At 46.3% G+C, this 57,671-nt stretch carries 37 protein-coding genes; 5 read left to right on the top strand and 32 right to left on the bottom strand.

The features are described 5' to 3' along the window. Positions 1-255 precede the first annotated feature (255 nt). Positions 256-1,233, top strand: a complete 978-nt coding sequence (locus tag HRU42_RS01705; protein WP_295028428.1) for a transposase — start codon at positions 256-258, stop codon at positions 1,231-1,233. Between the two features lie 575 nt (positions 1,234-1,808). On the opposite strand, the gene HRU42_RS01700 is transcribed toward HRU42_RS01705, so the two are convergent. The 6 genes from HRU42_RS01700 to HRU42_RS01675 all read right to left on the bottom strand — a co-directional run bounded on the left by HRU42_RS01700 (position 1,809) and on the right by HRU42_RS01675 (position 10,180). Further along, positions 1,809-3,275 carry an aerolysin family beta-barrel pore-forming toxin gene (locus tag HRU42_RS01700; RefSeq protein WP_295028426.1) on the bottom strand — a complete coding sequence of 489 codons (1,467 nt, stop codon included), beginning with the start codon at positions 3,273-3,275 and terminating at the stop codon, positions 1,809-1,811. 1,465 nt (positions 3,276-4,740) lie between these two features. Beyond that, positions 4,741-5,697 (bottom strand): bile acid:sodium symporter family protein, encoded by a 957-nt coding sequence (locus HRU42_RS01695; RefSeq protein ID WP_295028424.1) that lies wholly within the window; start codon positions 5,695-5,697, stop codon positions 4,741-4,743. Positions 5,698-5,832: 135 nt separating this feature from the next. After that, positions 5,833-6,438 carry a DUF998 domain-containing protein gene (locus HRU42_RS01690; protein ID WP_295028422.1) on the bottom strand — a complete coding sequence of 202 codons (606 nt, stop codon included), beginning with the start codon at positions 6,436-6,438 and terminating at the stop codon, positions 5,833-5,835. A 41-nt stretch (positions 6,439-6,479) separates the two neighbouring features. Further along, entirely contained in the window at positions 6,480-6,935 is a 456-nt protein-coding gene (locus HRU42_RS01685) for an N-acetyltransferase (protein ID WP_295028420.1), read from the bottom strand. Between the two features lie 149 nt (positions 6,936-7,084). Further along, a complete protein-coding gene (locus tag HRU42_RS01680; protein ID WP_295028418.1) occupies positions 7,085-7,984 on the bottom strand; it encodes a hypothetical protein in 900 nt (299 codons plus the stop codon). A gap of 228 nt (positions 7,985-8,212) precedes the next feature. Continuing rightward, a complete protein-coding gene (locus HRU42_RS01675) occupies positions 8,213-10,180 on the bottom strand; it encodes a DNA topoisomerase III (protein WP_295028416.1) in 1,968 nt (655 codons plus the stop codon). 191 nt (positions 10,181-10,371) lie between these two features. Between HRU42_RS01675 and HRU42_RS01670 the strand changes: the two genes are divergently transcribed. Further along, entirely contained in the window at positions 10,372-10,635 is a 264-nt protein-coding gene (locus HRU42_RS01670) for a hypothetical protein (RefSeq protein WP_295028415.1), read from the top strand. Between the two features lie 121 nt (positions 10,636-10,756). Here HRU42_RS01670 and HRU42_RS01665 read toward each other — a convergent pair whose 3' ends face one another. The 9 genes from HRU42_RS01665 to HRU42_RS01625 form a co-directional block, all read right to left on the bottom strand. After that, positions 10,757-11,677 (bottom strand): M14 family metallocarboxypeptidase, encoded by a 921-nt coding sequence (locus tag HRU42_RS01665; protein ID WP_295028414.1) that lies wholly within the window; start codon positions 11,675-11,677, stop codon positions 10,757-10,759. A 117-nt stretch (positions 11,678-11,794) separates the two neighbouring features. Then, complete coding sequence (gene purF, locus HRU42_RS01660) at positions 11,795-13,309, bottom strand: amidophosphoribosyltransferase (RefSeq protein WP_295028412.1); 1,515 nt, start codon at positions 13,307-13,309, stop codon at positions 11,795-11,797. A 99-nt stretch (positions 13,310-13,408) separates the two neighbouring features. After that, positions 13,409-13,897 (bottom strand): CvpA family protein, encoded by a 489-nt coding sequence (locus HRU42_RS01655; protein WP_193633351.1) that lies wholly within the window; start codon positions 13,895-13,897, stop codon positions 13,409-13,411. 112 nt (positions 13,898-14,009) lie between these two features. Continuing rightward, positions 14,010-14,684 carry a cell division protein DedD gene (gene dedD / locus HRU42_RS01650; RefSeq protein WP_295028409.1) on the bottom strand — a complete coding sequence of 225 codons (675 nt, stop codon included), beginning with the start codon at positions 14,682-14,684 and terminating at the stop codon, positions 14,010-14,012. Beyond that, complete coding sequence (gene folC / locus HRU42_RS01645) at positions 14,668-15,963, bottom strand: bifunctional tetrahydrofolate synthase/dihydrofolate synthase (RefSeq protein ID WP_295028407.1); 1,296 nt, start codon at positions 15,961-15,963, stop codon at positions 14,668-14,670. Before folC ends, dedD begins: the two co-directional genes overlap by 17 nt. A 74-nt stretch (positions 15,964-16,037) precedes the next feature. Next, entirely contained in the window at positions 16,038-16,823 is a 786-nt protein-coding gene (gene truA / locus HRU42_RS01640) for a tRNA pseudouridine(38-40) synthase TruA (protein WP_295028405.1), read from the bottom strand. A gap of 180 nt (positions 16,824-17,003) precedes the next feature. Next, positions 17,004-19,565: a FimV/HubP family polar landmark protein gene (locus HRU42_RS01635; RefSeq protein ID WP_295028403.1), complete on the bottom strand. Its 2,562-nt coding sequence runs from the start codon at positions 19,563-19,565 to the stop codon at positions 17,004-17,006. A gap of 200 nt (positions 19,566-19,765) precedes the next feature. Further along, positions 19,766-20,782, bottom strand: coding sequence for an aspartate-semialdehyde dehydrogenase (locus HRU42_RS01630; protein WP_295028401.1), 1,017 nt, complete (start codon positions 20,780-20,782; stop codon positions 19,766-19,768). Between the two features lie 2 nt (positions 20,783-20,784). Beyond that, on the bottom strand, positions 20,785-21,948 hold the full coding sequence (locus tag HRU42_RS01625; protein ID WP_295028399.1) for a 4-phosphoerythronate dehydrogenase: 1,164 nt from the start codon (positions 21,946-21,948) through the stop codon (positions 20,785-20,787). Positions 21,949-22,612: 664 nt separating this feature from the next. On the opposite strand from HRU42_RS01625, the gene HRU42_RS01620 reads away from it, so the two are divergent. Then, on the top strand, positions 22,613-24,454 hold the full coding sequence (locus tag HRU42_RS01620) for a methyl-accepting chemotaxis protein (protein WP_295028397.1): 1,842 nt from the start codon (positions 22,613-22,615) through the stop codon (positions 24,452-24,454). Between the two features lie 314 nt (positions 24,455-24,768). Here the strand turns inward: HRU42_RS01620 and HRU42_RS01615 are convergent, their stop codons facing one another. The 11 genes from HRU42_RS01615 to fabB form a co-directional block, all read right to left on the bottom strand. Next, complete coding sequence (locus tag HRU42_RS01615; RefSeq protein ID WP_295028394.1) at positions 24,769-28,218, bottom strand: ImpA family metalloprotease; 3,450 nt, start codon at positions 28,216-28,218, stop codon at positions 24,769-24,771. Between the two features lie 625 nt (positions 28,219-28,843). Further along, on the bottom strand, positions 28,844-31,852 hold the full coding sequence (locus HRU42_RS01610; protein ID WP_295028392.1) for an Ig-like domain-containing protein: 3,009 nt from the start codon (positions 31,850-31,852) through the stop codon (positions 28,844-28,846). Positions 31,853-32,042: 190 nt separating this feature from the next. Further along, on the bottom strand, positions 32,043-35,057 hold the full coding sequence (locus tag HRU42_RS01605; protein ID WP_295028390.1) for an Ig-like domain-containing protein: 3,015 nt from the start codon (positions 35,055-35,057) through the stop codon (positions 32,043-32,045). Positions 35,058-35,224: 167 nt separating this feature from the next. Continuing rightward, entirely contained in the window at positions 35,225-38,245 is a 3,021-nt protein-coding gene (locus HRU42_RS01600; RefSeq protein WP_295028388.1) for an Ig-like domain-containing protein, read from the bottom strand. A gap of 39 nt (positions 38,246-38,284) precedes the next feature. Next, the gene (locus HRU42_RS01595) at positions 38,285-39,325 is read right to left on the bottom strand and encodes a hypothetical protein (RefSeq protein WP_295028386.1); all 1,041 of its coding nucleotides are present in this window, start codon (positions 39,323-39,325) and stop codon (positions 38,285-38,287) included. Between the two features lie 20 nt (positions 39,326-39,345). Continuing rightward, complete coding sequence (locus HRU42_RS01590; RefSeq protein WP_295028384.1) at positions 39,346-40,050, bottom strand: hypothetical protein; 705 nt, start codon at positions 40,048-40,050, stop codon at positions 39,346-39,348. Further along, positions 40,051-42,753: a TcfC E-set like domain-containing protein gene (locus tag HRU42_RS01585; RefSeq protein ID WP_295028382.1), complete on the bottom strand. Its 2,703-nt coding sequence runs from the start codon at positions 42,751-42,753 to the stop codon at positions 40,051-40,053. It abuts the gene before it with no gap. After that, positions 42,750-43,277 carry a hypothetical protein gene (locus tag HRU42_RS01580; RefSeq protein ID WP_295028380.1) on the bottom strand — a complete coding sequence of 176 codons (528 nt, stop codon included), beginning with the start codon at positions 43,275-43,277 and terminating at the stop codon, positions 42,750-42,752. Before HRU42_RS01580 ends, HRU42_RS01585 begins: the two co-directional genes overlap by 4 nt. A 99-nt stretch (positions 43,278-43,376) precedes the next feature. Next, entirely contained in the window at positions 43,377-43,928 is a 552-nt protein-coding gene (locus tag HRU42_RS01575; protein ID WP_295028378.1) for a hypothetical protein, read from the bottom strand. A gap of 911 nt (positions 43,929-44,839) precedes the next feature. Then, positions 44,840-47,137, bottom strand: a complete 2,298-nt coding sequence (locus HRU42_RS01570; RefSeq protein WP_295028376.1) for a peptidase U32 family protein — start codon at positions 47,135-47,137, stop codon at positions 44,840-44,842. Between the two features lie 486 nt (positions 47,138-47,623). Beyond that, the gene (gene fabB, locus HRU42_RS01565; protein WP_295028374.1) at positions 47,624-48,835 is read right to left on the bottom strand and encodes a beta-ketoacyl-ACP synthase I; all 1,212 of its coding nucleotides are present in this window, start codon (positions 48,833-48,835) and stop codon (positions 47,624-47,626) included. Between the two features lie 111 nt (positions 48,836-48,946). Here fabB and mnmC point away from each other — a divergent pair, with 111 nt between their 5' ends. Continuing rightward, on the top strand, positions 48,947-51,112 hold the full coding sequence (gene mnmC / locus HRU42_RS01560) for an FAD-dependent 5-carboxymethylaminomethyl-2-thiouridine(34) oxidoreductase MnmC (protein ID WP_295028372.1): 2,166 nt from the start codon (positions 48,947-48,949) through the stop codon (positions 51,110-51,112). A gap of 80 nt (positions 51,113-51,192) precedes the next feature. Here the strand turns inward: mnmC and HRU42_RS01555 are convergent, their stop codons facing one another. The 6 genes from HRU42_RS01555 to prmB form a co-directional block, all read right to left on the bottom strand. Further along, positions 51,193-51,786: an RNA methyltransferase gene (locus HRU42_RS01555; protein WP_295028370.1), complete on the bottom strand. Its 594-nt coding sequence runs from the start codon at positions 51,784-51,786 to the stop codon at positions 51,193-51,195. After that, on the bottom strand, positions 51,783-52,052 hold the full coding sequence (locus HRU42_RS01550) for a YfcL family protein (RefSeq protein WP_295028368.1): 270 nt from the start codon (positions 52,050-52,052) through the stop codon (positions 51,783-51,785). Before HRU42_RS01550 ends, HRU42_RS01555 begins: the two co-directional genes overlap by 4 nt. Positions 52,053-52,180: 128 nt before the next feature. Next, positions 52,181-53,305, bottom strand: a complete 1,125-nt coding sequence (locus tag HRU42_RS01545; RefSeq protein WP_295028366.1) for an ATP-NAD kinase family protein — start codon at positions 53,303-53,305, stop codon at positions 52,181-52,183. 119 nt (positions 53,306-53,424) lie between these two features. Then, entirely contained in the window at positions 53,425-54,597 is a 1,173-nt protein-coding gene (locus HRU42_RS01540; RefSeq protein ID WP_295028364.1) for an MFS transporter, read from the bottom strand. Positions 54,598-54,769: 172 nt separating this feature from the next. Then, the gene (gene aroC / locus HRU42_RS01535) at positions 54,770-55,864 is read right to left on the bottom strand and encodes a chorismate synthase (protein WP_295028362.1); all 1,095 of its coding nucleotides are present in this window, start codon (positions 55,862-55,864) and stop codon (positions 54,770-54,772) included. Positions 55,865-56,023: 159 nt separating this feature from the next. Next, positions 56,024-56,965, bottom strand: coding sequence for a 50S ribosomal protein L3 N(5)-glutamine methyltransferase (prmB, locus tag HRU42_RS01530; RefSeq protein WP_295028360.1), 942 nt, complete (start codon positions 56,963-56,965; stop codon positions 56,024-56,026). 231 nt (positions 56,966-57,196) lie between these two features. On the opposite strand from prmB, the gene smrB reads away from it, so the two are divergent. Further along, the coding region (gene smrB, locus HRU42_RS01525; protein WP_295028358.1) for an endonuclease SmrB at positions 57,197-57,671 on the top strand (475 nt) is incomplete at its 3' end.

Genomic DNA, 57,671 nt, shown 5'->3' with positions numbered 1-57,671 from the left:
GCCATCCACATTCAGAAGGAAATTAACGGTGCCATCCACATTCAGAAGTAATGAAATTAACGGTGCAAATTAACGGTGCGGAAATTAACGGTGCCATCCACATTCAGAAGTGCAAATTAACGGTGCCATCCACATTCAGTAAGAAATTAACGGTGCCATCCACATTCAGAGAAATTAACGGTGCCATCCACATTCAGCGGCAGATGTTCACGCTTCCTACTAAGCTTAAATGATGAGCTTAAATGAGAGGTTGTTATGCCGCGCCCAAGAAGAAGTCAGGTTAGTTTAGAAGACACTCCCATGTACCATTGCTGCTCACGCGTATCCAGACGGGCCTTGCTTCTGGGTGATGATAAATTCACTGGGAGAAACTATGACCATCGACGTGGCTGGGTTGAATCTCAGTTGTTGAAATTAGCTGGGGTCTTCGCAATAGATGTGGCAGCCTATGCGGTGATGTCAAACCACTTACATGTTGTTCTTAGTGTGGATATTTATGAGTCTAATAGTTGGGCTGAGAGAGAAGTGGTTGAACACTGGCATCAAATATTCATGGGAACCGAAATTACCCAGAAATTTGCTAAAGGTGAAGTGATTGAAAGCCATGAGATTGAACGTTTAAAGCATTCGATTGCGCAATATCGCAGTCGACTCAGTGACATATCTTGGTTTATGAGAGCGTTAAACGAACCCATTGCTCGCATGGCAAACAAAGAAGATAATTGTACTGGTCGTTTTTGGGAAGGGCGATTTAAGAGTCAGGCGTTATTGGATGAGGCAGCGGTTCTGGCCTGTATGGCTTATGTAGACCTCAACCCTATTCGCGCAAAAATGGCTAATACGCCAGAGCAATCAGACCATACGAGTATTCAGCTTAGAATTAAATCGGCCTTAAATGGGAAGCAACCTATAAAGCTAATGCCCTTTATTGGGAATGAGCGTCTTAATCAAGCAAAAGGGATTAACTTAGCGCTGAAGGAGTACCTTGAATTGGTTGATGAAACAGGCAGAATCATTCGTGATGACAAACGCGGTGCAGTCTCTTCCGATGCCGAAAAGGTTCTGGCCAGATTAAATATTTCCAGTGAGAATTGGATAAAAATCACCTCAGATTTTGGCAAGATTTTTCATGGTCCAGTAGGGACCTTGCAAGAGCTCACCTGCTATTGTGAACATTTAGAGAAGCGGCGTCGGCATTTCTCTAGCTGTTGTCAGTATTTTCAAGCTAGCTGATAGTTTCAATCATTTCGTCTAATATCTGGCTCACTATCAATTAGGTGAGCTAGTCCTGCCTGAATTTTATCAATTTCTCTGAAAAATCCCCCTTGTGAGCATTTTATAGACTTCAAAGGTGTAATCGTTCTTCTTGATTGGATTTATAGACACCTAGAACATTGAAAACCTGCCATAGGCTCGATAGGTTATTGATTAATAATGGCTGGCTCGATATCTTCACTTCTTGATTGGATTTATAGACATCTAGAACATTGAAAACCAGCCATAGGCTCGATAGGTTATTGATTAATAATGGATGGCTCGATACCTTCACGATTAATAATGGATGGCACGATATCTCCCCCGCATTTGGACTCGATAAATCGAAACCTGCAGCCAGCTAACTCATGTTCTGACTTGGTATACAGCAGTTACAGGGACAAATATTAGGTACTAATTTCACTGTTAGTACCTAATATTTTGTTATTTACCTATTACGCGCGCACCTGACATGATAACTAAACATTAGTATTCACAAGGACTAAATTGTCCACGAAAGCCTAAGGATCCGATTTGACTCATGTCTGGATGAATCATGGTTGCACGACTCGAGTCACACTGAGTTCGACATTTTCAAGACCCAAGTTTGTCATTTCATCGGCACTAAAATTTTGGTCTCTGAGCTCGACACCTCGTTCGACGGCATAGAAACTGCTCATTCGATTGTCCTTCGGGTAGCCAATTTCGATATCGCCGGCAAATTGGTTTTCGGCATAAAAATCCCCCGAGACTGAAGATTTGATCGGCCTGATAACCTGTGACAATATGCTTTTCATGGTCGAGTAACCATACTCTTCTATGGTCGATGACCAGTCCCACCACCTAATTTCCCCAGGAATATAACGTTTATCCCACTGATAATTGATGCTGTTAGCATGGTTTTTCCAGCGTCCTATGGTGAAAGTATGAGATTTAGTCGGGCGATTTGTAGGATGGGTATGCCAGGCATTGCCTCCCCACCGCAAGAAACCCGTTATATTCAGATCATAGCTGATATCAACATCGTATTCATAAGGGTAAGATATGCTGGATTTATAGATGGATATCTTGATGGGCGTTATCGAGTTAGCAGGGACGATAGGACTGGCTTGTATTGTCACACTGTTGGTTTCTGTCCCGCCTTTTTCAGAAGACCAGGACTGATCTGCGGCGATCTCGATTGAAAGTTCGGTTTCTCCCACCAGCGGCCACTTGAACTTATTTTTAGTGGTGACTTTTTCGCTAAATCCATAGGTATCTGTTTTCGTCCAATGACTGGTGGTGTCGTAGTTCAATGACACAACCACTTGCTGGGGTGTATCTTCATGGTTTACTGCGTTGGCGGTAATAACTTTAATCAGTTGCTTACCCGACTCGGTAATATCGCCATGAGAGAAACCTGTACTATTCAGTGAAAATGCAAAATTACTCACCTCAATGGAGGTTTTATCTCCGCACCGGTAGCCGCTGCAGCGGCCCTGATCATTGCCCTGAATACGCCAGCTATCTGCCTCCCTGAAAATATCCATATCTTCTCCCACATAGTCACTGTGGTTGCCCCCGACCCAGGCATAACCAAGTAAATGCGCTAGATAGCTAACAGGTTTAACAAAATAATCTCGATCGTGGACGAGTCGCCATTGTATATCCACTTCGTCACCGGTCGGAATTGAGTGTGTAGATAAGACCGGGATCTCATCTGAACCGATATTGTTGGGATAACACCAGGTACTATCAGCCGTGCCTCGCTTGATCTCACCATAATAACCAGGCCCCATGATGAGCCAATGTTCGGCGAGCGCTGATGTTTGCCATTTCTCCATCTTACCCACAATCGCAGACTTGACCGACTGGGCCTCATCACGCGTCACGGGGCGGTAACTTTCACCACAGATCTCGGAACCTAGCTCAAATAATTTCAACTGATCCGGATAGATGGGGGCTAATGTATTTGCTACCGCCAACCCAGGAAAACACGCCATAGTCAGGAATGAGGCCAGCATTGCACCTGATGTTTTCATGTCAAACTCCTTTTCTTAGATTTGATTTATTAAGGTAAGACCACAGTCCCTGTACGTCTATGGGCAGGCTCTGTAGAATTTTCGATTGTTTTTATAATAAATCTCCTCAATCAGTGCAATTAAATTTACAGTGTCAAGACATACACAGCCTGATGAAAATTCATAGACTAAGATACGGAAAAATGCGCCAACACATCAATTAATCTGGCCTTCTGCTCCTCTGGTATCCACTGTTGGTAAAATAGAAAAACCACTGATTCAGATAAGGTAATTTGATGCAAGTTACTAAAACTGTTAAATAATTGTTTTCTACAAGATGCTTCAAGTACATCACTAGACGCCGTTCCTACAAAGCGAGTATCGATATTTGGCCTGTCTGCCTGGTCTTCATATTGTCAATGGCACTGAAGCTGTACATTGGAAATTAACTGATTAAATTCATCATCTAAGAGCTCATCCTGCCGCTTCAAGATCCAGGTATAACCAAGACATATACATATTATCTGTTAGGAAACCTGTACCTACTTGAGCCTGATTGCCAGATAAGTTCATTGCTGTATCAATCCACCCTCCTGCTACGCCAAACAATACTCAAATATTCTGTTATGTGAGAAATTTCGATTATATTCATTGAAAATCAGACATCAGAATAACCAACTGCCGTTTGGTTATTCTTCAATAAAATACGTTTGAAATAACAATTTTGGGGGCTTACTTAAGTGCTATCTAGCCATCGATGACAGTTCGCAACTCCTTGCCGGCGCTTACGCTCAAGAAGTTCACAATAGGTTGTTAACTCTTGGGTGTTGCCCAAGGGTCCTTTGAAAACTTGGTAAAGTCTGAGGTTTCCGGTGTCTTAGCCCGGATAGCCCATCTCTTGGTAGAGAGTGATCTACATAGGCCATGCAGGCAAGTACCGCTGCTTCACCAAGTAGAGCCTATTCTCAGAAAGGAAATAGGTAAATCGTCCCTGCCAGAAGCGCCCTTTACACTTGTCCTCTGCGTTGGCTCGTTGAGCGATAGGTTCATTCAGTGCCGCAACTCTTATGAAAGCGTTTGCAAGAGATATCCATCAGTCTGTAAACAGATTTTGCCATTGAGTGACCACCTCTACATCTGACCATTACTTAGCTAACTCCACATCAATACGTGACTCGAGATGTGATGATGACTCCCATTTTTGTGAGTCTAGAGGACGTAAGCACAAAATATCAATGGCAAACACGGATGCAAGTTCCACTAGTCGACTTTCAAGCCAACCCCGTCTATGGTCATAGGATTGACCAGTATAATGATCGACTCCGCACAAAAAAGCCTTTCTAACACAACGAGATGCACAGTGACATACGCAATAAGAAGAGAGATTTCTGATTAAATAAAAAATTCCAAACTGACTAACGCTTTTCTTGATGTTGGCATAACAAACCCTCCTCAACAGCTCTGACTTAAGCTTAGTCAAGGGTCTTCATCTGACAATCTTGCTGTCTTGGTTGTTGCAGCCATCCTGTTTAAGGCTTTGCTGCTCCCTCGACCAATACCCCGCTAATAAGGCACCAGACAAGTTATGCCAGATAGAAAATATCGCAGCTGGTAGCGCCGATGCGGGACTGAAAAACTTGATACATAACGCGGTAGCTAATCCTGAATTTTGCAGACCAACCTCGATAGAGATGGTCTTGCAGACCTTGTGACTGAATCCAAATAGGCGGCAACAGGTATAACCCAGTATGAGTCCTAAGCTGTTATGTAACACCACGGCCACCAATATGATTGGGCCTATTTTATCGAACTGACCGGCATTCAATGCCACAATAATGGTGATTGCCATCACAATGGCCAGTATCGACACCAGAGGCAGTATCGGCGTGATTTTACTGATCACAGAGCGGAAGAAGTGATTGATTAGCACACCAACAGCCACTGGCATAAGCACAATTTTGACCAGGCTTATCAGCATTGCCGACAGTGGAATATCTATCATCTGCCCCAGGAGAAGGTTAATAATCAATGGGGTGAGTAACACACCTGCCAAGGTGGAAAGTGCAGTCATGGTGATCGACAATGCCACATCGCCTTTTGCCAGATAACAGACCACGTTTGAAGCAGTGCCACCAGCCACGCTACCCACCAGCACCATACCTATGATCATGTCACGATCTAAGCCTATGGCTAAACTGATAAGCAGTGCACTGCTGGGCATGACACTAAACTGCAGAATTAGACCAACCAACACGGCGCGCTTCTGCTTAAGCGCCCTAGAAAAGTCATCTAAGCCGAGGGTTAACCCCATAGAAAGCATGATAATGATCAGCAGAGGCACGATTAAGAATTTAAGCTCGGTAAACCACTGGGGCATAAAGTAAGCCGTTGTGGCACCCAGTAGTGCAAAGATCGGGAAGTAGCGGTTTATATTTTCTAGCATGTGACCTCGTTAAAACATATGCCTATTTTCATAAACACACTTAAATAAGCAATAAACTCATCGAATAAATAACCAACAATCACTAGGCATAATTGCGTAACTAGCATTATAACGCTTTCAACTATCAGCTTGCTTTTAAGCCAGCACGACAGAGAAAACACTCAACCATACCAGCTGCGCGCCATAGGAGACACGCTGATATATCCCGGCGTTTTGGCGATTTTTAAATGCTTTAGCTAATGCAACAAGGTAATAGCTGGCCACCATCATTGACACGATAGAAAACAGCCGAAATTCTATTGAGATAAGTGCACTTGTTGGGCTGATAGCCAGCAGAATCGGCGCAATCAACAGTGATAGCAGCATGATAAACCCGGCCCACGAGTGGACTTTACAATTAAAAGTCGGTTCTTTAGTGTAGGGATCCACGTCCATCGGGAAGTAACCAGCGACCCAAGTGCCTATGCCATGAGCGATAACTAGCCAACCCGATAGATTAATCAAAATAGAAACATCGTCTAGCTGGACTAGGTACCAGCCAAAGAAGCAAAACAGGAAACCCAATGGATAATTATTAATTAAAGGTGACAGCTTCTGGGTTGGGCTACCACTGGCCCCTAACTCACTACAAAACTGTTTTGAATGGGAGTAATTTGGATAACACCTTGCCGCGATCAACACCCCAATAAAAATCCAAACTGTGGCGTTTAAGCCTGAATACACTGCAATAATCTCAAACAATATCCAACTCCTTTTGTACTGCAAGCTCTATTTGGCTAGGTTCACTCAATTAGGCTCACTGGTGACCGATTAGCCTTAGTGGCTTGCAAATGATACTCAAACTTATCTTCACCGGTAATGATAAAGCCAAGTCTTTGATATAATTTAAGTGCCGGATTATCTTTTAACACGGTCAGCTCAACAGCCTTATTCTTAGCCTTAGTTAGCACTTGCAGTATCACTTTTTTCCCTAGCCCTTGGCCTTGAAAATCAGGGTGAATTTGTATCTGCATGATCTCAACGATACAGCCATCCTCTTGGTACTTTAACGTGCCAATCGTTTCGCTGTTGAAAATGATTAAATGTGAACAGGCATAGGCATCATCTAAGCGTATCTCATGTTCTGCACCAGACAAATATTGACCTGAGTTTTCGAGATGCTCAACCATGGTCAATTTACGCAAACTCAATAAATATGCTCTATCATCTTGCGTGGCAGGAATAAACTCAAAACTCATTAATAACCTCATTTAACAGGTATATAAGATAGTGGTGTAGTTAGCACCACCGCAACGTGACTACAATCAGTACATCAGCTTAAAAGGTTTCCCACTAGCATACTAGGTGGATAAAACTCGCTGTGAAACCGTTTAATTGATGTCACCGATCATGACTTGGAAAAATGCGCCAACACATCAATTAATCTGGCCTTCTGCTCCTCTTGTATCCACTGTTGGTAAAATAGAAAAACGATAGATTCTGACAAGGTGATTTGATGCAAGTTGTTCACACTGTTCAATAATAGTTTTCTACAAGATGCTTCAAGTACATCACTAGACGCCGTTCCTACAAAGCGAGTATCGATATTCGGCCTGTCTGCCTCGTCTTCATATCGCCAATGGCACTGCAGCTGTATATTGGCGATTAATTGATTAAACTCATCGCCAGATAACTCATGCTGCTTTTTCAAAACCCAGGAGAGCGAAATAAGATGATGCCCCCAAAAACCAGGACTACTGAGACAGTCTTTTAATATCTGATATTTATCTGGAATGTCATCCGCGACAAAGCTTGGTTCCACAGGATAGTCGGTAACGTTGTTGCCATAGAAGGTCGATGTAACAAACTCACAGAACCTCTCAATAAACCTCAGCCGTTGCTTTTCACTTTCAACCAGCTCCCAGGACTCTTTAAAGGCAAATAAAATAGTGATGTTGTGTCCGAGATATTGATTATTCTCCAGGCATTGAGCTAGATAATAATCAAAAATCTCAGTAGTTTCAGCACTCTGAAACCACTGCTGCAGGGTAAAATAGGCATGTGGGTAAATGCCGCGGGCTAAAATCCAATGACGCCGTTGAGTTTTAGTATCGAAAGGGATGACATTCGAGGTCAATATTACACCATTGAACTCAGGCTCCTGCAGGCAGATTAAACTGTCGATTTGTGCCCATTCTTCACTTGTCCAATCGAATCTTTTTTTCAATGCTCGACTAGCCAGAAAACATTTAATAGCGTGCTGCTGATGAATCGCCGCAATCCTTGTCAACGCATGGTCAAATAACATTAAATCCCCTCTAAAGTCCTTGTTTGATTTATAGCTAGCTTACACATGCTAACCATATGATTCAATTGTTTATTAATCAGTTATATCGCGATGCCATGAGATTGAAGGTCTCAAAGCCTTATGTGGCCATTCAGCATTGAGCAAGTTCAGCGCTTGGGGGATCAACAAGCTCAGCTCTCAAGTATCCACCTTCATCTTGTAATTGATTAATGCCAATCAAGCCAATGATTAACTCTTGGCTTTCTTCTTAGTGTAACGACGCTTCTTAAAGGAGTTCTTCGGCGCCTGAACTCCTTTTAAAGCTGTCGGCAATTGCGATCCGGCCTGAGTGATCAAGTGGCTAAGCGAGTCGATGAGTGGCGTCATAAAACTTTGATACTTAGCTTCCTTGCGACTGATTGCATCGAGATTACTCTCCCACAACGCGGTCATATCCGGCGTGGTCGCACTCAAAGGCAGACTGTTAATCAGCCCCCTGCCGACCTCGGTGGCGATAATGGTTTTACCCTGCCTGCTGAGAAAGGTGCGCTTAAACAATAATTCTATGATCCCGGCTCGAGTCGCTTCTGTGCCCAGTCCATCTGTATCTTTCAATATCTTGCGGATCTCGGGATCCGTCACATAGCGATTGATCCCTGTCATAGCGCCAAGCAAGGTGGCGTCGGTAAAATGTTTCGGGGCCTGGGTCTGTTTCTCGATTAGCTCGCCAATCCCAGAATGCAAAGACTGACCCTTCTTCAGCGCTGGCAGCTTCTGCTGTGACTCATCATCATCTTCCTTGCTACTATCTGCACTATTGCCAGTGCTCGCACCTTTTGCATTACCAGCATGATTTCGCGCAAATAGCTGCTTCCACCCCAACGACCTTTCCTGCTTTGCCTTAGTCTTGAAGTGACCGCCTTGGATCAACACATCAACTTGAGTTTCGCTATACCGATAAGGCGGATAGAATTGGGCAAGATATTGACGAGCCACTTGCAGGTAGATTTGTTTCTCCCGCGCACTCAGACTGGAAATATTGGCGCGTTTTTCTGTGGGAATGATGGCATGGTGAGCATCGACCTTGCTGTCGTTCCAGGCCTTAGATTTTATCTTAGGATCTGGCTTATCACTTTTTTCGACTAGTTCGCCAGCCCCGGATAGCACAGAATCTATGACTTGAGGTGCTTGGGCAAACTGCTCCGCCGGCAGGTAGCGACTGTCGGATCTGGGATAGGTGATCAACTTATGTCGTTCATAAAGCGTCTGACAGGTGTCGAGCACTTCTTTGGCGCTCATACCATATCGCTTGGCTGCATCGATCTGCAGCGAAGACAGACTATAAGGTAGAGGCGCATTTTGCTGTTTATCTTTGGCGATAACCTGAGTGACTTCTGCCGGTTTATCACTGATGCGACTGGCGACATTTTGTGCCAGCCCTTTAGACAAGACTCGGCCTTCTTCATCCATATAAGGTTGGCAGGCTTCACTGGGCTGCCACTTGGCGGTAAACGCCTCATTTTTCTCTGTCGTCAGATTTGCCAGCACCTCATAGAAAGACTTAGACACAAAATTATCTATTTCTTCATCCCGGCGAACCACTAAGCCTAGCAAGGGGGTCTGCACTCGCCCTACAGATAACACCCCCTGATAACCCACCTTACGCCCTTGTAGGGTGTAGGCCCTGGTCATGTTCATACCATAGAGCCAATCGGCACGAGAACGGGCTAAAGCGGAAGTAGACAGGGGAATAAATTCGCGGTTACTGCGCATCTGACCCAGTGCACGTCTCACCGCTTGGGGGTTGAGATCGCTGATCAGCAGACGCTGTGTCTGGTTAAGCTTATCGCCCTTGACGCCAAGATGAGCGATCACCTCGTCGACTAACAGCTGGCCTTCCCTGTCAGGGTCGCCGGCATTGACCAGTTGAGTGGCTTGCTTGACTAGGCCTCGCAGTACCGTCAATTGGCTGCGGGTCTTAGGTTTAGGCTTCATCTTCCACTTATCGGGAATGATGGGCAGGTGTTCAAATTTCCACGACTTGTATGCGGCATCGTAACTGTCGGGCTCGGCCTGCTCCAACAGATGACCGATACACCAGGAAACACAATCACCGTTCGCCGCCATGATATGACCGTCGCCCTTCTTATGGGGCTTAGGCAGCACATCGGCTATGGCTCGGCCGAGGGAAGGTTTTTCTGCGATATAAAGAATCATAAGCGGAACTCAAACTACTGTACAAATTACCAGTAACTTTAGCCTAAAGCGACACAAGCTGCAATATCTGCCGATAATAACCTCCAGCAATAGTATTACCATGACCCGTTTACTGTGTAAATTTAGTTGATAATGATTATCATTTAGTTATTATCTAGAGACGAGTGAACTTTTGAAGCAGGTACATCATGATGGCATCGACCACAGAAACTGGCAGCGGCCTAGATAGACTATTCCTGTATCATTTCCTTATGGTGACCGGGGTTGCCCTATTGTTCACCCCGCTGATAACCGATAATAAAACCTTCGTGTTGATGCTATTGGTGACCATGCAAATAGTCTTAACCTGTATCGGCGCACTCATAGGCTTGAGCCTAGGTCACACCGTGAGTAAACGCGCCGCTAGCGTACTCTTCGCCATCTGGATGCTAGTCTGGTGTGTTCATTTGGCGTAAGACACGGGTCGAGCTTAAGACATGGCTTGAAAAACAGATAAAATAAAGCGTTAACTCTGCACCTGAGTTAACGCTAATGACTGACTACAGCTTACTTTACATAAGGGATTAAGATAGGAGATTAAGAAAGTGGCAAGATATAATCTAACCCAGCTGTGATTGCCGCTACCTGCGCTAAAATACAATTTTCATCATCGACCTTAGGGCTATCCGGGTATACCTCAGTGGTGGTGGCATAGACGCTGTCACTAAAACCAATACACAAGCCCAGAGCCTGAGTGGCATAGTTAATTACGCCAAACTGAGACAGGTTAACACCGATAAGCTTGCCATCATCATCTGCTGGGGCTATGTGGGTAACCTTTTTAACCGACTCGATAATTGCAGTTTGAAACGCCTCAACCGGCAACTCAGTGTTGCCCACCAGATAAAATCCATCGGGGATATTCCAGTTAGTATGTTCCACCGCATCCCTGGCCGCTAAGGCAGGCCTGAATGCTGAGTTATCTGTGTCTGTGGTTTCGTGTAGATCGATATGCGCTGTGATATCTATGTCTAAATCGGCAATATACGCCATCAAGGCCGCCGACTCTTCGGCCGGACTGTCTCGATAGAATGAACGATTAGGGTCTACCGCATTGGGATTCCAGCGGTTGATGGTCTCATATCCCCAAGGGCTGACACATGGGGCAACCAGGATATTAAATCGGTCCTCATACGCCTTGGCCTGGGTCTCCAAGAAACGGATTGCCCCTTGTACACCGCTGGTTTCATAGCCATGAACCCCGCCAGTCACTAGCACAGTCGGCTTATCTTCACTCCACTGCCTAGACTTGACCACAAACAAGGGATATTCACTGGCGTTATAAGATAAGGCGCCATACTGGTCGACTTGAAAGTGCTCAGCCAGTGGCGTAATTTTCGCAACCACCTCAGCTTGATAGGAGCGCTTAATCGTCTGCTTGGTTAACCACAGAGCCTTCTCCGCTGCGCCCCATTTCTGACCCGTAACGCCTATTGGATATCTGTTTTCCTGTACCATCTTGCTCCCCCCCCAAAAAAAATTGAACAATAAAAAGCCGACACTCAAACTTGATATGTCGGCTTTCTAAACGTTAACTCGCCTTCACTAAGAAGACACTCACCATTAGGCGAGTGTTTATGGATGACAAACGTTATGCAGCTCTAGATTAGTGCCGATATCTTGGTTACGGTTGGCCTTAGCATCATCATTACGTAACTGAGTGATGTGATCTAGGTAAGCCTGATCCACATCGTTAGTGATGTAGTTGCCATCGAATACCGAGGTCTCGAAACGCTTAATCTCAGGGTTTTCCATGCGAACCGCTTCAATTAAATCTTCAAGGTCTTGGTAGATCATGCCATCGGCACCAATCATCTTACTGATCTCATCCACATCACGACCATGGGCAATCAACTCGCTCGTCGTTGGCATATCGATACCATAGACATTAGGGAAGCGTATTTCCGGTGCCGCCGAGGCAAAGTACACCTTGTTAGCGCCGGCTTCGCGAGCCATCTGGATGATCTGCTCTGATGTCGTACCTCGTACCACAGAGTCATCGACCAACAAGACATTCTTGCCCTTAAACTCGACCCCTATGGCATTGAGTTTACGACGTACCGACTTCTTACGCTCCTGTTGACCAGGCATGATAAACGTACGGCCGATATAACGGTTTTTAACGAAACCTTGTCGATATGGAAGATTTAGGTGACGCGCTATCTCTAACGCTGTGTCACATGAGGTTTCCGGGATCGGAATGATCACATCTATATCATGATCTTCCCATTCTCGCTTAATCTTCTCACCTAACTTAGCCCCCATGTTCACCCGGCTACCGTAGACAGAGACTTTATCGATAGTCGAGTCAGGGCGTGCGAAGTAAACAAATTCAAATAGACAAGGTGCATAGACGGGGTCTTTAGCGCACTGACGTGTGTATAGCTCACCATCTTGGGTGATATACACGGCTTCGCCCGGCGCAATATCACGCATCAGTTTAAAGCCAACCGCATCGAGTGCTACACTCTCGGAGGCAACCATATATTCGATGCCGTTCTCAGTCTCTTGCTTACCCAGAACCAAAGGACGAATACCGAAGGGATCACGAAAAGCGACCATGCCTTGACCTATGATCAAGGCAACGACGGCGTAGGCACCACGGATCAAGTTGTGAACATTAATCACGGCATCGAACACTTCATCGGCACTTAAGCTCTCGTTTTTACACTGCTGAATCTCATCGGCCAACAGGTTTAGCAAGACTTCAGAGTCAGATGTGGTGTTCACGTGACGGCGCTGCTTAAGCAGACGCTTATGTAACTCTACGGTATTGGTCAAGTTGCCGTTATGGGCTAATGAAATACCAAATGGAGAGTTAACGTAGAAAGGCTGAGCCTCAGATGCACTCGAGCTGCCTGCGGTTGGGTAACGGACATGACCGATACCTATGTTACCTTGCAGGCGTTGCATATGTTTCACTTCAAATACGTCTTTTACCAGACCATTGGCCTTACGTAATCTAAACGCATTGCCATCAACAGTCACGATACCAGCAGCATCTTGACCGCGATGCTGGAGTACGGTTAGTGCATCATAGATAGGCTGATTAACCGATGACCGGCCAACTATTCCGACGATACCACACATGGGTGAGATTCCTCATTGTAAGATGTTCTGATAATTATAATTTTTAGTCGCAAAAGTCAGAATCGACTTAAGCTAAACCTACTAATGCTTGGGTGCATTTTATATTTTGGGTACAAAGCTTGACGTGTTTTCTATGTAGTCAAAAAACCACTGGATAACAACGCCGAATTCGGGCACGAGTGTTGAGCTCTGCCACCAATCCGTATTGGGTGCGCCCGTAAACGCATCCATAAAAAATAGTAACGCACTGACAATTAAGGCACCTCTCAAGGCACCAAAACACAGACCCAGGACTCTGTCGGTCCCGGATAAGCCAGTTTTGTCGACCAACTGACCGATGAGGTAATTAATTAACGCCCCTATGATGAGTGTCGCTATAAATAGAATAGCAACTGCGACGCCATTACGAAGCATTTCATCTTGCATTTGGGTGAGGTAAACCGCGAGATCTTGATAAAACTGACTCGCGACAAAGAAGGCTGCAAACCAGACGACTAACGACATGGCTTCTTTCGCGAAACCACGAAGCAAGCTGATTAGAGTCGAGACTCCGATAACAGTGAGAATGGCGTAATCGATCCAAACCATTTAATGATAATCCAACATAGGGTTAAGACGGCGGGATTTTAACAGAGACCGAGCACATTCTCACCCCCAAATGGGATAATTTATTGTTTCGATCTCTAATCACAGTTTTCGCTTAAGAGGCTGTGGGACGATAAGTGACAATTCGTCCTTTAAGCTTGGTCAACTTCTCGATACCAGGTTGAAGCGACTGCAGCTTAGATTTAGAGAATTCAGGCCCGACAAACACCTTAGTCAACTTGCCATCGACGGGGTGAGTCGGCAAGGTATAGGCATTGAAACCTCCGGCTCTAAGCTTGCTGATAAGGCCACTCACATTGGCGGCATTCTTGAAACTGCCGAGTTGTAATGTATAGACTGAACTCGTCGGTACAAGAGGCTCAACAACAGGTGTAATCGTCGGCTTCACAGCGGCTTTAGACTCAGGTTTACTCTGTGGCTTACTCTGCGGCTGCACATTTGTGCTCGCAGCCTGCTGCTGTGGTTTGGGCTCTGTCTCGACCACTTGCCACTTGTCTGCATCAGATGTAGCGGCCTGCTCTTCAGACTGAAACGCAAGCTCCTTGTCACTAAGATCCACCGCTTGTATCGCCTCATCGGGCAGAGTCATATCGGCCACTTGAGGACGCAGGGGGATCTCGGAAAAATGCTCTTCTTGTTGCTCTTTCTTGCCATCGAGCACATCGGGGAGAAAAATGACCCCTAATGCGACGAAGACGATGACGCCCACTAAGCGGTTCTGAAAATGACCCGACGTCTCGTTATCTTGCTCTTTATCCTTTGTATCCATGATTAATCACCCCCAGTTCGATATTTTTAAACTCTGCCACAGTGTAAAAGGAGCCAAATACAATGACTACATCTCCTTGGCATATTTCTGCAGCAATTGCGCCCCAAGCCGACTCTACGGAATCGAAGTGCTTAGCATCGGCCGATACACCTGTATGTTGAACCTGTCGCACAAATATCTTGTTGAGGGCCTCTCCCGAGGCGCTACGCTCAGTTTGCAGGCTGGTAAATGCCCACACATCGACCAGAGGTGCCAGAGTCTCGATAACTTGACGACAATCCTTATCTTTTAACATGCCACATAGGGCAAATAACCGCTTAGCTTGATGTTTTTCAAGCTGTTTAGCCAGATAACGGGCGGCATGAGGATTGTGGGCCACATCGAGCAAGACCAGAGGCTGCTCGGCGACCACTTCGAGCCTGCCTGTGAGTCTGGCCCCTTGTATGCCTTCACGTATGATGTCGGCACTGAGCTGAGGCCAACCCAACTCAAGCAAGGCTAGCGCCGTTGCCGCATTGGGCAATGGCAACGCAGGCAGAGGAATATCACTCATGGGTTGCAGGCCGCTAAACTGCCAGAAATCGGCCTCACTGCTGTAGCTAAATTCGTGACCGACGCGATGCAATACTGCGCCTAAGTCATTGGCATATTGGATCACACAGGCCGGCAAGTCAGGCTCGCCGATAACGCCAGGTTTATTGGCGCGTAAGATCCCCGCTTTCTCCATGCCGACAGACTCTCGGGTATCGCCAAGATACTCTTGATGATCGAGATCGATAGAAGTGATAACGGCAATGTCGGCATCTATGATATTGATGGCATCTAATCGGCCACCGAGCCCGACTTCCAATAACACGGTATCTAGCTTAGCCGCTTTGAAGATATATAAGCCAGCCAAGGTCGCGAACTCGAAATAGCTCAGGGAGATATCACCACGCGCCTGATTGATGGCATCGAAGGCTTGCACAAAACGCCCGTCATCGACATCTTTGCCATCGATACGAACCCGCTCATTGTATTTAAGCATATGGGGCGAGCTATAAACACCGACGCTTTCCCCTGCCAGGAGTAACACCTGCTCGACCATGGCGCAGGTGGTTCCCTTGCCATTGGTGCCAGCAACGGTGATCACCTTAGTGGTACCGAGATCCCTAAGCCCGAGTCGATCGGCCACTTGTGATACTCGCCCAAGCCCCATCTCGATCTCAGTTGGGTGTATGGCAAGCAAATAATCTAACCAGGTTTCTAAGCTGGCATCTTGAGCGGGGGCGTTAAACATGAATATTGTGCTCTTGATAATTAATTAAAAATTCCACCACACAGTGGTGCCGATAGAGATGCCTAGCAAGGCTATCAATCCAACATAAATAGCGGACCGAGTGCTAATTTTGGCAGTTCATACTTATCCGGATAAGTCACATCGACCATATATAAGCCATTCGGCTTCGCCGTGGGGGCCGCCTTGCTTCTGTCCTTGAGGGCTAACAGACTGACAATCCAGTCTTCATTCTGATGACCCTGACCAATCTCAATCAATGAACCGACTATGTTACGCACCATATGATGCAAGAAGGCATTCGCCTTGATATCCACACATATGTACATGCCCTGGCGGGTCACATTGACCTCATGGACATGTCGAAACGGGGTTTTAGACTGACAGTGCAGCGCCCTGAAACTGGTAAAGTCATGCTCACCGACAAAATGCTGGGCCGCATGATGCATCTTGTTCTCGTCGAGTTGACCTCGATAATGACTCACACCCGAACGTAAGATCCCGGGTCTTAAATGATAGTTATAGATGATGTAACGATAACGTCTGGCCGTCGCAGAGAAGCGAGCATGAAAATCATCATCGACCAGCTTCACCCATTTCACTGCTATATCGTCGGGCAAGTTGACATTAACACCTAAGGTCCAGGCACTCTCCTTACGAATAGCCGTCGTCTCGAAGTGGACCACTTGTCCCGTACCATGAACGCCTGAGTCGGTTCTACCGGCGCAGTGAACGCTAATGGCCTGATTGGCTACTTTTGACAGGGCTCGCTCTAACTGAGCCTGAACCGTGTCGACTTCGAGCTGACGCTGCCAGCCATAATACTTGCTGCCATCATATTCGATACCTAACGCTACTCGCATACACCCTCTTTGAACCTGTCTCTGTCGCCACTCATACAATCAATCATGGGGGGTTAGCTCGTTATAAAGCAAACCCAGAGAAGTTGTTTGACCTATTTTGGCGCGGATTTTAGCACACACTTGAATTACAGATAAGAAAAACGGCGCTAGATGCGCCGTTATTTTAGCAGTGGCACAAATTTAATCTAAGGAATTAATTAAACCGTCGGCTTCCTCTTTCTGCCTGTCATTGCCATCGAGTAGCACCTCTTTAAGCAAGGCTTTGGCACTGTCGTCATCATCAATTTCTAAATAGGCTCTGGCGAGATCTAACTTGGCATTAACCGAGTTTTCTTCATCATCGACGTCAACCATGGCAGCATTACCCATCAGGCTGTCCAGCTCTCCCATATCGACATCCAGCTCTTTATACTGGTCCAAGTCCACCACATCTTCATTTGCCTCATTGAGGAGACGATCGATATCGATAAAACCATTGTCCTTCTGGAAGCTGGTAAGGTCATTTTCGGGTACTGCGACTGCTGGAGATTTAGACAAGTCGTTAGCATCGAGAGCGGCTAGTACCTCGTCGACAGTCAGCTTTTCTTCATCATCTAGGCTCAAAGAAATTTCGCTATCGACAATGGTTTCACTAGCATTTGATGATGGACTTAGCGGCTCATCATTACCCGCAGGTGCAATGACAGGCGCTTGCACATCGGCATTGGACTCCCAATCCAAGCTGTTATCGGCTTTTTTACCGGCTTTGAGATCGGCAAACATGCCCCCAGCAGGTTTACTTGCCATAGGATCTTGACCCGCTTTAGGATCGACAGCCTCAAGATCGGCTAACAGAGAGTCCAGCGCATCGTCGCCACTAGGCTCACGTTCAGCGTCAGGCTCTAGCAGGTTGTCGTCCAATATTTCTGGTTTATCGTGTCGGTCGGCAATATCGAACTCGGCAAGTAATGAATCAAGATCATCTTGGTTATCGGCGCTGCTCATCTCGACTTCACCTTCGAGCTCGGCAGAAATGGCATCGCTAAGATCGGAGTCAAAATGCGTCTCGCCGCGAGTGTCTTCTGCAGGCGCATCGAACCCTGCCAGTAGGGCATCTAAATCGTCTTCAATCTCTTTTTCAACACTTTCTTTTTCAACACGTTCTTCACCGGGTGTATCGTCCTCGGCGGTCATAGTGACATCTTGCTCTAATTCAGCAGCTATCTGTGCGGAAAGATTTATAGCATCATCACTCGGGGCATCGGCCGCTTCATCGAAACCAGCTAACAGAGAATCTACATCGTCTGCTGCGACAAGCTCACTCTGATTTGCGGTCTGACTCTCAACTGCTACCTCTACCTGGGCACTTTCTACATCGGCCGCTTCATCGAAACCTGCTAATAATGAATCTAAATCATCTGCTGCAACAAGCTCACTCTGATTTGCGGTCTGACTCTCAGCTGCTGCCTCGACCTGGGCACTTTCTACATCGGCCGCTTCATCGAAACCTGCTAATAATGAATCTAAATCGTCTGCACCCGCTTTAGCCTCCTCATCATCTTGCTCCCCCATCGCCTCGGCCCAAAGGTCATCCAGAGACTGACCTTCCTCTTCGACAAGCTCCTCCTCACTCGGAGTGTCACCTGGATCAACAAACATATCCGCGGCCAGATCCACTTCCGGCTGTAACTCGGCCGTATCTATGTTCATCAGTGAATCGATGGAATCATCATCTTGGGTATCAAGATGAACTGCCATGGCTTCAAGATCCTCACCTGCTGGCGCCTGTGTTACTCCTGGCTCGGCAGGGGCCTTCGGCGCAGATGTATCTCCTGTTTCCTTAGCCGTTTGTTCGTCTGTAGCTGAGTCTTCATCACGGCGACGTCTCAAGAATAACCACAACAGCAGCAATAACAGTAATGCTGGGATAGAGATAGCCGCGATTAGCATCAGAGGGTTGCTCATCAGATTACGCCACAGATCGGTATCTTCCTCAGGCTCAATAGTTTGCAGTGCATTAACCTGTTCTTGTAGAGATTTAACCTCCGCATTAAGGCTTGCACCTCGCAAGTTACTGGCCTGCAATTGTTCTTCTAAAATCGCAACCTGCTCATTGAGTTCGGCAATCTTATTCTTCAATGTTTCTGTATCTGAATCACCTAAATCCAACTGATCCTGGGCCCTGCCAAGCTCATCGGTGAGTTGCAGATTTTTAGCTTCCGCCGCTTCGAGGTTAGCCGTTAGCTCGGTTAAATCCTGGTTTGCTGTAGATTTTTGAGCCGCGCTCGTATCGGCAGGGGTAGTAGGTAAGGTGACGGGGCTGGCTGTCGTTGCTGGTGTTGCTTGTACAAGTTTAGGCTGAGTCGTTTTCTTCCAGCCTTTATCATCTCTCTCGGCACGCGCTTTGGCCATGCTCTTAGGAATGGCCAACATCAAGTCTTGTGACGGAATAAGCAGTATCATGCCTTTTTCTAGACTATTAAAGTTGGCATTAGAAAAAGCATGGGGGTTGGCATCATAAATGGCCGCCATGACTTGATAGATGCTGACACTCTGATCAGGGCGAACCTTTTGAGCTATGCTCCAGAACGTATCGGAAGACCGAGTCGGGCCATACTGACGATTAGTTTGCCTCACCTCACCATCGGGGCCAGTGATCTTCAGCGGCTCAGCAGCAAAAGCAGTTTGGACCAGCGGACTTACAGAAAAAACGATTAGGGCTGAGGCCATCAGACCGACAAGATACCAAGTGCGAACGTTCATCAATTCTTCCCTTTCAAGCGCAGTGATGCTGCAGTTCCAGCAGCGAAGCTTTAGGCAATTGTATTTATTGAGATTACTATAAACCAGAAACCCCAGGTCTGCTACTGTTCACAATTCAAAAACAACGGCTAAAACAAAAAAAGCCTGCATATTGCAGACTTTTTCATCAAGTTGGCATTTAACCATTTATAAATTCGACATTAATAATAATCGCGAATCAACACCTCGGCTATTTGAACGCTGTTGAGTGCCGCACCTTTTCTAATATTATCAGATACCACCCAAAGATTTATGCCGTGTGAATGAGAGATGTCTTTGCGTACACGTCCCACATAAACGGGATCTGTGCCAGCAGATTCTGTCACAGCCGTAGGATACTCTTCATTGGATTCAAATAATTCAACCCCCGGAGCATCACGCAACACAGCCTTAACATCTTCGGCTTCGGCGGGTTGGATGGTCTCCAGATGTATTGCTTCGGAGTGACCGAAAAATACCGGCACTCGAACTGCAGTAGGATTGACGACAATATTGTCATCACCGAAGATCTTCTGAGTTTCCCAGACCATCTTCATCTCTTCCTTGGTGTAACCGTTTTCCATAAACGTATCGATTTGCGGTAACACGTTGAAGGCGATCTGTTTTGAATAAACCTTAGGCTCTATAGGAAGACCTTGAAGTAGCTTAGAGCATTGGCCAGCAAGCTCTGTGATAGCCTCTTTACCTGAGCCCGATACCGACTGATAGGTGGCCACATTGATACGTGAAATACCGAATGCATCATAGATAGGTTTGAGCGCAACCAACATCTGAATCGTCGAACAGTTGGGGTTCGCGATGATATTACGGTTACGGAAATCGGCAATCGCTTCCGGGTTAACCTCAGGGATAACCAAGGGAACATCGTTATCGTATCTGAAATGAGAGGTGTTATCGATGACAACACAGCCATTCTCAGCGGCGATAGGCGCCCACTTTTCAGAGACATCACCACCGGCAGAGAAGAAGCCTATCTGCGCCTGAGACCAATCGAAGTCATCTACGTCAAGAATTTCTACCTGTTTACCGCGAAAGCTAACCGTACCACCCGCACTACGACTACTGGCTAGAAGAAATAATTTCGCGACGGGAAATTTGCGCTCCTCGAGGATCTCTATCATGGTTTTACCCACTGCGCCCGATGCACCTAATACGACAATATTGAATTCTTGCGACATAATTACTGTCCGATTCCTGAAAAACCTAAATTGGTCAGCCAATTTACATCACAATGCCCAGTGTTTACTAGCCTTAAGGCACTAAATTCACGCCTATGCTGGTGATTTTTTCTCATAAGGTCAAAGCCATTGTTATTAAGTGAATCAACTTGGGGATTTTTTGATGAATCATCAAGGATAGTTTTTCTGAATAATTCATCGTCATCACGTAGATCATAGATAAAACGGGCGAGTTGCAACAGAGACTGCTGATTGGGTATCGACTCGATATCCAACTGAGCGCTCCATAGGGACGGTAATAGCGCAGTCATGGACTTATCGGCATCTCTACCCAGCACCTGCATCAACTGCTGATACAGCATATAAGTGCCACGAGCCTTACCTTCAAGGCTGTAACCGGCAATATGAGGCGTCGCGAATTCGACCAGGGGGATCAGCTCATGCATAGGATTAGGCTCCCCTTCCCACACATCGAGTACCAGCTTAATGTCCGGCCTTTGCTGCTTGACCTTAATAAGCGCGCGATTGTCTATCACCTCACCACGGCAACAGTTAAGCAGCCAGGTGCCGCGTTTTAAGCTATTGAGTCTGGCCTCATCGAACAGGTACCAGGTCTTATGCTCGCCAGTCTTAGTGATGGGCACATGAAGACTTATCACATCACAGCGACTAATCAGTTCATCTAATGAGATAAAATCACGGGGGTCGCTATCCTGAATCACAGGATCATGCAGCAAAACAGTCACGCCATAGGCCTGAAGGCACTTAGCCACCGCCGAGCCCGTATTACCCGCCCCCACAATACCCACAGTCTTGTCTTTAAGCTTACCGCCGAAACGATGAGTGAGTTCCAGCATGGCGATAAAAGCAAACTCCCCCACAGCCGTCGCATTGCAACCAGGGGCGCTACTAAAGGGTACGCCCCGTGTGGCAAGATAATCGGTATCGATATGATCTGTGCCGATAGTGGCACTGCCGACAAACTTAAGCTGGCTGTTAAGCGATAACAAAGACCCATTGACCTGAGTCACAGAGCGAACCAAGAGCACATCGGCATCTTTGACCTGCTCGGGCGTTATCTCCCTGCCATTAACGGTTTCAATCGTGCCCAAATCGCCAAATAACGCGTGTACATAAGGCATGTTTTCATCGGCAAGGATCTTCATTTTTGCTTCCAGATAGTGAGTTGATGCGTTGGATGACACATTCTAACAAGATGGGAGCGGCTTGAAAATGACCTTAAATATCAAATAAAATCACATTTCTTCTTCGATTGGTGGCATCGACGAGATATTGGTACGTTTAACCTTCATGCTTATCTATCGACTGCATGGGCTATGGTTTTGCCATTGACACCACTTTCAATAGCATCACTCTGAACTCCAACAATTATCGGCCATGATACCAGATCAGTGTTAATGCGGCGTCGACTTAGGAATAAAAACGAAAATCCCCCCTAGCTTATTCCCCCCTCATCTTAGTTTGTAAGATAAAGTAAACTTGTGCCGTTAAATTAACATAGAATTAGTAATACAAAAAAACAACAAGATAACCTCGCGGCAACAATAGAGGCTGCGCAATTCAATATTAATAAAACAATGTAGTAATCTTACCCAGAAAAACAGTTAAAATTAATAACATGACGACTAATTCAATATGAAAATTAAATATAACACTTAGAGGCGCAACACTTGTTACGCCCGGCTTTCACGTGCGTAAAGTAAAATGGTAACATATGAATTTAAATAAAAAATTATAATAGAATTGGTCATTGATTAGCATTTTAGGCAATGGTATTGTAAGCCGTTTTTTATACAGAGTGCTTTTTAAATGATTATAAAGATAGGCCGTAACTTACTCCTCATATCTCTTTTTCTAATGGTTACATCTAGCTCGATAGCTTATTGGTACTTATCATCATGGAAAGAAGAATTAATAAAAAAATCAGACGCGGTAGCAGTCTCAACCTTAACGGCTATTTATGACTCCGCCATAGACAATCTACATATGGATTTGAAATCATTAGCATCGGCTATTAACCCGCAAGGGGAATTATCGACACCTTATCTGGTCAAGATTAAAAACAGCAAATCATCATATATCGATGTTTTTTTAGCATCGCAACAAGGCCAGGTCTGGGCAGCTTCAGCAGCAGGTGAAGTGCTTAACTTCAATCCCAAAATATTAAGAAGAGAGTGGTTTACTCAAATTATAGAGAATGACGCAGCCTCTTATATCTCTGAACCTTATGTCGGAAAATACGGTGATGTAAATATTACTGCATCAGCAGCTATTAGGACGGCCGATGGCGAAGTCCTAGTCTTGGGTGTTGACGTTGAATTGAGCTCCTTAATGCCAGCTGTGAGCCTGGAATTCGCTATAACCGATACCTCTGGTGCGGTACTCCTGGTTGATCAAATTAATGCCAGCTGGTTTCAGCAAAACATATATGACATAAGGCCCATTTACAAAGATGTTAACCTCGAGCCATTACTCTATCAAAACCCTGATCATGATTGGTTCAGTGTGTCTAGAACGGCATTAAATGATGGCAATATACTGTGGTCGATCGTGCCACAGAATCAATCGATAAAAACGGCCAATGCTTTCATCTACTCAAGTGTGGCAGGTACCATATTTATCAGCGTCTTATTTATCTTAGGTGTTTGGATAACCCTAAAAATTGAACTGAAAAACCTGCCTCTGGTGGTAAGTACCATAAAGAAGATGTCAGAAGGGAATTTTTCAAAGCTTGATATACCCGAGTCTAAAAACGAACTAGATGATATAGCTCACTCTCTATCAAGATTACAAAACAATGTATTTGAGTCCATAGAGTCTTCTCATCAAATCATGGTCGAACTCTTGGATAATCAAGTGATCATTTCAGATTTAAGTCAACTTAACACCAGCAATGCAGAACGTGAACAATCTGAAGTCGACCAAGTCGCTACGGCTGCGACAGAATTATCTGCAGCCGCAGGAGAAGTGGCGTTAAATGCAACCCATGCTGAAAGAGCAACCGTACTGGCGATGGACGTCATATCTGCCAGTGCTGACATATTAACCCGTTCAGATGCCATAGCGACCAAAGTAAGCGAATCAATGCAGGAGTCATCGATTATCGTTAATGATTTACGCGATTATTCGCAAAACATTAGCTCTGTTATTGATGTTATTAATGGTATTTCTAATCAAATAAACTTACTCGCATTAAACGCAGCCATTGAAGCTGCAAGGGCCGGTGAGCATGGCAGAGGATTTGCAGTTGTTGCCGATGAAGTTCGCTCCTTAGCCAGTAAAACCCAGCAGGCGACGGTAACAATCCAAGAAAATATCACCAGACTTCAAGAACAATCCCAGATGGCCGATGACTTCATGAAGCGAAGTTCGGAATTGATTGGCCACTCTCAAGAGATGTCCAATTCCCTTTCAGGCAGCTTTAATACTATAAAATCAACCGTCTCTGAGATATCTGATATTAATTCTATGGTAGCTGCAGCCTCTGAGGAACAATCCATTGTCACCCAAAATATTTCTGAGCGATTAGAGGAAATACACCTAATGGTGCAAAACAACTTAGATAATATTCAACAGACAGCGATAGCAAGTGATGAGATATCTTCCTTGTCTGGCAAGCTCAAGGTACATTTTTCATTCTTTAAGCTTTGATATTACACCGAGCGTCGCCGACGTTTAACTTAGCTGAGTAGTGATTAAACACTGAACTTATTTTTGCTGACTTAAGTGTTTATTAGTGCAGGCGTAAAAAATCCGAGGCCTAAGACAGGACTCGGATTTGGAGTTTTGAGCTTTTGAAGCCTTCAATCGATCAGTGACTAGATGATCGCTACGGCCTCCAAGATCTGTGTCTTAAATTCATTCAAAATCACTGAGCCGATATGATGTTTCATATCATCTATTCCAGTTTAGATCTGTATGATAACTAGGTTCAATTATCAATTTAATCATATGAAATCGATACATTAGCGTGTTTTACACACCACATTATTGGCATATTTTTGCATGTACATCTTGCCACCACTTTTGCCAAAATAGCGATAGTAGCCCCAGTAATTGTCACTTAGATGATCCGAGGCGGCCCAATATCGGCCCTCTTGTAGACCATGGGACAGAGGATCACTTTCCATTTCATTGTAAATAGCAAAATCATTGCGATCTAGTAGCTGCATGCCGTGATACTTACACAGTGCGCTCGCCACTGGGTAAGTCTGTTTTACACTGCTAACCGCTAGCGTGTCGTTATATGCGCCTACAATAGGTTTAGGCGTGCCACTTTCGAATATGCTATTTAAATAAAACTCTTGAATATTGCCTTTTTGATAAATGCCATCGATGTAAGTGTCTAAACGCCAATAATACGTAGACTCTCCCCTAGATAATTCACCATCGCTAAATACATAATGACCCTCTCCGGTATAGCTGCCCTTAAATTCACTCGACAGCTTGTTAGCTTGCACAAGAGATTCATGGGTGCTGCCAAAGTACAAATCTACAGCGAAGCTAGTGTCATTGTCGAGCACCCATGAAATGTCTTCCGGTAACGGCAGCTCTGCTGGTACATTACCATTGACTGTATCTACTGTATCTAGTTGAAATATTTGACCATTTGTAGGGTTATAGGTGATTTTACTGTTGGAACCATCCCATCTCGTATAACCATTCAAGGGTATTTTAGGCCAATCTAGGCTGTAACAAAATTGGTTACCGTCTAGTTTAAAATATTCATTATCGCTGACGACTGTAAAGTTAAAGGATTTAACTTGCTCGATGGCCGCGGGTTCAACTGTGAAACCCCACATTTGAATATAATCGGTGTAATCCAAAGAAGTGACAAAAGAAATCGCTATGGCAAGCCTAGCGTCCTGACCTAGGCTCTTCACCTCATCTCTAGAAAAGTGGCTCATTCCTAGATCGGCACGTTTTAATTCCCATATATCGTTATTTTTTATTGCTGCCTGATATTCACGTTCGAATATATGCATTCTGGCATATAGATTCCAACCATCTTTAAGGGAACCAGAGGCTTGTGCATGCATCATAATTTGCATATAGATTGCGTGACTAGTACCAAAGCCACTGAGTTTGCCTTGCATGTAACTGCGTGGGTCTTCGGTTAGTTTCGACTCTTGTAAACGATTGAATAATGACTCAAAGGGTAAGTTTTGACATGAAGGGGCATTACCTGTTTCTAGGTAATAATTGTGCTTACTAAAATATGAATAGAAATTGGTGGTTGCGTGAGATGTATAATTACCCAACTTCAATCTATTATTTTCTAAACCGTGGCCGAGTTCGTGTAAATCTCCGTGACCGACAGGATTAAATGACCAATTAGCGTCATAGGGATTACCACTACATCCAGAACCACAGGTCGATTGATCTAAGTTTGCATGCTTCATCATGTCTATGGGTTTCACTGTCCAGTTATGTTGAGCAGCAAATTGATGGATTTCGGGTACGATATCGATGCCAACCCCCTGGAAACCCGCCAGTACATGTGGATAATTGTGCACATATTGCATTGTCGCGTCTGCAAACGCTTCGACACTAAGCCAATTTTTATTAGCTAGGGAGCTTAGCATCTTATTATGCGTGGAGTGAATTTCAAAACTGGGTGTCGAGACTTCAGCCCAGTCATAGTCATTTTTCTCCATCGCTAGGGTAAAATCATTGGTATCAGCTTCGCTTGCCCAATATGGGTGCAGCCCCACATTGTTAAACTCAAGCTTCACATCGATATCATTGGTATTACCGAATGCTATCTGTATTGGACCGCCATAAGGAGAGGTAATGGTGATGGTCTCACCGACCTTAAGCGGGATCTTAGTGCTCGATAGATATTTGGGGCGATTGTATAGCCTAGACTGACTAAATACACGAGTCGCCGAGGAGCGTAAAGAATTGATATACACATGAGTGCTTGCTTCGGGTTTATCATCTAGGCGTGTCACTGTGAACGTTTGGCCCGGTAATGCATATACGCCAGCGGCTTTAAAATTATTCCTGCTGACGAGATCCACTGTTTTTGTAGTCGCAACAACATGGCTGAAATCACTGCGACTAAACGTCCCCATATCAGGCTGAACAGGGTTAATGTCTCGATACGAGTGCACGACATGGTCTGCGTAAAACGAAGCTAACAGGCTCTTTGTGTTAATAGTCCTATAATCCATCGGGAAGCTGACGTCCTGTCTATATAGATCTGCCAGCAGGACAAATAACTTTTGGTAGTCTGGAGCAGCCGTGGAAAAGATATTTATCTTCTTGCTATCTAAACCATCAACGAGGTTTTTAATGGCACTGGTTGCCGTTTTAAACTCAGCAGTATAAGCGTCGAGCTTACAAACACTGGCATTATCGGGACACTGATTGACCTCGAAGGAAAAGCCATTTAAGAAACTATTAGCGAGTAGCCATTGGCTTTGGGCCGTTTCTGGTAATAGGTCAACATATTGAGTGATATCGAAACCCTTCATACCCAAGTGCTTTTTGGCATTAGATGAAGCATAAGCGACATCGAAGACCCGTGAAAATAGCGCTTTACTTAAATCGGTCTCATATTGTGTGACGTGGGTATATAACACAGGGATCCCTTGAGATTGGGCCCACTTTACATCTTCAGCGATACGAACAACATCATCGCTCATCTCAGCGTTGGCCGATATGATCAACAGATCTGTCTCGGCAGAAAGACAAGATCTTAACGCTGCAGCATTACAACTTTGATATTCATTATAGGTCACACTGTCGGCATAGGTATCTGCAAGCCAGGCTCGAACTAAACTTGCATCTCGGAAATAATAATTTTCTCGATGGTGGGCAATGGTGACATTCAAGCCTTGCACTAAGATCTCAGCATTGGTTTTTCCCGTTAGCCAGTGAATACTATTCTTATAAAACCCCCAAAATTCATCATTGATAGCATTACCTCTTCTGGCGCTGTTCATCGGGTTGGAAGCAAGTAACATATACCTAGCCTGCTCCGTTTTCCCTATGACGGCCATCGCCTTCTCGTACACCGTTTTACCCGAGGTAAAACTGGCATTTGAGAGTAAAACGGCTTCATTCTTACCAAATGTAGGCGTAAACGCGATAGCGCCGCCAGAAGGGAACCAGGTAATATCTGTTAAGCTGCTGCCATCATCTTGCTCTAACGCATCTGACGTCAAGTTAAACAGTTGATTTTTATCGTTGAAGTAGTTTCTTTCATGCTCATCAATATCATCAATGATTGCTGTTAAGACACGATCGGCATCATCGACTAACAAGGCATCCCCTGTCTTAATCGCCTGGCCTAATTGAGTATACTCAGGGATCAAGCTATTGGCTGCTTGACTGTTCACCGTCGTAAATGTGAATAACGTACAGGAAGATAATAGGAGCATTATCCATTTCATATTATTTTTTTTCATGTTTTAATTCTTAAAAAATAGTCATCCGTTGGCCTTAGTAAAAGAAACATCTCCCTAGCCCTAGGCCTTGATGCAATACACGTTTTTCTTTGCAAGAAATATCAATAAAAACGTGCATTTCATATTCTTTACGCTTATTACCGAAATGTTACGTGAGCGCTTTGCAAGAACATAATGTTAGCCATCTAGGTGAATCGTTATTATTAGTCGGTACTCACTAGAGTCACAGCCACTCAACTCGACCACAATAAAGACGCACAATAAATGAAAAAACAACATGACGATAACAGGAAATGTTCGCCTAACAAAGGGATCCAAGTTAATGAGTGTTATCTAGCAGATAGAGTCGGTTATCATCCATAACGCCGAGTAGTATTAACCCGCTTCGAACGAGAAACACGAAGTGCAATGACGTTAATAACAAGTGACAGAGTAAATATAAATAGTGAGTGATAAATCGCCAAAAAACACTCTGAGCTTGTTGCACAGATTTTTAGCTTAGGCTCTCATAAGTGAGACAATCAGATCGATATGAGTATAGGATATTAAAAAATATCCGTGTAAATATACAATCAGTTACATTTTAGCGGCCATTGGGCCGCTAAAATAGAACAAGATCATAACCCTAATCGGCGGAAACACATGCGACAAGATTAGTGTATTCTGAATATAGGTTCGACCTAGTTCCAGATGCAAGGTTAACGATTCTTTGATAGGTATCTATATTCATACTCGTCGCACTCCAATAACACGCAGATGGATCTCTTGAAGCTGGCCAACCAAACTGCCTCATGTCCCCCTTCTCGGCATAAAAATCTCGCAATTCTTGCTCTTCTGGGATTCGCCAATTAGCCCTGCCTTCGAATTTCAAGCTAGACAAATTCTGACACCAAAGACTCGCTTGGGTATTAATCAAATCAGATGATCGTAGATAGTTAAAGGCTCCAAATCGACCTTCAACGGCAGTAATCAGGTCCAAACGAGCGTAAGTCTTACCATCGTTGGCGTCTGGATCTGTGGATTGCACGTAACCTAGCCAATCTAACAAGGCTTCTGGAGGTGTGGCGGTAAAGAGCTGACCACCTGATTGCGCGACTTTTAAACAGGCTAGATCACCGTTAACTGGACGCGTATCGTCGACAAGGCCGCACATGGGCACCATTTGTGACGATACGCAAGATGCCATTCTACCTGCTGCGGTTTGATAATTACCGCCCCCACCACCAGCCCAGATATTTTGCTGCAGCACTATGCTTCTAGGCGTATAGCCAGAAGGTTTATATGACCAGTAGTCGGCGCGGGTATTATCACCGCTGCCTTGCAGACGGGTCTTGTTGGTCAAGGCTCCGGGCCAACCCCAATAAAAAACGGCTTCCTCACCATGCCCCTCAACATAGCGACGTATCGCATCGTCATCTTGTTGAATGAGGCGCCAATCTGCTCGTCCAGCTGTTTCTTGTAGCCTTAATTGGTTGCACACGCTTTCATTGCCCAGATAATTAACCAAGCCTATTTGTACGCCTGCCGCCGAGGTGCCATGCCCCTTAATGCCACCCTCTATATCTGCTGCAAAGGCCTGCATCTCAGCATAGGTCAGTGGCGGGTGCCACAATACATCATCGCCCAAATCAAGCACACTCGGGGCTGGCAGTTCAGTCCACTCTAAGGTGACACTCGCCTCGCCGCCGCCAGCATGAGTGATGGTCACCGCGCCACTATTGAGCGTCGATGAGGCTGTGCTGCCTACTTCCACATGCTGGGTGCGAGTGACTTCAAAGCTGGCCACGCCAGCGCCTTCCGTGGTGACAGCATTTGGGCAGGCAAGCCCAACATCACAACTTATGCTCAGTGACTCACCAAGCAAGACATTGTCGTTGATATCCACCAGTTTGGCATGAATAGCCACCTGTTTACCGCTCGCCTCGCCGGTTAGCGCCGTTAATACTGTTGCGTTGGCATCCCCTATGACCCTGATATCGGTTGAGGCCTGAGGGTATTGAGGTGAAAATATGCGCACCACTCCGGCAGTGGTCGCGCTCAGCGTTGTGCTCGCTTGGCCATTGGCATCGGTGGTGACGTAGTACTGAGATAACGCTGCATCATTGGTGGCGTGCAAATAAATCACCTTATCTGCCACAGGCTCGCCCGCTTCAATAAATACCACATCAACCGTCACCGGGTCTAGACCATCGGCAACAATTTGCGCCTTGTCGGTGTTAAGATTTAAACCCTCGGCGTTAGACTCGGTAACGCAAAGCATTGCGGTTTTGTCCCCGGAACCTATATTCGCATTCGCATTACCGCTGCGTAAACTGCGGCCCCAATAATTATTACTACTAGTCGCCGTGGAGGTGTTAGGCGTATTGCTCTCGACCCAAGCATAGGCGCTGACGACGCCGCCATCGTAGAGGCTTAGATGGTCAAACCAGAAGGCGTCTACATCGGCCTGACTTGCCTGCCTCCATGAGTCAGAGCCTGCGATATCGAGCGCATCACAACGCCACCGCCCTTGTGCGTGGCCCCTTATCACTGTCATGCTAGGCCCATAAGCGGGGTTGGCGTTAATCAATACGCCTTGAGATGTGTCCAAACCTTGACTGCCAGCCTCTTCGAGCGTCAACGGAGGCAGCCATTTCAGGCCATTGTATTTGATGACTTGTGGCGAGGTTAAGTTCAGCGTGATGGTGCCGACCGCATAACCGCCGCGGTTATCGCTCACCACATAGCTGATATCGAAGCTGCCTTCGTCTCGAAAGGTGTGGGTTTGCACCAGAAAGCGCGTGTTAGTGAAATCATTTTTATCCGCATCATCAATCCAGGCATCTAAGCTCAACCCGTACACAGCCACGAGCTGCATCGCTGCGCCCTCGACAGGACTGTCAACGAGCTGAGCAATATCAATCTCAAACGGCCCTGAGCCATAATAATCTAGGCTATCATTTTGTGCAGTGGGAGGCATTATCGCATCATCTGACACGCTGATATTGATGCTGCCCACCTTTATCCCCATTTCAGGGGACACGGAATGGGACAGGGTATAGTTGATCAAGCCAAAACCTGCGCCGCCGGCATTAAATTCTATCTGGGCGATGGCGCCAGGCGCCTTACTCACAGTGCCTACGCCTAAGACCACCAGGTACTCGTCGAGCACGTAATTGGCCGGAAATACGCTACCTAGCTGAGTTTGAATGTCGATATCATGCATCCCTGCCCCCACAAACGCCACATTAATTGCCGCTAAACGACTCTCTTCAAGTGTATCTGGGGTGATAAGCACAGTCACATTGCCCGGAGCGGCATTATTTTGCGTCGCATATTGGTAATGACAACTGCTGCTCACACTGCCAGCCTCTATGCTAAACGACACATGACTCACTACAGGGGCGTCATCACAAGAGCCGGCCGAGTCGTGTTTTAATGCCACGCTCAACAAGGGCGCAGATGCAACACCCTCAAGATCTATCTTGTGGCTGAGTTGCGGTGCTACGGCTAGCACTGTGTTTTGGTTTTCACCCTCTGGGTAGATAGGTGACGACTCAGGGGCGCTAGGTGAAGAGGATGCATCATCACCGCAGGCGCTCAACATGACTGCGCACCAGAGCGCGAGGGAGAGTTTTGAAATACTTGATGACATAATATTACTCGATATTTAACATTTAACATTTAACATTTAACATTTAAGCTCGATTTTCAACCAAGCTATTGCTGGGTAAAGCTAGGGGACACAGATTTGCGATAACCTTTAGGATGGCCGCCAATGGCGGCCGCCGAGACATCTCGGCCTCGTTCGCACAAGCGGCCTAGAACCGCCAAAAGTCTACATTCTAGTCAGTCGATACGCATGAGACGTATAGATTGCGTATCGGTTCCATTTCTAGCGGTACGCCTACTGTTAAATGCAAAGACTGAAAATTTGAACCTAACTTGGTTTTCGTCGCATAAAAGCTATAGGCTGGAAAACCATATTGGTGCCATTTATTGCCGCCGAGATCATAAAAACTCTCAAGCTGGGTAAGTGTCGGTCGTTGCCAATCACTCCTCCCCCCAAAGCGCAGTTGCGCGAGGTCTTGACAATAACGGTCAGCTTGACCGCCACTGCCATTCGAATCTCCACCTAGCTGGTCAAATTCAGCAAAATCAAATCCTGCTGGGCCATTGGTTCCATTTTCGTTACTAAGACGGCTATATGACTTAGCCTGGCCACTGTCTCCAGTAGACTCCGTATACCCCAGATAATCCATCAGCGCGAGACTCGGCGTGTTAGTGAACCAGTTACCAGATGCATCCGCAGCGACCTTTAAACAGACTCCGCCGGCATTAGCCTTATTGTCATCATTAACGCCTGTGCCACACATAGGAATTATGAGTGTTGATGTCGATACGCAAGATGCCATTCTACCAGAAGTGGATTCATTGTAGCCGTCTCCGCCGGCATTCCAGCGGTTGGTATGCAGTTTCATGTATTTTTGAGTGCCAGAAGGTTTATATGACCAGTAGTCGGCGCGGCGATTCTTACCGTCGCCTTGCAGTGCTTGTTTGTTACTCAGCACCCCTGGCCAGCCCCGATACGCGACTGCGGCCTCACCATGGCCCTCAACATAGCGACGTATCGCCTGATCATCTTGTTGAATTGGGCGCCAATCTGCTCGTCCAGCTGTTTCTTGGAGCCTTAAGTGGTTGCACACGCTTTCATTGCCCAGGCTATTAACCAAGCCTATTTGTACGCCTGCCCCCGAGGTGCCATGCCCCTTAATGCCACCCTCTATATCTGCGGCAAAGGCCTGCATCTCAGCATAGGTCAGTGGCGGGTGCCACAATACATCATCGCCCAAATCAAGCACACTCGGGGCTGGCAGTTCAGTCCACTCTAAGGTGACACTCGCCTCGCCGCCGCCAACATGAGTGATGGTCACCGCGCCACTATTGAGCGTCGATGAGGCAGTACTGCCCACCTCCACATGTTGGGTGCGAGTGACTTCAAAGCGGGCCACGCCAGCGCCTTCCGTGGTGACAGCATTTGGGCAGGCAAGCCCATCATCACAACTTATGCTCAGTGACTCACCAAGCAAGACATTGTCGTTGACATCCACCAGTTTGGCATGAATAGCCACCTGCTGACCGCTCGCCTCGCCGGTGAGCGCCGTTAATACTGTTGCGCTGGCATCCCCTATGACCCTGATATCGGTTGAGGCCTGAGGGTATTGAGGTGAAAATATGCGCACTACTCCGGCGGTCGTCGCGCTCAGCATAGTGCTCGCTCGGCCATAGGCATCTGTGGTGACGTAGTACTGAGATAACGCTGCATCATTGGTGGCGTGCAAATAAATCACCTTATCAGCCACAGGCTCGCCCGCTTCAATAAATACCACATCAACCGTCACCTGGTCTAGACCATCGGCAACAATTTGCGCCTTGTCGGTGTTAAGATTTAAGCCCTCGGCGTTAGACTCGGTAACGCAAAGCATTGCGGTTCGGTCGGCGTTATCTATACTCGCATTCACGTTACCGCTGCGTAAACTGCGGCCCCAATATTTGCCCTCACCATCAGTCTCCGTTGAGGTGTTAGGCGTGTTGCTCTCGACCCAAGCATAGCCGCTGACGATGCCGCCATCGTAGAGGCTTAGATGGTCAAACCAGAAGGCGTCTACATCGGCCTGACTTGCCTGCCTCCATGAGTCCGAGCCTGCGATATCGAGCGCATCACAACGCCACCGCCCTTCTGCATGGCCCCTTATCACTGTCATGCTAGGCCCATAAGCGGGGTTGGTGTTAATCAATACGCCTTGAGATGTGTCCAAACCTTGACTGCCAGCCTCTTCGAGCGTCAACGGAGGCAGCCATTTCAGGCCATTGTATTTGATGACTTGTGGCGAGGTTAAGTTCAGCGTGATGGTGCCGACCGCATAACCGCCGCGGTTATCGCTCACCACATAGCTGATATCGAAGCTGCCTTCGTCTCGAAAGGTGTGGGTTTGCGCCTGAAAGCGCGTGTTAGTGAGATTATTTTTATCCGCATCATCAATCCAGACATCTAGACTCAACCCGTGCACAGCCACGAGCTGCATCGCTGCGCCCTCGACAGGACTTGCAACAAGATGAGCAATATCAATATCAAACGGCCCTGAGCCATAATAATCTAAGCTATCATTTTGTGCGGTGGGAGGCACTATGGTATCCGACACGCTGATATTGATGCTGCCCACCTTGACATTTAGCTCAGGGGTTACTGAATGGGACAGGGTATAATTGATCAAGCCAAAACCCGCACTGCCGGCATTAAATTCTATCTGAGCGATGGAGCCTGGAACCTTACTCGCCGTGCCTACGCCTAAGACCACCAGGTACTCGTCGAGCACGTAATTGGCCGGAAAGTCGCTACCTAGCTGAGTTTGAATGTCGATATCATGCATCCCTGCCCCCACAAACGCCACATTAATTGCCGCTAAGCGACTCTCTTCAAGTGTATCTGGGGTGATAAGCACAGTCACATTGCCCGGAGCGGCATTATTTTGCGTCGCGTATTGATAATGACAACTGCTGCTTACACTGCCAGCCTCTATGCTAAACGACACATGACTCACCACAGGGGCGTCATCACAAGAGCCGGCCGAGTCGTGTTTTAATGCCACGCTCGACAAGGGCGCAGATGTTAGCCCTGCAAGATCTATCTTGTGGCTGAGTTGCGGCGCTACGGCTAGCACTGTGTTTTGGTTTTCACCGTCTGGGTAGATAGGTGACGATTCAGGGACGCTAGGTGAAGAGGATGAATCATCACCACAGGCGCTCAGCATGACTGCGCACCAGAGCGCGAGGGGGAGTTTAAACATAATTAATGACATAAGATTACTCGATATTTAACATTTTATATTTGATATTTAAGCTTGTGGCTCAATTTTCAACCAAGCTATTACTGGATAAAGCTAGGGGACACAGATTTGCGATAACCTTTAGGATGGCCGCCAATGGCGGCCGCCGAGACATCCCGGCCTCGGATCGCGCAAGCGGCCTAGAGCGCGTCAGTTGATACGCATGAGGCGAATAGGCCGGCATCTACATGGTGGTCACTGGAGCCGCCATTGTATAAACTTATAACCCTATATAGTGAACTACTCTTGGTTTTCGACCCATAAAAAATCGTGGCAGTAAAACCATACTGGAGCCATTTATTGCCGCCGAAATTATAAAAACTCTCAAGCTGGGTAACAGTCGGTCGAGTCCAATCACTCCTCCCCCCAATGCGCAGCTGCGCGAGGTCTTGACAATAACGGTCATGTTGACCGCCATTGCCATTCGAATCTCCACCTAGCTGGTCAAAAGTAGCAAAAAGAAATCCTACTGGGCCAAACATTCCCTCGTGGTCAAAGAGGAATCTATATGACTTAGCCTGGCCACTGTCTCCAGTAGACTGCGTATACCCCAGATAATTGATCAGAGCTTCACTCGGCGTGTTAGTGAACCAGTTACCAGATGCATCCGCAGCGACCTTTAAACAGACTCCGCCGGCATTAGCCTTATCGTCATCATTAACGCCTCTGCCGCACAAGGGCACCATTTGTGTCGATACGCAAGATGCCATCCTGCCAGAAGTTGATTCATTGTAGCCGTCTCCGCCGGCATTCCAGCGGTTGGTATGCAGTTTCATGTATTTTTGAGTGCCAGAAGGTTTATATGACCAGTAGTCGGCGCGGGTATTCTTACCGTCGCCTTGCAGTGCTTGTTTGTTACTCAGCACCCCTGGCCAGCCCCGATACGCGACTGCGGCCTCACCATGGCCCTCAACATAGCGACGTATCGCCTGATCATCTTGTTGAATTGGGCGCCAATCTGCTCGTCCAGCTGTTTCTTGGAGCCTTAAGTGGTTGCACACGCTTTCATTGCCCAGGCTATTAACCAAGCCTATTTGTACGCCTGCCCCCGAGGTGCCATGCCCCTTAATGCCACCCTCTATATCTGCTGCAAAGGCCTGCATCTCAGCATAGGTCAGTGGCGGGTGCCACAATACATCATCGCCCAAATCAAGCACACTCGGGGCTGGCAGTTCAGTCCACTCTAAGGTGACACTCGCCTCGCCGCCGCCAGCATGAGTGATGGTCACCGCGCCACTATTGAGCGTCGATGAGGCAGTACTGCCCACCTCCACATGTTGGGTGCGAGTGACTTCAAAGCGGGCCACGCCAGCGCCTTCCGTGGTGACATCATTTGGGCAGGTAAGTCCATCATCACAACTTATGCTCAGTGACTCACCAAGCAAGACATTGTCGTTGATATCCACCAGTTTGGCATGAATAGCCACCTGCTGACCGCTCGCCTCGCCGGTGAGCGCCGTTAATACTGTTGCGCTGGCATCCCCTATGACTCTAATATCGGTTGAGGCCTGAGGGTATTGAGGTGAAAATATGCGCACTACTCCGGCGGTCGTCGCGCTCAGCGTTGTGCTCGCTCGGCCATTGGCATCTGTGGTAACGTAGTACTGAGATAACGCTGCATCATTGGTGGCGTGCAAATAAATCACCTTATCTGCCACAGGCTCGCCCGCTTCAATAAATACCACATCAACCGTCACCTGGTCTAGACCATCGGCAACAATTTGCGCCTTGTCGGTGTTAAGATTTAAGCCCTCAGCGTTAGACTCGGTAACGCAAAGCATTGCGGTTTTGTCCCCGGAACCTATATTCGCATTCGCATTACCAGTGCGTAAACTGCGGCCCCAATATTTGCCCTCACCATCAGTCTCCGTTGAGGTGTTAGGCGTGTTGCTCTCGACCCAAGCATAGGCGCTGACGATGCCGCCATCGTAGAGGCTTAGATGGTCAAACCAGAAGGCGTCTACATCGGCCTGACTTGCCTGCCTCCATGAGTCCGAGCCTGCGATATCGAGCGCATCACAACGCCACCGCCCTTCTGCATGGCCCCTTATCACTGTCATGCTAGGCCCATAAGCGGGGTTGGTGTTAATCAATACGCCTTGAGATGTGTCCAAACCTTGACTGCCAGCCTCTTCGAGCGTCAACGGAGGCAGCCATTTCAGGCCATTGTATTTGATGACTTGTGGCGAGGTTAAGTTCAGCGTGATGGTGCCGACCGCATAACCGCCGCGGTTATCGCTCACCACATAGCTGATATCGAAGCTGCCTTCGTCTCGAAAGGTGTGGGTTTGCACCAGAAAGCGCGTGTTAGTGAGATTGTTGTTATCCGCATCATCAATCCAGGCATCTAGGCTCAACCCGTGCACAGCCACGAGCTGCATCGCTGCGCCCTCGACAGGACTGTCAACGAGCTGAGCAATATCAATCTCAAACGGCCCTGAGCCATAATAATCTAAGCTATCATTTTGTGCGGTGGGAGGCGTTATCGCATCATCTGACACGCTGATATTGATGCTGCCCACCTTTATCCCCATTTCAGGGGACACGGAATGAGACAGGGTATAGTTAATCAAGGCAAAACCCGCGCCGCCGGCATTAAATTCTATCTGAGCGATGGAGCCAGGCACCTTACTCGCCGTGCCTACGCCTAAGACCATCAGGTACTCGTCGAGCACGTAATTGGCCGGAAAGTCGCTACCTAGCTGAGTTTGAATGTCGATATCATGCATCCCAGCCCCCACAAACGCCACATTAATTGCCACTAAACGACTCTCTTCAAGTGTATCTGGGGTGATAAGCACAGTCACATTGCCCGGAGCGGTATTATTTTGCGTAGCATATTGATAATGACAACTGCTGCTTACACTGCCAGCCTCTATGCTAAACGACACATGACTCACCACAGGGGCGTCATCACAAGAGCCGCCCGAGTCGTGTTTTAATGCCACGCTCGACAAGGGCCCAGATGCAACACCCTCAAGATCTATCTTGTGGCTGAGTTGCGGCGCTACGGCTAGCACTGTGTTTTGGTTTTCACCGTCTGGGTAGACAGGTGACGATTCAGGGACGCTAGGTGAAGAGGATGAATCATCACCACCACAGGCGCTCAGCATGACTGCGCACCAGAGCGCGAGGGGGAGTTTAAACATAGTTAGTGACATAACATTTTCTCAGCATTGGAGTAGTAAAGTATTGGAGTATTAAAGTATTGGCTCAATACTTAACCAAAGCGTTTCTTGGTACAAACCCGATAACACATCTTCTGCTCTCGTCTCCATGTCCTTGCCATAGGACATCTTTAGATCAAAATTGATCACTGTCTGAGGCCTATCCACGACAATGTTAAATGCTGGATATGCGTTAACTCCTGAATGTATCCATTTGAATGCCTCGCACCTGCTCGCGCCAGTACCGATACAATCTAACGAATAGGGAATGGCGTTGTCGCCATGCTCATGCTCTAGCTGATAAACATCACCAGCAGACTCTCGACGCAATGTCAGCGACACGCCGGAATGGAAATTCCCGACAATATTTACGCCCGCTATCGCCTCAGCTGATACCGTTTTTGCTACCACATCATAATCTGCTGTCATTGATAACGAGCCAGATATGCTGGCACTCATGACCTGATTAGGCTCATAAATCAATTCGATAACCAAACTATGTTGACGCACACGAGGCATGGCAACACCCTGATAAGATTTAATAAAATAAGTGACACTAAAATCGACACGGCCGCGATATGTGCCATTAATGGCCCCTGTGGATAACAATCCATCGGCAATGCTGGCATCATCAACAGCAAAAATAGGTCTAATAAAAGCAAATGGAGAAGTTGGACTCATGTGCTCTAGCCATCTGGCGGCTCGCACACCGGCCCCAACTAACGATATTTCTGGCGGTGAAAACGTCCAATTGACGCTGCCAGGGAGCGACGAGGCATCCGCCCCCTCAACGGCACCACTGCCTCCAATATGATATTGGAACCCCTTGATGTCTACATAGGCATCAAAGCTAGGTCCGGGACCGGTAAAAGTGACATTGCTCGACGGGAAAGACACCAGCCCACCTGGTACCCAAGCGCTGGTAGCTTCATTTGACACAACAGGCTGCCAGAGGAGGGTATCACCGCCATCAGTAGGTAAAATGTGCTTCCACTGTACGTCTGAGCCTTGAACGACCGCCTGCACGATAAACGTTTGCGCATCGACTCGCAGAGGCAATAAAATCAATAGCATTGCTAACCAATAACATCTCATCAGTGAGATATCTTCACTGTATGACTTTGACGGTATTGCCTATTGTGGTTGGTCACTATCACATCAAGTTCATCAGCACGCACCAGATCTCTGAGCTTGATATGCAACTGACGCCCGCTCAGAACATGGATGCGTTGCTCACACTGTTTGCTGCGCTGACCTTTTTCACAATTCGTCACATGAACCACTGCCAAGGTATTGCCCTTGTTGTGAATGGAGAGTGTTTCACCATCATAGGAGAATGAATAATCCATTTTAGACTCTTTGGCTGGCACGACTATGTAAGGCGAAAAACCAATCATTAACTCGGTATTCGTGCCTTGCTGCAACCCGCCTGGCGGGGTGTACGGTGCGGGGGAAAAGTCGACTTTAAAAACGCGGTCTCTTTGACTCGCTTCGGTGCAATCAGACTTGCATTCCACGCGAAAAGCTTTGGCCATATTAGGATAAAGCACCGCTCGTGCGGGGTAGACACTGAAATCCCAACTACCAACATTATCCCGAGTATAAGGTGTCGAGGTGAGTTTATCTTTCGATACTAGGATTTCACTGATGCGACTGATCAAGAATAACGATTCTGGCGCATCGTTTGTGATCGTTATGTGACCGCGCCCACCTTCATCGGTGACAAGAAATAAGGTACTTATTTCGACACTCAGTACGTTAAATGATACAAAAAACCACAATATTACAACATATTTCATTTATTTCATCTCCATTGCCGAGACTATCGCATCGATATTTTTCTCAGTTGAAACCGTGAACACATTCATTTTACTTAACTCTTTCTTTTGCTCGCTTAATAACGAAGCGGGATCTATGTAGACATACCTAACATCATTGATTGTTTTGACCGTCGGTGAAATCCCCATTCGAGCCAGTTGAGCTAAGAGAGTAGCCAGCTGAATCTCGGTGTATTTGCCAACAAATATTGGTGACGGGTTGGTATCGTGAATATCGAAGGGAATGAGCTGCTCAGCCATCAAGCCAGGAAGACAAATCCCTCGTTTAACATTATTTTCAATTGAGTCTTCCATCAAACATAGCGCACCGTCAGCAAAGAGTTGTTTAGATTTATCACTCTTATAATGAACCCTGAATGCACCCTCTATAGACAATTTTTCAATACCTAAACATGCATGACCATAACACTGAATATTTTCGACGGCTTGACCTTGAAGATTGTCCAACACTGCAATATAACTTTCAGGCATGAAAAAATCGGTATTTAACACCATGACATGGCCAGGCTGGCTAAACATGCTAGCGCTAACATCTCCCACATTATTAATCCCACTGTAATCGCTATCTATGGATACGTTTGCCTCAACATACTCTGGCATTGGGAGCAATAAACTTGTGTTGGCCACCATGCTTTGTGTTCTCGTCAAACGCGCGTTGTTATAAAGTCTGACCCTTGCTATATCATCCGAGTCTAGAACTGTGTTGGTTCCTTGGTCTACTATTGCAAAAGAACGCGCTTTATCTTTAGTAAAATCGACTCCGTTAGCACTTATTATTTGCGTGCCTGAATAACCAAGCGATCCGCTAACGTGCCCTCGTTCATCGACATATGCGTAACCATCAAGATAACCCCAATCCATTGCGCCATTGTAGGTACCAGTCAAGTCATAAGAGGAGTTGCGCTCATCGCCTGATAGGTGCGCCGCAGCAGCAAGCGATCCTCTATGCCTCCCATGCCCCCAAGAGGTGGCTAGCGTTTCACTCGTTCTAGAATGCTTGCCGCCTATAAACGTGCTGCTCAGTCGGTTTTCAACACCCTTGCCGATAGGGAGTCTCCAAGTAACAGATGTGAACAACTCTTCACCTTCTCCCCAATCACCATACTCGACATTGACATCGAAGGTAGAACTCCAAAATGAAGGAAAATTATACCCTAGGCTGCCAGAGTAATACTCGCGTTCAGCCGAACTTGAAGTCTCTGATTCCAGCCGCCAAACCCCACGCACATAAACGTTCCCCCCAGATAATGGGGCGCTATAAGTGATGTTTAAATCTTTAAATGCTTCACTAGAAAATAAAAAACCAGCAAGTTCGCTGTCTGAAGTATCCCCAGTAAGTTGGCGGTATTCTAATCCAAAATTCCCCCACCCCATGTACCCCCGCACAAACTGGGCGTCATCAGACAAGACGCCAGCATTGACTTCTACAAACTGATTACTATCATATTGATGGCGAACACCGAGTTGTAAATATTGCTCTTCGGCACCGACTGTGGCCCCTAGTCCTAACAAGGTTTTTTCACTCGAACGATAGGAGATTAACCCCTGGCCGAGAGGCTCACTTTGCAGTGCGGAAACATCATGTCCAAACTTTCGCATCTGGGACAAACCTAGCACATAATCCCAACCTTTGACGGGTAGTGCATATCGATTACTATTGACAATACTACGGGTTTCCGAGAGATATTCTCGTCCTGCAGAAATGACTTTTATGGTAACTCTGTATACCCCTGTTGGAAGTTCGTTGTAGTTTATCTGCTGCTGACCAACATCGACTATTTTCCGGTAAACTATTGAATCCCCCCTCAATATTTGCAATTCACCTGGAGTGGGAGCAAAAACAGTTAACGATTGTGACGCAGAGGTCCCACCTAAAAGCAATTTATTTGACGAGCCAATAAACACACCTTCTTGTTGAAGTTGACTGAGCCCGTTATTCAAAAAATCAGTCGAATTAAACTCGACGCCATATTCAAAACGGCCCATTTTTGCTTCAACACTTTCAATATTTAACTGGTAATATAATTCGTCGACTGTGAATTGGCTGTCATCATGAATTTTATAATCCGTTTTGGCACTCATAAATCCACGAGGGAGCCCGAGTGTCGTTTCATTGGTAATAAAAAAACTCTGGTTACCATCGCCACCCGAAGAAAAAGATGTTCGAGTATGATTAATAACGGCACCGGTTTTCACATCTAACAGGCTGTCAGCGTAGTTTTTTTCTATGTCTTCGGCATTAAAGCTATCTGGTGCCACAAAAACCAGCAACTCTCCAGCATCAAAATCGAATAAGTAAGCTGTCGATGTCGGCGTTAACACGCAATCTCCTATCATGCCCTGACACTCGAACGTATTTGATACGCCTTGCGCTAACTCTGATATGATCTGCTGTATGACACTGGACTTAAGGCTGTGTGTTTCCAAGGCGTCCGCAATCAACATCTGTGCTTGTGGACTTTCTACCCTGACACCGTCGAAGGTGACATAACTGTCAATGCCACGCACACGCTCCATACCATAAAAATGTAAACTGATTTGCTGATAGCTTTCGATGAACATATCAGCAAAGCCATCGGGGTAATGTACGTCAGTATTTGCTGTAATACTAAAATGAGGCGACACACTAAATAAAAACGAAATTATCAATAACTTCAATTTCATAACGATACTCTAACGTTTAATAGTGTGTGACCTAGGCATGAATACCCCGCAATATTGTCTTCAGCAATAAACTCGTCAAATGCAATTCTTAACATATGTCGGCCAATTTGGTTGCCGCCTTCATCAAGTTCACCACCAAACAACCAAGTATCATGCTGTTCGTCTGCAATCATCATCTCGCGCTCATCGATGAAAAACCTGACTGGCAACACTTCAGCGGAAATCAATGCAGCCAAGGGCTCACTCTCCAATGTACAAGTATATTGACCTTGAGATAAATTGAGCTCGTAAGCTGTACTCTCGCCGCTACTCACAATATTGAAAGAATATAAACCATCACTAAATTTCTGTGTGTTGGCATCGAAAAATGTGGTAACAACCGTATTACTGGTGGTATTAATCCAAATAGTATCATCAGTAAACATTGATTTATCGATAGCGGTTTCCCAATACATTTGCAAATCTATAGCGAATAAAGAAAAAGAAAAAAAAGAACATAAAAAAACATAAAAAAAACGCGTCATGGCAAATATCATAAGAAAGATTAAAAACAATTATAAGAAATAATTGCATAAGTTTATTTATGCAATTATTTTTACTCTGATAAAATCAGATTACGCGATTTAGATTGAACTCGTATCTAGCGTCACATAAACAGAGTTTTTAAATGTGACGATGGCGCCTTCGAGTTGACCTTCAACAATGTCAGACAAGTCGATACCTTCTCCAGAGATATAGACGCTGTGACGTTCGTTATTATTTTCGACAAGGCCTTCATAGTTAATTTGTGTTGCGACAGTACTATTACTTAACAAACTCCAGAATCCGCCATTGCTCGGGCTGCTTGCCCATATCTGAGTGGAGGGTACAACAACGATGTCTCCTAACGCTTCCGATTGAACTTCAAATACTATCTTGGTGTCAGAACGTAGGGTATCAATACTGACTGTGATTCCATCGTTATCCAAATTCAGTGAGATGTTTTTAAGTTGGGCGTCGATCGGAATAATTGTTACATTCTCGCCGCCAACGGGCAAGGGGGATATAGTGCCCGTCCATTGGAACTCTGCGACAGCAGCGCCTTCAGGCGGAGTCTCTGTGGTTGCGGCAACAGCAAAAGAAGCGATAAGAGAAGCAGACACTAAGGTAGAGATAAGTGAAGATTTAAATGACATGTAACATTCCTAAATAGGGTTAATTGAAGGGTTTATTAATATCCCTGTTATTTGAAAGGGCATATTACCTCTCGCGGACGTCAAATAAATTTTTTGCACATTATTTTATCTTATTTTTATATTATATTTAAATTATTTTAATATACCCTATATTTTACATGGAGATAGAAGAGGAAAACCTGTAACCACAAACAGTATAACGATCAGTTTTGGCATGATAACCCTCCAAATCAGGCGTCTTTACGAGTCAATCAAAGGCGTACATATGTGAGATAGCCGTATCACGCTTATGCAATGTGAAATAAACGTGTCGTTAACGCGCGGTAAAGGTGTAGGCAAGACGTCACAGTAATCAAAGAGTAAGTAAACAGATAAAGCGTACATTTTAATATAAACGAACAATGCTGTACTTATGTCAACAACCATTTAATGCAAGGTGTTATTTCCGCACCAAGATCACATCAATCAGCATCAATGATTTAATTTTAACAATGAGACCATATTGTTATTGCTGCATAAATAATTTAGCTGTGAGCAACTTATGGGAATTAATGACTATTAAGGAAGGCTTGGTCTGCATCTAGTTAGATTTTATTTCAGATATTTTCTAAGGGTGAAATATAACCAAGACATATATAATCCTGATTACCCATGAACGAGAAGCATATTTTATTGAACAGGCCTTTGTATATGGACATACCTTGTTGAACTGGCCGTTAAACATGGAAGTTGTTGGAAACTGCAGAGCGTATAGGGACATAGTCGCCCAGTGTCACAGAAGTGTTTGCACTTAAGGTCGTGATCACATCCTTACGCAGCACCTGCCGTAAGCAATTCATACCAACGACGTTACGCTACTTAGCAAACTAATCAAATAACAACAAAGCCCAATGACCGAGTTATCTCACAAGTTACAGCCCATTGTGGTATTGCAATACCGTCGATTGCGGCACCATCTTGTCTAGGCTTGTCACCGCATTAGATTGCTCTGCGCCGCTGAGGAGTAGCTCAAACTGTTTGATGAGCAGCACCTTGTCGGGAGATGGCTTATTTCCGGCGCCAATATTAGTTAAATCAATCATAAAGCCATCAAAGAGATGGGCCAGATCCTCAATGATCTCAGTATTTAAGAATTGGTCTTGATTATAAATACTTGGATAGCCTGCTTTTTGCTTATCGATAGCAAACTCATCACCTTTGAGATTGGTGATGCTGGTAGATTTATCGCAAGACAGCATACAGCCATTGTCGATACGCGGTTTTTCACAACCCACACTTTGCTGGAAGAAGCACTGTCTGCTCGCCATAAGCAAAATAGGGTGATAAATGCTGTATAGCATTTTGAAGTTTGCAGGTCGTGCAATATGTTTAATTTGATTCTGATTGATTTCGTTAGAAATAAAGGCGCCGTGACAATCAAACAGCTCTTGCATGGCCAATAATGCATAAGAGTTAGTGGTGTTTAAAAATGGACCCGCAATCCATTTAATCCCAAGTTCAAAGGCGCGATTGGCGATACCTGTATTATTGGTGACAATAAGCTCAGGTTGCACTTGCTCTAAAATATTCAGTGCTGCATCAAAGTCTTTACCAATTAGCACTGATGAGAACCAAGGAATAAGACGCGGGTTTTGTTTGAAAAAATCGACATATTTAGTACAACCGCGTTTATAGGCATCGGGTAACTTAAAGTAAATGTCGGCATCGGTGACATCGGCAAGGGCGATATCTGCCTCATCACAGATCAATATAGACAGTTTAGGCCTCTGTGTTTCAGGCTTTGGATACCTAGCCAGTTTAGGTAGCTCAACGGCTGGTAACACTGGGGTACCATGATTAAGTTGCAATAGCACTTGCTTCTTTAAGCTTGTCAGCTCTTTAAAGGGAATGTTAAGGCCAGCGGCTAAATCATCAGTGACTAGCTGCTGCAGGTCGAACTCTGCATTATTTAAACTCTTAAATCGCTTCTCAATCGCACTGGCATCTATGCTGGCATCATCACTAATCGTTAGCAGACTAGCAGACTGCACAGTAAAGGTTTTATCCTCTAGCTGGGTATGGCCAATAATAACGTCTTGAGTGCTCACGGTAATTGATAACGGCTGGTCCAATTGACCCGAAAATGTCAATGTCAGTGGCAGTTTTTCTATGCTTAGATGTTTAATTTTATCGTTAACAGACGCTTGAATTTGGCTCTTTTCTACCTGTAATTCTTGCTCCGCATCATGAATTTGTACTACCGAAATAGACTTTAACCCATTGTGAGTGAGCTTATCTTTAAGGTGGTTTTTCGAGTTGTCACGGGGATTATCGATAAACATCGACTGATTTAAGTCCCCCTTTAGAAAGGAGTTGGTCAGATCGCGGTTAAATACCTTATAGAGGCGCTCACCATCTTCAAGCAGCTCTCCGGTAGCAAGAAAGCCATCTATCTGCTTACGAAAGCTGTCTATTACTGTATGGACGTAACTTGCGCCCTTTATACGCCCTTCCACCTTAAACGAGTGAACACCTGCTTCTATCAATGCAGGTAGATCGAAAAACGCCGAGTTATCTTTGATATTGAGCGGAAAGTTATGACCTGTCTCAGTGGTTTCATACTCTTCACGGCAAGCTTGACTGCAACGGCCGCGGTTACCTGAGTTACCCACACTGGCCGATGTGGAATAGCATAATCCAGAGAACGCTATACATAAGGAGCCATGCACAAACACTTCAGTGGTGATGTCGTTTTCACGACCCGTCGCGGTTAATGCAGCAATCTCACGTAAATTAAGCTCTCTCGATAAATTAACTCGCGAGGCGCCTAACTTCTTTAAAAAAGGAATTTGACCAAGATTATGGGTTGTTAGCTGAGTCGATGCGTGAATGTCTAATGTCGGGAAATGCTTTTTGAGTAAATGAAACATGCCAATATCTTGCACTATCACACCGTCTAATGTGGTGTTAACCAACTTACTTAGTAGCTTTGTCAGTGACTTAAACTCATTTTCTAAAATAACTATATTCAATGTAAGAAAAATCTGACATTGATACTGGTGAGCTAGCCGAATGATACCAACAAGTTCCTCAAAGGAGATATTAGCAGCACGGTTACGGGCATTGAAGGTATCTAAGCCGCAATAAACAGCGTCGGCTCCGGCAATAATCGCCGCTTTTATCGCATCAACATCTCCGCCTGGTGCTAATAATTCAATCTTTGGATCCATGATGACAACTTGTTGTTAGAAATTTAATGGGGGGGATGTTACCCATATATTTTGCTAATGAATATCGTTAAAGTAAATTATTCGCAATTGTTATCGATAACTGAAGCCACAATTGAGGCGACATTAGCGGCATACAAGGTTTTCTATCTTGCAGTCTCTAGCCATTAGATGACAATAAAGCCCAATGAAATCGCAGCAGATCCTGCGACTAACTAGTTATCCATGCCAAATTGACATAACTATCTCTACGAGAATGCCAGACATAACGTAAATTTGTAGCTATCCATGCCAAATTGACATAACTATCTCTACGAGAATGCCAGACACAACGTAAATTTGTAGCTATCCATGCCAAATTGACATAGCTATCTCTACGAGAATGCCAGACATAACGTAAATTTGTAGCTATCCATGCCAAATTGACATAAATGTTCCAGACATAAAAAGGGAGCCTAAGCTCCCTTTGCGTAACGTTCAGATTGAAGCTTACTTATACTTTCTCATGACCAAGGTCGCATTAGTGCCACCGAAACCAAAACTGTTACTCATCACTGTGGTGAGTTCGGCTTCACGGTATTGAGTCACGACTGGCATACCTTCGGCTTTCTCGTCCAGATTATCGATATTGATACTCGGCGCGATGAAACCATGTTCCATCATGATCAGGCTATAGATAGCTTCGTGAGCACCTGCAGCGCCGAGTGCATGACCCGTCAGCGACTTGGTCGATGCTATCGGTGGCAAGCTATCACCGAAGGTTTCACGCAGCGCTTCAAGCTCACGCATGTCACCGACTGGCGTAGATGTGCCATGAGTGTTGATGTAATCGATAGGCGTATCGACATCGGCAAGCGCCATCTGCATACAACGTACGGCACCTTCTCCTGATGGAGCAACCATGTCATAGCCATCTGATGATGCGCCGTAACCTATGATTTCGGCGTAGATTTTCGCGCCACGTGCTAATGCATGCTCAAGCTCTTCGACGACCACGATTCCGCCGCCACCTGAGATAACGAAACCATCACGGTCTGCATCATAGGTACGAGACGCTTTTTCAGGCGTGTCATTATATTTAGTCGACAGTGCGCCCATGGCATCGAAGCCCATAGTCAAGGTCCAATCAACCTCTTCAGAGCCACCGGCGAACACCATATCTTGCTTACCCATCTGGATAAGTTCAGCGGCATGGCCGATACAGTGAGCACTGGTTGCACAGGCAGAACTGATTGAATAGTTCATGCCTTTAATCTTAAATGGCGTCGCTAAGCACGCACTCGCGGTGCTAGACATGATACGCGGCACGATATACGGACCGACACGCTTAACGCCCTTCTCACGCAGTATATCCGCGGCTTGTACCTGGTTAGCCGATGAAGCTCCACCAGTACCGGCTATGATACCCACACGAGGATCTGAATACTGCTCTTCAGTTAGACCGGCATCTTTAATGGCTTCAGCCATGGCAACATAGGCATAGGCTGCGGCTTTACCCATAAAGCGCAGTGCTTTACGGTCGATATGTTCTTTCGGATCTAACGTGATATTGCCCCAAACACGGCTGCGAAGTTTCATTTCTTCAAACTGAGCAGAGTGGGTAATGCCACTGCGGCCAGCTTTCAGTGACTCAGTGACTTCTTGCTTATTGTTACCAATACTTGAAACTACGCCAAGTCCGGTGATCACGACTCTTTTCATTATTTCTTTCCATTTAGTACATTTAGTACTGTCAGTACTAAATTTGCTACGGCAATAATATCGCTTTTAGCGCAATAAAGTGGTCAGCTCTCCATAAACACGGGTAAAATAATGCCTAAAGTAAGACACAGAGTAAATTCCTTGACCCAAGAACGTGAAAAAAAGATGGTAAATAGCCGTAATTGTAGTCATTTTGACTTATTTCATCAGCAAATAGCTAACATGTGTCCGGACAAAAAAAAATTATCATTAGGGCAAATAGGACTCTGTGATGTGCAGCAACTGCTATCAGTCATCTTATTGCAACAAAAGTCCATGGCAAAGACTCGATTTTATGTGAAAATTTTCGAATCCGATTGCTCAGCCGTTGAGCGCATAAATCTGCAACTCGTCACACTTAAAACTCAGTATCGAGAGGCCCAAGCGTGCCAAGAACCGGCCCATACAGATTTAGGCTCTGACTCTGATGTAGTGTATGGCTCATGTTCAGATCAGCAAGCTGCAATAAAACAGCTTATCGATGCCAAGCTAGTGGCAATACCTGGCTGTCAGAGACTGATTTTAAATCGAGGCCGTTGCCTCATCGACCTGTATCTCGGTGATATACACTCAAGTTTAAGCCAGACTTTAGCGCCTGCAGATCCTGCCTCTTATATCCAGGCCTGGCTGCACACGTCAGCTCAACACTCACTGGATGAGCAAACATTATGGCAGATGGCAAAACTCAGCAGTAATACCGCCTTGCTATCAAGCTCGAACATGAGCCAGCAACAGACTAACTTGGCCCAAATAGCGGGCTTTGTGCTAGCCAACTCTTTGTTTAATGACTCAACACCACCAAGGAGCGTTCTCCCCCCTGCATCGGCTCAGTTAAGTGACGAGATATCCCAGCAAGAGCGACGGGCCTTAAGACAAGCTCAAGCCAATGAGTTTCAGCACTATCCTCAGTTACCGGCAAAAGAGGGCGCTATTGCTGTCATAGGGGGTGGCATTGCCAGTACTCATCTGGCGCTATCCCTGGCGGAGCGAAATAAAAGCGTACGGCTTTTTTGTCAGGATGAGGCCTTCAGCCAACAAGCTTCAGGCAACAAGCAAGGCGCAATTTATCCCCTGCTCACCCCGGATAATGGCACCCTTAGCCAGTATTTTCAGCAAGGTTTATTATTTACCCGCAGACGATTAACCACCCTAGTCGATGAAGGCTTTAACATAGCCAATCAACTGTGTGGTGTCTTGCATACTGGCCACGATGAACGCAGCCGCGGCAGAATCAACCGCATCATCTCGGCTCAGGCCTGGCCAAAAGAGATAGCCCACAAGGTATCCGCACAAGAAGCCAGCACTCTAGCCAGCATTGATATTGACCAAGAAGGTGTGTTTTATCCATTAGGTGGCTGGATAAGTCCACCAGACTTTACCCAAGCCGCTTTCGATAAGGCTAGCCAAATTGCCGATGTCAGCGCCTTATTTAACTGTAACATCACCCGTATCGAGCAAATCCGAGGTCAGTGGTACCTGTATCAGTGCACGGGTTCTCATTCAGGAAATAGTGCTGACACAGGCAATGAGACTGGCTCTGAGAATGACAAAAAGGATGCTAAAGAGAAGAATGAAGTTAAGCATGGGCCCTTCAGCACCTTAGTACTGGCTAATGGCCATGGATTAACTCAGTTTGAGCAGAGTAAACTCCTGCCAGCAACCGGGTTCAGGGGGCAAGTCAGTCATATTCCGGCCCGCAATGAGTTGGCAAAGCTCACTACGGTTCTGTGCTCCCACGGCTACCTGACACCGAGTAATGACCAGCTTCATTGCACAGGTGCCAGTTATGTTAAAGACCCTGAGCATCTGGATTACTGTCCTAACGAGCAGTTGGATAATCTTAAAAAAATGCAGCATAGCTTTGAAAATAAAGCCTGGGTCGACGATATAGATATCACAGGCCACAGTGCCAGAGTCGGTGTGCGCATGGTCACTCGTGATCACGCGCCCATGCTGGGCTGCGCCCCCGATACTGATGTCATGTTAGAAAATTACCAGCTACATCAACATACTAAGGCCAGCATCAAGTTCTGGAAGGATAATCCTGCCCCCATTCATCATGGGCTGTTTATTTTGGGCGGCCTAGGTTCGAGGGGAATTACCACAGGACCACTGGCTGCCGAGGCGCTAGCGTCTCAACTTTGCGGAGAGATAATACCACTGGATATGGCTACGTTAGCCCTGCTTAACCCCAATCGAATGTGGATGCGTAAACTGATTAAGGGTAAGGCACTCTAGTCAAGCCGAGTCGAGCTTCCATGAACCAAAGCCAGAGGCGTTTAGGCCTCTGGCTTGGGTTTACATTAGCGAAATACTTGTTATTTCTGCGTTTCGGCTCCTGCCTGTATTAGCGCGTTTTTAAGAGAGTGTCTGACTCTAACTCGATTATTGTTATCTCGACTTTGCCTGATAAGCGCATCATCGGCGATCTGTATATTAGTCTTGGCTAAACGGTCATAGAGTAACACGTTGACCGACGACGCCAGATTCATGCAACCTATGGTGGGTACATAAACCACAGCATCGGCTGCATCGATAAGGGCTTGATCTATGGTGCCGTCTTCGGGGCCAAACACATAGATTGCTTTATCGGGGTGAACAAATTCTGGTAAGGGTATTGCGCCTTCGACTAGATCGACGCACACCAGTTTTAAACCATCTGTCAGCGCCGATAAAAGATCGTCCGTTGCAGTCAGGGGAATATGCTGCCCCGCCCTCTTAGTATCGGTATTGTACTGCTCGCCTCTGTGTTTAGCGGCAAGCGCATAGCGTTTTCCCGTGTATAAGATCTCATTAGCCTGATAACAACCTGCCGCTCGCATCACACCGCCCACATTGGTCGGGCTCTTGGGATTGACTAAACCAATTTTAACCAGGCTTGTCGGCGCTACACTTTCGGCGCAACTTGTCACGCGCAGAGTCTTTCATTCAGTTGCTGCCATGCAGAGGCGACCAGAGCATAATCCGTATCATCGAGCTCTTGCTTAGCCAGCTCCAGACACACATGCATCTTCTCATCTAGCGCATCTATGCCTTGCACAGTTTCTGCTTCTAACTGAGAGAGCGCCACCGCAAAATGCCCCTGAAGGTAACCACTGGCAAATAAGGCATCTTCATCCCCTTTCGCTACGATATCGTCTATCCACTCATATAATGATGTTTCATACTGCTCTAACATGGTAACTCCACTCTTTCTTTATCAATACATGCCGCTCATTGGCAGCAAGGCTCGATCTTTATGTGTTTATCCGCTCTATCCAGGTCGGGATTAGCAAACTGATACATGAACCTGTGATGACAGCCAGCTCAAATCAGATCGGGATTAGCAACCTGATACATGACGTAATCATGGTAGCCTGTGATGACTCGATAATAACCACACAGGTCTTTGTCTAATTCAGGGTCGCCACTATCCACAATTAAGGGCCTTCCTTCAAGTGCTTTTAACTTAGTTTTTGTCGCTAAAATGATGATGTTGTCCTTGCCAACGCGTTTAATCAGCTCACTGGACAGCTGTTGGTTACCTCGCCCAAGAATATGTCCTTGCCCGCCTATCAGGGTAATAACTAACTTAACCGGCTGATCTTTAGTCATATCCAATAATTGTCTGGCACCTAGGTCGGTACCGATAACTTGACTGTCCTGCACCAAATCGACACCCAACAAGGTGTTTTCAAGCTGCAACTCATTCATCATGGCGGCGACAGTACTACCAGAGCCGATAATATAAAGCTCATCTTCCATGTTCTCTATCACTTCGGCGGCGATATCACTCAGCACCAATTCATCGATTTCTATTCCGCCCATCTTGACCGCCTGAATGTACCTTGGCTCGGCGGGTACCAACATCTCACCATAACGCTTGGCTCTGACGGTGCCTTTTCTGAAGGCAACCTCATCGATATCCATCACATCGGCGCTCATCAGGCTAACCAACTCACCATCGAGTAGCATCTTAACCACCATGCCTGATGCATGGGGCGTGATACCGTATACGCCTGAGTGGATCTTGACCCCAGCGGGGACACCGAGAACCGGCATGTTTTCATCGGCCACTGAATAAACATCCCGCGCAGTGCCATCTCCACCAGCAAACAGCAGTAAATCTAACGCTTCATCTAACAGATGTTTAACCACAGCCTGAGTATCTCCGGCTTCACTCTTGCCGGAAACCTGATGCACCACACGAACATCGAAACCCATCTCTTTAGCCAAGGTTTCACCCATGTCGCCGGAGGCGGTGATCACCTCAATCTTATCTTGATAGCCTGCAATCACCTCGAGTGCCTGTTGCATACGTAAATGCGCCTTAGGCTTAGCTCCGCGCGCCAGCGCCTCTTCAGCCACACCATCACTGCCCTTGAGTGCAACGCTGCCACCAAGACCTGCGAAAGGGTTGATGATTAACCCCAGACGAAATCGAATTGCCATGTACTGTCCTTTATTGTGTCTGATAAACATGCACGCTATAAAACGGTCACATATAAGAGTGAAATAACTCAAGTTAGGCCATAGAGTGCCCGTGTGACTCTTTTAGAGCGAGCCAGTATTTAAGCTGTGTATTGATTGCTCTTGATCTGCTTAGGTATAAAGCAAACGGCCAACATGGCAAGAAAAGCACAAATCGCCGCGCCAATCCAGGCTAAATAAGCCCCCGAGCCGTCTCCCCAGATCATGCCGCACAGCCAAGTACCCAGCGCCCCACCGACGCCGAAGCTGAGACTGGCATATAAGGCTTGCCCTTTACTTCTGTGACTCGCATCGAAGCGGCTATGAACGAATTGAATCGAGGCTGCATGGACTAAACCGAAGGTAAAGGCATGCAGCAGTTGGCTAAAACCAAGCCAGATAACACTGTCGACCAAGTAGGCCATTAACAACCAGCGGATCCCGGTAACACCTAAACTGATCACTAACAATCGTTTGACTCCAAACCGCCCCAATAGCTTCGGCGCTATGATAAACATCAATATTTCGGCCAGTACACCCAGTGCCACATACATACCCGCGACGGCTTCTGTGTACCCCGCTTGCTTAAGATAGAGCACGAAGAATCCATAAAATGGCCCCGCACTCATCTGCAATAATATCGCCGAGATTAAAAACCAGACAATCCCTTTATCTAAGGTGAGCTTAGGCGTATCGCCTTTCGCCTTCACCACGGCACGATCCGAAGGTAAAGGCAGCGCACTGAGCAGTAAGCCGATGAATAATACCATGCCAACATAGGGTAAGATCTCAGTGCCCCAAAGGGAAATGCCAAAGCCCACCCCCACCACAAAGACCAAATATCCCAGGCTGCCAAAGCTGCGAATAGCGCCGTAACGCGCAGTATTCTCGCCTAATGTTTCTAAGGTGATCACCTCGAGCTGAGCCAAGATAGCATTCCAGAAAAAGGTATAGACACACAGACTGATGGCCAGATAGGTGAAGCTGCCATCATAGAAAAAAGTGACATAGCTTGCTGCTGCCGCAGCCGCTCCCCACTTGACGAGCTGGGCACGCATGCCCGTCCTGTCGGCCACCATGGCCCAAACATTGGGTGCTATGATGCGGGTGGCCATTAAAATCGCCAGCAAAGAGCCTATCTCCTGAGGATTAAAGCCTCGATTTTCGAAGAAGACCCCGAGATATGGCACCATCACGCCCAAGATGGCAAAGAAGAAGAAATAACAGGCGCTGATCCAGCGCAGTTGCATACTGACTTGAGATGTCTGATCCATGATGTCGCTTCTTATATAAAACAGCCGCCTGCGTATTTATCGCCGCAACAAGATAAGAGAAAAGGGCTAGCCCCAACCTAGTTGGGATAAGGTTAAAAATGACAACAACAAAAAAGGCGCCTCCGAATAAAAAGAGGCACCTGCGAATTCATTTAGCACACATCAATGTTAATTAACGCATACCTATCTGAGGTGTGCTGCTGTGCACATCCATATTTTGCGCCCTGTGCCTAAGCAGATGATCCATCAATACGATGGCAAGCATAGCCTCGGCAATCGGCACGGCGCGAATGCCGACACAAGGATCATGGCGACCTTTAGTCACAACTTCAGCGGTCTCCCCTTGAGCATTGATGCTCTCCCCTGGGATGCTGATGCTCGATGTGGGCTTCATGGCGATATGAGCAATAATGGGCTGACCCGATGAGATCCCCCCCAGAATGCCGCCGGCATGGTTTGAAGCAAAGCCTTCGGGGGACATCAAGTCTCTATGCTCCGAGCCTTTTTGATTGACCACCTCGAAACCATCGCCAATTTCGACACCTTTAACCGCGTTGATCCCCATTAAGGCATGAGCAATCTCGGCATCGAGTCTATCGAAGACCGGCTCACCTAAACCAACAGGGACACCTGTGGCAACCACAGATACCTTGGCACCGATAGAATCGCCACTCTTCTTCAGGTCCCGCATGTACTCATCGAGCGCCTCGAGTTTTGACGCATCGGGGAAGAAGAAGGCATTTTGTTCAATCTGACTGAAATCTATGGTGTCGGCCTTGATGGGACCAAGCTGAGATAAGTAACCCTTGATCTCGATACCATGAACTTGTTTCAGGTATTTTTTAGCCACGGCGCCTGCAGCCACACGCATGGCAGTTTCCCGTGCTGATGCACGTCCACCGCCGCGGTAATCACGTAAACCGTATTTCTGCTGGTAGGTATAATCTGCATGTCCCGGACGGAACAGGTCTTTAATGTTGGAGTAATCTTTACTGCGCTGATCGGTATTTTCAATCATCAAACCTATCGAGGTACCTGTAGTTTTACCCTCGAATACGCCGGATAAAATACGCACCTCATCGGCCTCACGTCTTGCAGTGGTATAGCGAGAAGTCCCAGGACGACGTCGGTCAAGGTCATGTTGCATATCTGCTTCATTGAGCTCGAGTCCCGGTGGGACGCCATCGATAATACAACCTAATGCGACACCATGGCTCTCACCAAATGTTGTCACTACAAAATTTTGTCCAATACTGTTTCCCGACATCCGCTCTATTAACCTCTAACTAGTTTTAAGATACTCTGAATTTGTACACAAGCCGAGATTAGCTTAAATGAGCAACAGGTGACAAGCTTAAATACACTAACTCATGCGTTAGCCTTTTTTATCACCAGCGCTCATTGAGACTTGTTGAGCCTGTAATTATTACTTGTCTTTGAAGATGGCGAACAGAGATTCATTTTCGACTAGCTGATCACGGGTCAAGACAAACACACCGTCACCGCCATTTTCGAATGTCACCCAAGTGAACGGCACGTCGGGGAACTGCTCCATCAGGTGCACCATGGAATTACCCACTTCGACGATCAATAAACCCTCTGTCGTCATGTAGTCGGCTGCATTTGCCAGAATACGTTTCGTCAAATCTAGCCCGTCACGCCCTGATGCCAGACCGATCTCAGGCTCGTGCTGATATTCATCGGGCATGTCACCGATATCTTCCACGTCCACATAAGGCGGGTTCGACACGATAAGATCGTAGTGTGGACCTTTTGGTATCGCAGAGAAAATATCTGATTCGATAGGAAAGACCCTATCCATCACGCCTAAACTCTCTATATTGATTTGCGCGACATCGAGGGCATCGGTACTGATATCCAGTGCATCCACTTCTGCTTCGTCAAATTCATAAGCACATGCGATAGCGATACAAGCGCTGCCTGTACATAGGTCCAGTACACGGTTAACTTGCTTATTATACAACCAAGGGCTGAAACGATTAGCAATCATCTCGGCAATGGGAGAGCGCGGCACCAGCACACGTTCATCGACAAAAAACTCAAGCCCGGCAAACATGGCCTTGTTGGTCAAGTAAGGAACCGGTAGGCGTTCCGTTACACGACGAACAATAAGCTCGACGATTTTATGCTTCTCACTGCTGGTGAGATTAGAGTGGATAACTTGCTGACCTAGCGCTTCAGGCAGATGAAGGGCATGAAAAACTAAGGCTATGGCTTCATCCCAAGCATTATCGGTTCCGTGGCCATAATAAATATTGGCATCATTAAAACGGCTCACGCCCCAACGCAACATATCACCTATGGTACGTAGCTCAGTTACGGCTTCATCTACAAAAATCTTATCCAAAACTCACTCCAGCATAAATATTCCGTTTCATTGTAACTGAACTCTATTCATAAGGCATCGGATTCAATAAAATAGCAGTATGATTAACGCCGATCATCACTATAATTTAGCTTTTATGTTGGTTTATACCTAAACGACCTCGAAATGCAGTATTGAGCATGTCGAGAACTGGCTTGGGTTGATTAGCATCTACCGCGGCTGCAAACGATTTTAAGGTTACAAAATAGACACATGAAGAATAAAGACACCTCTGAAGACCAAGATCTATTTTCATCTATGACTAAAGGCATTAAACCCTTCAAGCAAGATAAGCGTCACTTCAGATCCGAGCCAAAAGATAAGAAAGTGATCGAAGAGAAAACCCAGCAGCTCCATGCCGACAGCTATTTCTCAGATACCTATCAACCTCACCTGCCCAGTGAAGGACCGATGCGCTGGTCACGAGATGATATTGATAGTTTCGAGCTAAAACGACTTCGCCGGGGAGATTATCAACCGGATCTACTCTTGGATCTGCATGGTATGCGTCAGTCGGAAGCAAAACTTGAGCTTGCGGCGTTAATTCAAGCCTGTATTAAACAGCAGTCTCATTGCTGCTGTGTCATGCACGGCCACGGTACGGGGATCCTCAAACAGAATATTCCCATGTGGTTGGCCCAGCATCCACATGTGAAGGCTTTCCATAAGGCGCCCAAAGAATGGGGAG

It is taken from the genome of Shewanella sp. (genome assembly GCF_013214165.1).
In the GTDB taxonomy this organism is placed as follows: Bacteria; Pseudomonadota; Gammaproteobacteria; order Enterobacterales; family Shewanellaceae; genus Shewanella.
This window is presented reverse-complemented; position numbering and strand designations above follow the sequence as displayed.

Bases quoted from the DNA above. Each gene is read 5' to 3' on its own strand.
- HRU42_RS01570 (WP_295028376.1), bottom strand. From the start codon at position 47,137: ATGGATCCAAAGATTGAATTATTAGCACCAGGCGGAGATGTTGATGCG.
- truA (WP_295028405.1), bottom strand. From the start codon at position 16,823: ATGCGAGTAGCGTTAGGTATCGAATATGATGGCAGCAAGTATTATGGC.
- HRU42_RS01540 (WP_295028364.1), bottom strand. From the start codon at position 54,597: ATGGATCAGACATCTCAAGTCAGTATGCAACTGCGCTGGATCAGCGCC.
- HRU42_RS01615 (WP_295028394.1), bottom strand. From the start codon at position 28,218: ATGAAAAAAAATAATATGAAATGGATAATGCTCCTATTATCTTCCTGT.
- folC (WP_295028407.1), bottom strand. From the start codon at position 15,963: ATGTTTAACGCCCCCGCTCAAGATGCCAGCTTAGAAACCTGGTTAGAT.
- HRU42_RS01635 (WP_295028403.1), bottom strand. From the start codon at position 19,565: ATGAACGTTCGCACTTGGTATCTTGTCGGTCTGATGGCCTCAGCCCTA.
- HRU42_RS01695 (WP_295028424.1), bottom strand. From the start codon at position 5,697: ATGCTAGAAAATATAAACCGCTACTTCCCGATCTTTGCACTACTGGGT.
- HRU42_RS01600 (WP_295028388.1), bottom strand. From the start codon at position 38,245: ATGTCACTAACTATGTTTAAACTCCCCCTCGCGCTCTGGTGCGCAGTC.
- HRU42_RS01675 (WP_295028416.1), bottom strand. From the start codon at position 10,180: ATGATTCTTTATATCGCAGAAAAACCTTCCCTCGGCCGAGCCATAGCC.
- HRU42_RS01655 (WP_193633351.1), bottom strand. From the start codon at position 13,897: ATGGTTTGGATCGATTACGCCATTCTCACTGTTATCGGAGTCTCGACT.
- aroC (WP_295028362.1), bottom strand. From the start codon at position 55,864: ATGTCGGGAAACAGTATTGGACAAAATTTTGTAGTGACAACATTTGGT.
- HRU42_RS01630 (WP_295028401.1), bottom strand. From the start codon at position 20,782: ATGTCGCAAGAATTCAATATTGTCGTATTAGGTGCATCGGGCGCAGTG.
- HRU42_RS01680 (WP_295028418.1), bottom strand. From the start codon at position 7,984: ATGTTATTTGACCATGCGTTGACAAGGATTGCGGCGATTCATCAGCAG.
- HRU42_RS01585 (WP_295028382.1), bottom strand. From the start codon at position 42,753: ATGAAATTGAAGTTATTGATAATTTCGTTTTTATTTAGTGTGTCGCCT.
- HRU42_RS01665 (WP_295028414.1), bottom strand. From the start codon at position 11,677: ATGGTACAGGAAAACAGATATCCAATAGGCGTTACGGGTCAGAAATGG.
- HRU42_RS01545 (WP_295028366.1), bottom strand. From the start codon at position 53,305: ATGGCAATTCGATTTCGTCTGGGGTTAATCATCAACCCTTTCGCAGGT.
- fabB (WP_295028374.1), bottom strand. From the start codon at position 48,835: ATGAAAAGAGTCGTGATCACCGGACTTGGCGTAGTTTCAAGTATTGGT.
- HRU42_RS01550 (WP_295028368.1), bottom strand. From the start codon at position 52,052: ATGTTAGAGCAGTATGAAACATCATTATATGAGTGGATAGACGATATC.
- dedD (WP_295028409.1), bottom strand. From the start codon at position 14,684: ATGGATACAAAGGATAAAGAGCAAGATAACGAGACGTCGGGTCATTTT.
- HRU42_RS01575 (WP_295028378.1), bottom strand. From the start codon at position 43,928: ATGTCATTTAAATCTTCACTTATCTCTACCTTAGTGTCTGCTTCTCTT.
- HRU42_RS01590 (WP_295028384.1), bottom strand. From the start codon at position 40,050: ATGAAATATGTTGTAATATTGTGGTTTTTTGTATCATTTAACGTACTG.
- HRU42_RS01610 (WP_295028392.1), bottom strand. From the start codon at position 31,852: ATGTCATCAAGTATTTCAAAACTCTCCCTCGCGCTCTGGTGCGCAGTC.
- HRU42_RS01700 (WP_295028426.1), bottom strand. From the start codon at position 3,275: ATGAAAACATCAGGTGCAATGCTGGCCTCATTCCTGACTATGGCGTGT.
- HRU42_RS01685 (WP_295028420.1), bottom strand. From the start codon at position 6,935: ATGAGTTTTGAGTTTATTCCTGCCACGCAAGATGATAGAGCATATTTA.
- HRU42_RS01595 (WP_295028386.1), bottom strand. From the start codon at position 39,325: ATGCTATTGATTTTATTGCCTCTGCGAGTCGATGCGCAAACGTTTATC.
- HRU42_RS01580 (WP_295028380.1), bottom strand. From the start codon at position 43,277: ATGACGCGTTTTTTTTATGTTTTTTTATGTTCTTTTTTTTCTTTTTCT.
- HRU42_RS01605 (WP_295028390.1), bottom strand. From the start codon at position 35,057: ATGTCATTAATTATGTTTAAACTCCCCCTCGCGCTCTGGTGCGCAGTC.
- HRU42_RS01670 (WP_295028415.1), top strand. From the start codon at position 10,372: ATGGCATCGACCACAGAAACTGGCAGCGGCCTAGATAGACTATTCCTG.
- purF (WP_295028412.1), bottom strand. From the start codon at position 13,309: ATGTGTGGTATCGTCGGAATAGTTGGCCGGTCATCGGTTAATCAGCCT.
- HRU42_RS01705 (WP_295028428.1), top strand. From the start codon at position 256: ATGCCGCGCCCAAGAAGAAGTCAGGTTAGTTTAGAAGACACTCCCATG.
- mnmC (WP_295028372.1), top strand. From the start codon at position 48,947: ATGCCTAAAGTAAGACACAGAGTAAATTCCTTGACCCAAGAACGTGAA.
- HRU42_RS01625 (WP_295028399.1), bottom strand. From the start codon at position 21,948: ATGAAGATCCTTGCCGATGAAAACATGCCTTATGTACACGCGTTATTT.
- HRU42_RS01620 (WP_295028397.1), top strand. From the start codon at position 22,613: ATGATTATAAAGATAGGCCGTAACTTACTCCTCATATCTCTTTTTCTA.